The following is a 56827-nucleotide window of genomic DNA, read 5'->3' as shown; positions in this document are numbered from 1 at the left end:
AAAGGTGAAGGCCAGCGTGATCAGGAAGGTCGGCATGGCGATAAAGGTATCGATCACCCGGGCGATCGGTCGGCTGCCGGGGAACGGCGTGAACACCAGCAGCAGCGACAGCAGGGTGCCGAGCACCAGGCAGCCCAGCGTCGCCAGCAGCGCAATCTGCAGCGTGTTGAGCAGGGCGCCGACAAAGCGTCGGGATTCGAACACCTGCTGCAGCGCGTCGGCGCTGAATAGCCCCTGATCGTCGGTAAATGCCTGTTTGACGATCAGCGCCAACGGGTAGAAAAACAGCGTCGCCAGCACCAGCAGCGGCAGCAGGATCCACAGGCGGCGCGGGAAACGCAGCCGCAGGGCCGGGCGAATAAGCGTAGAGTCGATCATGTCAGTCCTCGATCAGTACCGCATCGTCGGGGGCGAAATAGAGCGGCACGCGTTCGCCGATCTGCGGCATCCGGCTGCGATGGGTGGTGACCACGCGCAGAGGATGGCCTTGAACGTCGAACTGCAGGTGCGTCAGTTCTCCCTGCCAGTGAATATCGCGCAGCGTGCCGATGAGGTTGTTGCTGCGCTGGGCGTCGGCATCGAGCGCAATATGCTGCGGCCGGATGCACAGCAGCTTGTCGAAGCCGCGTTGTGCGCCGTAGGTGAAACAGCCGATCACTTTGCCGGCGCAGCTGACGGTGGTCATGCCTTGCCCGGTAGTGGTCTCCAGCGCGGTGGCCGGCAGCAGGTTGGCGCGGCCGAGGAACTCGGCGGCGAAGCGGTTCGTGGGATGATGGTAAAGCGCGCGGGTCTCGCCGTGGGCGATCAGGTGGCCGTCGCGCATGATGCCGATCTTGTCCGCCAGCGTCAGCGCTTCGCCCTGATCGTGGGTGACGTACAGGATGGTCAGCTCTGGGAGCTCGCGGTGCAGGCGGGCGATCTCTTCCACCATGCTGTGGCGAATTTGCGCGTCCAACGCCGACAGCGGCTCATCCAGTAACAGCACTTTGGGGCGCACCGCGATGGCGCGAGCGATTGCCACCCGCTGCTGCTGGCCGCCGGAAAGCTGGCTGGGATAGCGCTTGGCGTAGGCGGACATGCCGACGATGGCCAGCGCTTCTTCGACGCGCTCGGCGGTGAGGCCGCGCGGCTTGCCTTGCGCGCGCAGGCCGAACGCCACATTGTCTTCGACGCGCATATGCGGAAACAGCGCGTAGTTCTGTACCACCATGCCCAGGCCGCGCTCATAAGGCGGCACGTCGGTGACATCGACGTCACCGATGGCAATACGCCCGGCGGACGGCTGCACGAATCCGGCAATGGCCCGCAGCACGGTGGTTTTGCCCGAGCCTGAGGGGCCGATCAGCGCCAGCACTTCGCCGGGGGCGATGGTGAGCGTCAGGGGTTTCAGCACCTCGGTGCCGCGATACGACACGCTGACGCGGTCGAGCTGAATGCCCGACGGCCCGGCGATGTCCTGGCTGCGATCCCGCGCCTCGGCGCGGGAAGAGAGGGTAGAAGGCATCGTCAGCGTCATTCGGTCACCTGGTGCCAGCGGGAGATATCGGCGGACAGGCTGCTCACCACCTGATTCCAGTCCGGCGCCCAGATGTCCACGCCTTTCAGCGCCGCCTGCGACTGCTTGAAGTTATCGTCGGTCGGGGTGACGTCCTTACGCACCGGCATACCGTAGGAAATGGCGCTGACGCTGCTTTGCGCTTCTTTGCTCAGCAGGAAGTCGATCAGCTTTTTGCCGTTGGCGCTTTGCGGCGCGCCTTGCACCAGGCCGACATAGTAAGGCAGCACCAGCGTGCTACGCTTGCCGTCCGGCCCGGCCGGCCAGAACACCTTCACGTTCGGGTTGCTGCGCATCTGCGCCAGGTTCATCTGCAGATCGCCGTTGGCCACCAGCAGCTCCCCTTTATTGACCAGCGCGGTCAGCTTGCCGGTGGAGGCCGAAGGGCCGACGTTGTTGCTTTGCAGCTTGCCGAGGTAGTCGAAACCGGCGTCTTTGCTGCCGAAGCTGTGGAACGTCTGCAGCATCACCGCGGTACCGTCACCCGCCTGGCCCGGCGTGGAGTACTGCAGCTTGTTGCGGAACTGCGCGTCCAGCAGCTGTTGGTAGCTGGCGGGCGCCTGCGGCAGCAGTTTGGCGTTATAGATGAAGCTCAGGTAGTTGTTCACCAGCGGCACGAACTGCGGCTGGGCGTTGGCGATCTGCGCCGCATCCTGCGGGGTGAAGTCCTGCAGCAGTTTTTCCGCGGCGGCGCGCTGGATGAACGGTGGCAGCGTCACCAGCACGTCGGCCTGCGGGTTGCTGCGCTCTTTCGACAGCCGCTCGACGATGGCGCCGGAACCGCCTTCGACGTACTGCACCTTGACCCCGGTTGCCTGAGTGAAGGCGTCAAACTGGGTTTGATACCAGCTGTGATCGCCGTCGTGCAGGCCATCGGCGGAGTAGACGGTCACCACCGCATCGGCGGCCCAGGCCGGCGCGGAGCCGAGTGCGATGGCGGTCATCAGGACCAGACGAGAATGTTTCATAGCTTCAGCCTCACTGTTGCGGGTTAATGCGAAACTGGTATACACCAGATATGCGGCCAAGCTAATCGGCGAATATGACAAAAAAATGAAAGCGGCAAAATATATTTACCGGCAACGGGGATTGGGCGTGGGAGAGAAAAGGGGGCGGCAGGCGCAGCCCCGATATTCAGGAGATTAAAGCGTATCGACCTCGATGCGCAGGCTGTCGTGGCGCCAGTATTCGATATCGAAATCGAGAATGCGGCCGTGCTGATCGTAATTCAAGCGGCGCAGCAATAAGGCGGGCAGGCCGACCATGGCGCCGAGCGCGTTAGCGGCGCGGTAAGGCAGGGCGGTCGGGTAGAACGACAGGTGCATGTTGCTGTAAATCAAATCGTAATGCTGCTGATAAACCTCGGTCAAGCTGCCGTTGAGATCGTGGCGGAGCAGTTCCGGCACCCGCTGCGGCAGGCAGTGGTTCTCGCAATAGCAGATGGCGCGGCCGTCGGCATAGCGAACGCGGCGCAGCAGATACACCTGATCGAACGGCTCGAGCGCCAGCGGCTGCATCACGTCGAGCGGCACCGTGGTTTTTTCGCCGGACAGCAGCGCGGTACGCGGCGTGCGCCCTTGCTCCTGGCAGAGGCGGTGGAAGTTGGTGTTCTGCGTCGGATCCAGCCACAGCCGTTCCGGCGTGACGAACCAGCCGCGGCGATCGGCGCGGTAGATGGCGCCGGTGGCTTCCAGCTGCGCCAGGCTCTCGCGAATGGTAACGCGGGTGGTGGAGAAGATGGCGCACAGCTCGCGCTCCGAAGGCAGCTTGTCGCCCGCCTGCAGCGCGCCGCGGGTGATGCGCGCCTGAAGCTGATCCTTGATCTGCAGGTAGTGGGGCATATCGCCCTGATGTTCTTTCATTTCATCTCGCTATGGCATCGGCCTGGCATTCCGGCCCGCTTATTATACATAGCCAGATGAATTTTTTGTTTCACCGCGCTTTGTCGTTTGACCGGGGAAGGAATTTGCCGCCACAATGCCTGCAATCTGGTATAGACCAAATAGGTGAATGACATGTCCGATCGTAACTACCTGCTGTTGACCCCCGGTCCGCTGACCACATCGAAAACGGTGAAAGAGGCGATGCTGTATGACAGCTGCACCTGGGATGAAGATTACAACCTGGGCGTGGTGCAGCGCATCCGCCAACGGTTGGTGGCGCTGGCGACGCCGTCCGCCGGTTACACCTCGGTGCTGCTGCAGGGCAGCGGCAGTTTTGCGGTGGAAGGCGTGTTGGGCACGGTCATCGGCCCGCAGGACAAGCTGCTGATCGTCAACAACGGCGCCTATGGGGCGCGAATGATCGAAATGGCGCGGCTGATGGATATTGACCACCACGCTTTCGACTGCGGCGAGGTCAATGAGCCGGACGTGGCGGCGATGGAGGCGGTGCTGAAAAGCGATGCGCGCATCAGCCATATCGCCATGGTGCACTGTGAAACCACCACCGGCATGCTCAACCCGCTGCAGAAGGTCGCCGGTCTGGCGGCGCGCAACGGTAAAACCTTTATCGTTGACGCCATGAGCAGCTTCGGCGGCATTCCGTTGGATGTGGACGCGCTGGGCATCGATTTTCTGATCAGCTCCGCCAACAAATGCATTCAGGGCGTGCCGGGCTTCGCTTTCGTCATCGCCCGCCGCAGCGAGCTGGAGAAATGCGCCGGCCGTTCGCGCTCGCTGTCGCTGGATCTGTATGCCCAGTGGCGCTGTATGGAAGACCAGGCCGGCAAATGGCGCTTTACGTCGCCGACCCACACCGTGCTGGCCTTCGCGCAGGCGCTGAAAGAGCTGGAACACGAGGGCGGTATTGCCGCGCGCCACCACCGCTATCAGACCAATCAGCGTCGGCTGGTGGCGGGCATGCGTGAACTGGGCTTTGAGACCCTGCTGGACGATGCGCTGCACTCGCCGATCATCACCGCGTTCTATTCGCCGAAGGCCGACACTTACCGCTTCGCCGAGTTTTATCAGCGCCTGAAGCAGCAAGGCTTCGTGATTTATCCCGGCAAAGTGTCGCAGAGCGACTGTTTCCGCATCGGCAACATCGGGGAAATTTATCCGCAGGATATCGAACGTTTGCTGGCGGCCGTCGGGCAGGCGATGTACTGGAATCAATAAGGATTGACCATGAAACAGATCAACGCAGTGATCCTCGACTGGGCCGGCACCACGGTGGACTTCGGCTCCTTTGCGCCAACGCAGATTTTTGTCGAGGCGTTCAAGCAAACCTTCGATATCGACATCAGCCTGGCGGAGGCGCGCATTCCGATGGGGCTCGGCAAATGGCAGCACATCGAGGCGCTGGGCAAACTGCCGGCGGTTGACGCGCGCTGGCGGCAGAAGCTGGGCCGCTCGATGAGCCACCAGGATATCGACGCGCTGTATCAGGCGTTTATGCCGCTGCAAATCGCCAAAGTGATCGACTTTGCCGATCCCATCGAGGGCGTGCCGCAGGTGATTGCCGGGCTGCGCGAACAGGGCATAAAAATCGGTTCCTGCTCCGGTTATCCGCGCGCGGTGATGGAGGTGCTGGCGCCGGCCGCCGCGCAGCGCGGCTATGCGCCGGATTATTGGGTCGCCACCGACGATCTTGCGGCCGGCGGCCGACCGGGGCCGTGGATGGCGTTGCAGAACGTCATCGCGCTGGGCATCGATGCGGTGGCGCACTGCGTGAAGGTCGATGACGCGGTGCCGGGCATTGCCGAAGGGCTGAACGCCGGGATGTGGAGCGTCGGGCTGGCGCTGTCCGGCAACGAGTTCGGCGCTACCTGGTCGGAGTACCGTCAAATGGCGGCAGGGGAAATAGAGCAGCGCCGCACGGCGGCCGCCGATAAGCTGTACGCGGCGGGCGCGCATTATGTGATAGACACGCTGGCGCAATTACCGGATGTGATCGCCGATATCAACCGGCGGCTGGCGAACGGCGAGCGGCCGTAACGACCGAACGCGGGGCATAAAAAAACCGGGGATAATCCCCGGTTTTTTCGATCTGAGAGGGCGTTAGCTGTGAGCCAATTCGACTTCGTCTTCGCTGTCCATCACGGCTTTGTCGGTTTGCTTCATCAGCTGGCTGGTGATGGTGCCTGCCGCCATGGAGCCGTTGACGTTTAGCGCGGTACGGCCCATGTCGATCAGTGGTTCGACCGAGATCAGCAGCGCGACCAGCGTCACCGGCAGGCCCATCGCCGGCAGTACGATCAGCGCGGCGAAGGTGGCGCCGCCGCCCACGCCCGCCACACCGGCGGAGCTGAGGGTGACGATGCCAACCAGGGTGGCGATCCACACCGGATCCAGCGGGTTGATGCCGACGGTCGGCGCAACCATCACCGCCAGCATCGCCGGGTAGAGACCCGCACAGCCGTTCTGGCCGATGGTGGCGCCGAACGACGCCGAGAAGCTGGCGATGGATTCCGGCACGCCCAGACGACGGGTCTGCGCTTCCACGTTCAATGGAATGCTGGCGGCGCTGGAGCGGCTGGTGAAGGCGAAGGTGATCACCGGCCACACCTTGCGGAAGAACTTCATCGGGTTAACGCCGGTGAAGGCCAGCAGCACAGCGTGCACCACGAACATGATGGCCAGGCCGATGTACGAGGCCACCACGAAGCTGCCGAGCTTGACGATGTCGTGAATGTTGGAACCGGCGACCACTTTGGTCATCAGCGCCAGCACGCCGTACGGCGTCAGCTTCATGACCAGACGCACCAGCTTCATCACCCAGGCCTGCAGGGTGTCGATAGCCACCAGCACGCGCTCGCCTTTCGGCTTGTCGTCTTTCAGCAGCTGCAGCGACGCCACGCCGAGGAAGGTGGCGAAAATCACCACGCTAATGATCGACGTCGGGCTGGCGCCGGTCAGATCGGCGAACGGGTTTTTCGGGATGAACGACAGCACCATCTGCGGCACGGTCAGATCGGCCAGTTTACCCACGTAGTTGGTCTGGATCGCCGTCAGGCGCGCGCTTTCCTGTGCGCCCTGCACCAGGCCTTCGGCGGTCAGGCCGAACAGGTTGGTGACCAGCACGCCCACCAGCGCCGAGATCAGCGTAGTGAACAGCAGCGTGCCGATAGTCAGGACGCTGATTTTGCCTAGAGAAGAGGCGTTATGCAGTTTGGCGACCGCGCTCAGGATTGAGGCGAACACCAGCGGCATGACGATCATTTGCAGCAGTTGCACATAGCCGTTGCCGACGATGTTGAACCAGCTGATGGATTCTTTCAGTACCGGGTTGTCGGCGCCGTACACCAGCTGCAGGCCCAGACCGAATACTACGCCGACCACCAGGCCGACCAGCACTTTTTTCGCCAGGCTCCATTGCTTGTGGCGGGTTTGCGCCAGCAGCAAAAGAAGCGCGACAAACACCAGCACGTTAATCACGAGCGGAAGATTCATCCCCAATGTCTCCAATAATCTTTCTTATAAAAACGACTACGCATCACGTATGTCGCGATGTAAATATCGTAACAGTTTGCTGAGTGGCCTACTTATATCCAAATGGAATTTGATATAGCTTTTTGTGTGTTTTTGTTTGTTTTATATACATCAAGATGATGGATTGGGCGTATTTTTGTGATCAGAGTCTGATATTTCTGATTTGCTCGACATAGGATTGCACCGGCAGGGTGAAATCGCCTTGCCAGCAGATGGCAAACGCCACCAGGCACAGACACAGTACGCGCTCCAGCTGGTTGCCTTTTTGCGAGTTGAGCAGGGGCAGGCGAAAACGCCAGCGGCACGGCCACAGCAGCGGCACGCCGGCGGGCGTGAGCATGTCGGCCAGCAGATGGCTGAAGTAACCGATGATCATGGCGTGCAGCGCGTCGGCCGGGATCGGCCAGCTACGCGGCACGTCCAGCTGAAACAGCGCCATGCCGCCGGCGATCGCCAGCAGGCTGTGGGTGAAACCGCGGTGGCCGAAGGCGCGGGCGATGGGCAGGGCGATCCAGCGCAGGCGCTGGCCCAGTACCGACTTGGGGTGATCGATGTCCGGCAGCAGCGAGGTGAGCAGCGCGGCGGGTATGATGTGCCACCAGTCGCCGGTAGCCAGCTCTGGCGTCACTTCCGCCTTCTTGGCGAAGATCGCGCAAGCGACAGAGAAAATGAGATGTCCTTCCGCGGTCATGCTGTTGCGATTCCGGCTGGTAAACTGTTAATTTATCCAGTATATGGGAAAATTCCCAGTAGTGGAAGCAGTTACCCTGTAACCAATTGTTTATTTTTCCCTGTTTTACAACGGCTTGTTACGGTGCTGCGTAACAAATCATCGATTTTGACTGGCGAGAACAAAAAGCGGGCGATGGGCGATGCATGAAGATGAGAAAAAAGACGGTGGCTTGGCGTGTGGCGGGAGGAAGCGGCGGCCTTGAACCGCGCTGCGTGGCAGTGACAACGCGCCGCGGGCCGTCGCTTTCCCTGCCACCCAGCATAATAACAACAGCATGCCGATTCAATAATAATGAAACGATGTTTCGTTTGTTTTGCGGCACGGATCCCTTTTATGGCGCAGAGCGGAAAGCCAGGGCGCCGATGGCCGGCGCCGCAGGTCAGGCAAAGTGGGCGGGAGTGAGCTGTTCCAGGGTCTCCAGCTTGTGGTCCGCCAGCGCCCAGCGCGGATCGTGACGGTATTCGGCCGCCGGGATGACGATGGAACGCATGCGTGCGGCCTTGGTGGCGATCATGCCGTTAAAGGAGTCTTCCAGCGTGATGCAGCGCAGCGGATCGCTGCCCAGGCGCTCGGCGGCGATCAGGTAGACCTCAGGGTGTGGTTTGCTGTACGGCAGGTATTCGGCGGAAACCAGCTGATCGAAGTAACCTTCAAGATCGAACATCTTCAGCACCTGCTGTTGCATGTGCAGCGGCGAGGCGGAGGCGAGGCCAATGTTCAGCCCCTGGCTGCGGCACAGCTCCAGCGCCTGCTGAACGCCCGGCAGCAGCGGGCGCGTCTCGTGCACCAGCTCGATGGCGCGCTCGATAATCCGCGCCGACACCTCATCGAGCGAAACCCCTTGCCACGGCATCGCCTGGTACCACATCTTCACCACCAGATCGATGCGCAACCCCAACGTGTCCGGCAGCTTGTGACGGTCAGACAGATCCAAACCCAGCGCGCCGAAGATATCCAGCTCGGCCTGCAGCCACAGCGGTTCCGAGTCGATCAACAAGCCGTCCATATCAAAAATTGCGGTTTCAATGCGTTGCGAATAAGCCATTAACGGTTAACTCCTGCCGGCGCGGGTGAATGTGCCCGACACTTTATCATCGCCGGTGACGAGACTAAAACCTTTGCCTGCGCGTTTGGCTTTTGCCAAAACGAAGGATATTCCACGCCTCGCGCAATTTTAGCCACCAGCGCTGATGTTGACGCTCGGTGACCTGTTGCAACATGCGTGCGTAGTCCAGCACCAAACCCGGCGTCCAGGTCATGCTTTCGCCGCGGCTGCGCAGTACCGCCAGCATCCACAGATTGGGATCCAGCACCAGCAACAGAAAGCGGCGCCACAGGTGTTTATCGCCCAGTACGCCTTCCAACGCGCTGTCGAGCGCGCCGATGACCGTGGTGGAACAGTTGCGTCGGGTCAGATTGTAGGTGGCGTCTTGCCGATAACGCAGCCAGAATGCGCGCAGCGCCGCCGGGTTATAGCGGTAGAATTGAATTTTCTTGTCCGGTGGGCACCAGGCGGCGATCTCACCCGGCAGGTCGGGCAGGAAACGCCCGTCGACGTTGTTCTGCTCGCCGGCATGCAACAACTGGCGGAAATCCTGAACGGAATGGCTGATGTCGTTGAGCGGGTAGTGACTGATATACACATCCGGCGCGAGCGCCAGGGCGGCATGACCGGTGGAGATATTGCCGCCGCCGTCGACCGCCGCGATGTATCGGTCGACGATGTAACGCCGGCGCGGATCTTTAGCCGCACCAATCGGTGTCCAGACGTACACCGTGAGTGGCGCAGTCTCATCCTCCGGGTGCGGTGGCTGCCGCGCGGGGTGCTGATTCAGAGAGAAGCTTGTCAGTCTCCGGGCGATACGCAATAAGGCCCAGCCGGAAAGCACCATCATCACGCCGAGGCAAAAGGGCACCGTCATCCGATGCGGCGCCGGCCAGCCGACAAAAATCATCAACGAAAGCAGGATCTCGCCGCCGCCCGCTAGCGCCACGCCTTTCCATCGACTGTGTTGAATCACCGTGGAGGAGGCGATGCGCACGGCGCCGTCAAGCAGCAGCGCGCTGCCAAACACCACGGTGGCGACGATGTTATCGTCTGCGGGCACGTCCAGCATTAAAAAGGCGATAAACACGAAACCCAATCCCTTCAGCAACACCGGCCTGCTGGCCGAAGAGCCGATCACCAGCGCAGCGGATATCGCCACCAGCCCCTCCAGCGCCAGGATGACCGCCAGCGCATCCAGCGCCAGCACCGACCGGCCATCCTGCAGTATGTCGAACAACATCAGTGCCCCTGCGGCTATCCACAGCCAACCGAACAGCACCAGCAGGCGGCGCTGGCCGTGCAGCGCCTGGGCGCCCAGCAATAAGATAATCAGTCGAATCATGGCGGCCTCTGTCCGAATGGATAACGTTACCCCTTCAATGATAGTGTGCCGGCGCCGTTAAGTTTTTGATTTCGACGAATTCGGCTAAGCTTGTAGCACAGAGGGAGTGAAGAAAACGGTGGGCGAGTTTCGCCAACAGCAGGTAGACTTAGCCGATTCGGTTACGTCGCTAACAAGGGGAACACATGACGTATCAACAGGCCGGGCGTCTCGCCATTTTGAAACGCATTCTCGGATGGGTGGTTTTTATCCCGGCGTTGCTGTCGACGCTGATTTCCGTGCTGGGTTTTATCTATCAGCACAGTGAAAAAACCAAGGGCATCAACGCGGTGATGCTGGATTTCGTTCACGTGATGGTGGACATGGTGCGTTTCAACACGCCGTTCCTGAACCTTTTCTGGTACAACTCACCGGTGCCTGACGTGGATAAAAGCCTGTTCAGCGGCGCCAATCTGATGTTCATCATCATCTATATTCTGATCTTCGTCGGGCTGGCGCTGCAGGCCTCCGGCGCGCGCATGTCGCGTCAGGTCAAATTCATCCGCGAAGGGTTGGAAGACCAGATGATACTGGAGCAGGCCAAGGGCAGCGAAGGGCACACGCGCCAACAGCTTGAGGAGCGCATTACGCTGCCGCACCACACCATCTTCCTGCAGTACTTCCCGCTGTACATCCTGCCGATCGTGATTGCGGTGATCGCCTGGTTCGTGATCCGCCTGTTGGGGCAGTTGGCCGGCGCGGCCTGAACCATGAACGGGGCGCCGCTCGGCGCCCCGGAACGTTATGACGCTTCGGGCTGCAGCAGCGCCTCCACCGCGCGTTGGGCAGCCACCAAATGCTGGCCGCCGAACAGATTGCTGCGGTTGAGCAGGTAGTACAGCTGATACAGCGGCTGGCGTTCGATAAATCCGGCCCCCAGCGGCCACACGCTCTGATAGCCGTCGTAGATCTGCGGCGGCAGCTCCGGATACAGCGGCAGCATCGCCAAATCGCACTCTCTGTCGCCCCAGTAGCTGGCCGGATCGAACAGTATCGGCCCGTTGGCGGTCATCGCGCAGTTGCCCGGCCACAGGTTGCCGTGCAGCAGGGAAGGCTGCGGCTGGTGGTGCTGCAAGCGCAGATACACCCGATCGACGATGTCGTCGATGTCGCCGAAGGTCATGCCTTTTTCCGCCGCCAGCTGCAGCTGCCAGCCGATGCGCTGCTCGGCGAAGAATTCCGACCAGCGGCGCTGCCAGGCGTTGGGTTGCGGGGTAGTGGTCAGATCGCTGTCGAAGTCGAGACCGAACTGCGGTTGCTCGCTCCACTGATGCAGGTGCGCCAACTGCTGGCCCAGACAGTAGGCGCCGTGGGCGTCGAGGGGTTTCAACTGCTGATACTCCAGCAGCAGGAAGCTGTAGTCGCGATCGCTGCCGACGCCATACACTTCCGGTACCCGCACGCTTTTGCTGCGCGCCAGCAACGCCAGCTGATCGGCCTCGGCGGTGAATATCGGCAGTTGTTCACGGGCGTCGCATTTCACGAACACCTCGTTGTCACCGTAACTCACGCGCCACGCCGGGTGAATGTCGCCCCCGGGCAGTTCAATCCTTTCGCGTATCTCTGCGCTGCCAAGATGTTCACTTAACAGACGGCTAACGGCTTGCCACATGGTATTTCCCCCTCTGTGCTGCCTGATAATTCATTAGGTTAGCGTCTTTCCCGTGGTGAAAACACGACGCGGCGCACAGCCGGCGTCAAAGGTGGCGATTTTTTCAGCGCCTCGCCAGCTCAAAGTATATACCCTATTGATTAATTTAAGCGCAATACCGATTGCAACTTGATGACAACGGATAAGCCAGCGGAGGAATAGGATGCGGCGGGGAACACCGCCGCATCAGAGGGGCGTTTAACTGCCCATCGGGGCGTTTTGGTTACCCTGTAACGGGCGCAGCTTGCTGTACAACAAGGCGACAACGAACAGCACGGCCTGCACGATGACGATACAGGGCCCGGTGGCGCCGTCGATGTGGAAGCTGATCAGGGTGCCGAGCACGCAAGAGAACACCGACACCACCGTTGCCACCATCAGCATGCGATCAAACCGGCGGCACAGCATAAAGGCGATGATGCCGGGGGCGATCAGCATGGCGATCACCAGGATCACCCCCACGGCCTGCAGCGAGGCGACGATGGTCATCGCCAGCAGGCAAAGCAGCCCGTAGTGCAGCAGCTTGACCGGCAGGCCAATCACCCGGGCGTGGTGCGGGTCGAAACAGTACAGCATGAAGTCTTTGCGCTTGAGCAACACCACCGCCAGGGTGATGCCGGCAATCAGCAGGGTTTGCTTCAGCTCGCCGTCGGTGATGCCCAGCATGTTGCCGAACAGAATGTGGCTTAGGTGTTGGTCGGTGTCGATGCGCGAGAACAGCACCAGGCCGAAGGCGAACATGCCGGAAAAGACGATGCCCATCACCGTGTCTTCTTTCACCCGGCTGTTCTCTTTCAGGTAGCCGGTGGCTACCGCGCAAAAGATGCCGGAGAGGAAGGCGCCGATCGCCAGCGGGATGCCGACCACGAACGCCACCACGATGCCGGGCAGCACCGCGTGCGAGATGGCGTCGCCCATCAGCGACCAGCCTTTGAGCACCAGATAGCAGGAGAGCACGGCGCACACTACGCCGGTGACGATGGCGGCGACGATCGCCCGCTGCATGAACGGGTAGGCGAAGGGTTCGCTGAGCAGTTGATACAGGGTGTCCATCAGCGGCCTCCGGTTTGCGAATGCGCCACACGGCGCCGGGACGCCAGCAGGCCGTGTTTCGGCGCGAAGAAGAACGCCGCCAGGAACACCAGCGTTTGCAGGGTGACGATCACCCCGCCGGTGGCACCGTCGAGGAAGAAACTCAGGTAGGCGCCGATGCCGCTGGTCAATGCGCCGATGATGATGGCGATGATCACCAGCCGGCTGAAGCGGTCGGTCAGCAGATAGGCGGTGGCGCCCGGCGTGATCACCATGGCGATCACCAAAATGGCGCCGACGGTTTGCAGCGCGGCGACGGTGCAGGCGCTGAGCAGGGTGAAGAACAGGATCTTCAGCTTCAGCGGCGACAGGCCGATCGATACCGCGTGGCTTTCGTCGAAGAACACCGCCAGCAGGTCTTTCCACACCAGACACAGGATCAGCAGCGAAACGCCGATGATGATTTCCACCTGCAGCACGTCTTCGTCGGCGATGCCGAGGATATTGCCGAAGATGATCGACTGTACGTTGACCGAGGTGGGGTTGAGCGACACGATCAGCAGGCCGACGGCGAAGAAGGTGGAGAAGATGAAGCCGATGATGGCGTCTTCGCGCAGGCGGGTGATGTGGCGCACCAGCGTCATCGCCAGCGCCGCCAGCATGCCGGTAAAGAAGGCGCCGGCGGCGTAGGGCAGGCCGAGGGCGTAGGCGCCGGCCACGCCGGGCACCACCGAGTGCGACAGCGCATCGCCCATCAACGACCATCCTTTCAGCATCAGATAGGCGGACAGGAACGCGCAGGCGGCGCCGACGATGGCGCTGACCCAGATGGCTTTCACCATGTAGTTATAACTGAAAGGTTGCAGCAGAAGGTCCAGCATCAGGATTGTTTCTCCCTGGCCTGGCTGTTGGCCGGCGGATCGCTCTTGGTGTGGCCGTAGAACACCGCCGGGCGCTCATCGTCGGTCAATACCGTAACGGTGCGCGGATCGTTGTCGTCGTGCAGATCCGGGCCTGAGAGGTTGATATGGCGCAGCACGCCGCCGAATGCCTGCTCCAGGTTGCTCTGCGTGAAGGTGGTTTCGGTTGGGCCGGCGGCCAGCACCGTGCGGTTGATGAGGATCACCCGATCGCAAAACTCCGGCACGCTGCCGAGGTTGTGGGTGGAGACCAGGATCAGATGCCCCTCGTCGCGCAATGCGCGCAGCAGCTCGATAATGGCATTCTCGGTTTTCACATCCACGCCGGTGAACGGTTCATCCAGCAGCAGCACCGTGCCCTGTTGCGCCAGCGCGCGCGCCAGAAACACGCGCTTTTTCTGGCCGCCGGACAGCTCGCCGATCTGCCGACCGCGCAGCTCGCTGAGGCCGACCCGCTCCAGCGCCTTGTCAACCCGCAACCGGTCCTCTCGCGACGGAATGCGCAGGAAATTCATCTTGCCGTAGCGGCCCATCATCACCACGTCTTCCACCAGCACCGGGAAGTTCCAGTCGACGTCCTCGGTCTGCGGCACGTAGGCGATCAGGTTCTTTTTCAGCGCGTCCGCTACCGGTTTGTCGCTGAGCGACACCCGGCCGCTGGTGGGCCTGACCAGGCCCATGATGCTTTTGAACAACGTCGATTTACCGCTGCCGTTGACGCCGACCAGTGCGCAGATCGAACCGCCGCTCAGGGTAAAGCTGGCGTTGTGAATGGCGGTGTGTCCGTTGTTGTAGGTCACGGTGACGTCGTCCACGTTCAATTCAGGGCGGACAAACGGTTCATGGGTCATTGATCGAATCCTTTGGCGATGGTTTGCACGGTGGTGTTAAGCAGGTCGATATAGGTCGGCACCGGGCCGTCGCGGGTGGACAGCGAATCCACGTAGAGCACTCCGCCATATTTGGCGCCGGTTTCTTTCGCTACCTGCTTGGCCGGCTTGTCGGAAATGGTGCTTTCGCTGAACACCACCGGAATATGGTGGGCGCGCACCGCGTCGATTACCCGGCGCACCTGCTGCGGCGAACCTTGCTCATCGGCGTTGATCGGCCACAGGTAGACTTCTTTCAGCTGATAGTCCTGCGCCAGGTAGCTGAAAGCGCCTTCGCTGGTCACCAGCCAACGCTGTGCGGTCGGAATGCGCGCCAGGCGTTCGCGCAGTGGGGCGTCCAGTGCGCCGATTTTCTCTGCGTAGGCTTTGGCGTTGCGGTTATAGGTTTCCGCATGTGCCGGATCGTGCTCCACCAGGGCTTTGCGAATGTTCTCGATGTACACCAGCGCGTTGCTTGGCGACATCCAGGCATGCGGGTTCGGGTTGCCGTTATACGGCCCTTCGCGGATCGGCAGCGGGGTGATGCCTTCGGTCACGACCGCCGCCGGCACCTGTTTGATGTTTTCGAAGAAGCGCTGGAACCAGCGTTCCAGGTTCATGCCGTTCCACAGGATCAGGTCGGCGTGCTGCGCTTTGACGATGTCGCGCGGGGTCGGTTGATAGTCGTGGATCTCGGCACCCGGCTTGGTGATGGATTCCACCACGGCGGCGTCACCGGCCACGTTCTGGGCAATGTCCTGAATGATGGTAAAGGTTGTCACCACGCGCAGCTTTTTTTCCGCCAGCGCGTTTTGACTGACCAAGGCGGCGCCGAGCAGCAGGCAGGCGAGCGTAAAAGGGCGTAACAGTGCGGCAGCGCGGGAAGGGCGACTGCGACGAAAAGCGCAACTTATCAATGGCATGATGACGTCTCCTGGTTCAAATGAAAATGATTATCAATATCAATTGAAGCGAAGTCAAGCGTCACTTGCCCACCGCCGGCGGGGTATTTCTCCAACTGAAAAAATAATACCGTCCGGGGAGTTATAGCATTTTATGTATCAGTATGTAACCGCTGAAGGTAGTCCTCACAGGTGCATATCGTCACCTCCGGCTGTTTTCCCAATGCCAACTGCCCGAACCCCTGCGCCAGGCGCAGTACATCCTCTTGATCCAGCACGGTTATGAACGCGAAACTGTTGCTGCCGAGCTCATGGTGAACGCCATTTTCGTCTGTCACCGACGTGACAAAACCTTCGCGCGTCAATTGCCCGGTCAGCTTCGCCAGGTCGGTTAATCCCGCTTCCTGATAGCGAAAAGTCACCACAAAGCAGTTTGTTGCAGATTGACTCATAAATCACCTCTTGGTATATGGATAGCTTGAGATTAGCCCAAAAAATTACTGCAGGTGTCCTTACAAGTTGTATATGCTACGCAACTCATTGAAAGGAGTGAGGGATTCTGTGAAAACAAAAATAGGTTGCCTTACGGCAATTTTGCTTTTGTCGGGGTGCGCCAAAGACCCGCAAACGGCAAGCAATATTTCAGGCAGTGGCACAACGCGCGGCGGTTGGTTAAAACCCCCTCCGCAGGCACCGGTAAACCGCACAGGCACCCCGGTTGCTTATAACGATTACATTCGTCAGGCCGCCAGCAACTACGGCGTTGACGAAACGCTGATTAAAGCGATTATTCAGGTGGAGTCCGGGTTTAACCCGAACGTGGTCAGCACCTCGAACGCAGTGGGATTGATGCAGCTTAAGGCTTCTACCGCCGGCCGCGACGCCTATCGCATGAAAGGACGAAACGGGCAACCCAGCTCGCGTGAGCTGAAAGATCCGGCGGTCAATATTGATCTGGGAACGGCCTATATCAATATTCTTCAAAGCCAGCAGCTAGCCGGGATCAACAACCCTCAGACTCTGCGTTATGCCACCATCGTTTCGTACGTGAACGGGGCGGGTGCCATGTTACGCACCTTCTCCTCGGACAAGCGTGTGGCGGTGAATCGCATCAATCAGATGAGTCCGGACGAGTTTTATCAGCACATCCAGAAAAAGCACCCGGCACCGCAGGCGCCGCGCTATTTGTGGAAGGTGACCACCGCCTACCAGGCGATGTCGCAGTAACCCTCTCTTTTGTCGAATCGGCCGCTGAACGCGGCCGATTTTGTTTATGGCGCCGCTTAAGAGCACGACGCACCTCTCATTTTTCGTTATTTCCTCACCGGTTATCAGAAAAACCGCACAAAAAGTTAAATTTACGTTAGCAGATAAATCTTTACGTTCATTCAATAAGTTACCGGTAACATTTTTGCATTTGCTCGCATTCTGACCTTCAATAAATAGACAAATAAGTAACAAATTATTTTAAAAACCCGTATCGACCGCAAGGTTGCGGTTAAATAGTTGTGACTATCTTTGGATGGAATGTGACATGTCGAATCATAAAACCAACAATTCGCGGCGCGATTTCTTGTTGAAATCGATGACCTTAATTCCTGCGGCGGTAATTGGTGGCAGTGGCGTTGGCGCGCTGACGGCACCGGCACCAGCGGTCGCGGCCCCGAACACTTCAACGCAGAACGATTACCAACCGACCTTTTTCACCCCGGAAGAGTGGGCCTTCATCAGGGCCGCCGTCGCGCGCCTGATCCCGGCCGACGAACGCGGCCCTGGCGCACTGGAAGCCGGCGTACCGGAGTTTATCGATCGCCAGATGAATACCCCATACGCCACCGGCTCCATCTGGTACATGCAGGGGCCATTCAACCCCGATGTGCCGAAGGAGATGGGTTATCAGCTGCCGCTGGTGCCCAAGCAAATCTACAACCTCGGCATCAGTGACGCCGACGCCTACAGCAAGAAAACCGCCGGCAAGCCCTTCGCCGAACTGGATGGCGCACAGCAAGACGCCATGCTGCAAAAGTTCGAGTCCGGCGAGGCGGAGTTCCAGCAGCTGCCGTCGAAACTGTTCTTCTCCTATCTGTTGCAAAACACCCGCGAAGGTTTCTTCAGCGATCCTATCCATGGCGGCAACAAAGACATGGTGGGCTGGAAGCTGATTAATTTTCCGGGCGCGCGCGCCGATTTTATGGACTGGGTTGAGCGAGGGGAGCGTTATCCCTTCCCGCCCGTCTCGATTCGTGGGGAGAGGGGCTGATCATGGCAACGATAATGAAAAAAGTAGATGCGGTGATCGTCGGTTTCGGCTGGGTGGGCGCGATCATGGCCAAAGAGCTGACCGAGGCCGGCCTCAACGTGGTGGCGTTGGAGCGTGGCCCGATGCGCGACACCTATCCGGACGGTTCTTATCCGCAGGTGATCGACGAGCTGACCTATAACATCCGCCGCAAACTGTTCCAGGATCTGTCGAAAAGCACCGTCACCATTCGCCACAACAGCAGCCAGACCGCGGTGCCTTACCGCCAGCTGGCGGCGTTCCTGCCGGGCACCGGCGTTGGCGGTGCCGGCCTGCACTGGTCGGGCGTGCATTTTCGCGTCGATCCGATCGAACTGCGCATGCGCAGCCACTATGAAGAGCGCTACGGCAAAAACTTCATTCCGAAGGACATGACCATCCAGGACTTCGGCGTGACCTACGACGAGCTGGAACCGTTCTTCGATAAAGCGGAGAAAGTGTTCGGCACCTCCGGCACCGCCTGGACCATCAAAGGGCAGAAAGTGGCGCAGAAGGGCGGCAACCGCTTTGCGGCGGATCGTTCCAGCGACTTCCCGCTGCCGGCGCAGAAAAATACCTACTCCGCCCAGCTGTTCGAGAAAGCGGCGCTGGAGGTGGGTTATCACCCTTACAACCTGCCGTCCGCCAACACCTCGGACTCTTACACCAACCCGTACGGCGCGCAGATGGGCCCGTGCAACTTCTGCGGTTTCTGCAGCGGCTACGCCTGCTACATGTATTCCAAGGCCTCGCCGAACGTCAACATCTTGCCGGCGCTGCGAATGGAGAAACGTTTCGAGCTGCGCACCAACGCCAACGTGCTGAAGGTCAACCTGACCGACGACAAATCCCGCGCCACCGGCGTGAACTACGTCGATGCGCAGGGCCGCGAGATTGAACAGCCGGCCGATCTGGTGATCCTGGGCGCGTTCCAGTTCCACAACGTGCACCTGATGCTGCTGTCCGGCATCGGCAAGCCTTACGATCCGGTGACCGGCGAAGGCGTGGTCGGGCGCAACTTCGCCTACCAGAACATGACCACCATCAAGGCGTTCTTCGATAAAGACGTGTTCACCAACCCGTTCATCGGCGCCGGCGGCAACGGCGTGGGCGTGGACGACTTCAACGCCGATAACTTCGACCATGCCAAAGAAGGCTTCGTCGGCGGTTCGCCGTTCTGGGTCAACCAGGCTGGCACCAAGCCGATCTCCGGCCTGCCGACGCCTCCGGGCACCCCGGCCTGGGGCAGCAAATGGAAAGCGGCAGTGGCGGATGCCTACACCCACCACGTTTCGATGGACGCCCACGGCGCGCACCAGTCGTACCGCAACAACTATCTGGATCTCGATCCCAACTACAAGAACGTCTTTGGCCAGCCGCTGCTGCGCATGACGTTCGACTGGCAGGAAAACGACATCAAGATGGCGCAGTTCATGTACGACAAGATGGCGCCGATCGCCAAGGCGATGAACCCGAAACTGATCGCCGGCAGCCCGAAAAACGCCAACAGCCACTTCGACACCACCAGCTACCAGACCACCCATATGAACGGCGGCGCGGTAATGGGGGAAGATCCGAAGACCAGCGCGGTCAACCGCTATCTGCAGAGCTGGGATGTGCACAACGTGTTCTCGATCGGCGCATCGGCTTTCCCGCAGGGGCTGGGCTACAACCCGACCGGCACCGTGGCGGCATTGGCTTACTGGTCTGCCCGCGCCATTCGCGAGCAGTATCTGAAAAACCCAGGCCCATTGGTGCAGGCATAAGGACGGCGAACGATGAAAGCATTTGTACCGGCACTGGTTCTCAGTGCAGTGAGTTTTTCCGTTTGGGCGCAGGACGCCACCGTCAGCAGCGAGCTGATCAAGCGCGGTGAATACCTGGCGCGCGCCGGCGACTGCGTGGCTTGCCACACCGACGGCAAGAGCGGCAAAACCTTCGCCGGCGGTCTGGCGATGGAGACGCCGATCGGCACCATCTACTCGACCAACATTACGCCGGACAAGAAAACCGGCATCGGCGATTACAGCTTCGAGGATTTCGACAACGCGGTGCGTAAGGGCGTAGCCAAAAACGGCAGCACCCTGTACCCGGCGATGCCGTACCCGTCGTTCGCGCTGGTGAAAGAGGACGACATGCGCGCCATGTATGCCTATTTCATGCACGGCGTGCAGCCGGTGGAGCAGGCCAACAAGGACTCCGACATCCCGTGGCCGCTGTCGATGCGCTGGCCGCTGAGCATCTGGCGCGGCATGTTCGCGCCGTCGCCGGCGGATTTTGTCGCTGACGCCAAGGCCGATCCGGTGATTGAGCGCGGCCGCTACCTGGTGGAAGGCCTGGGCCACTGCGGCGCCTGCCATACCCCGCGCAGCATCACCATGCAGGAGAAAGCGTTGAGCAACAGCGAAAGCGACGACTACCTGTCCGGGAGCAACGCGCCGATCGATGGGTGGGTGGCTTCCAGCCTGCGCGGCGACCGCAAGGACGGCCTGGGCAGCTGGAGCGAAGCCGAGCTGACCGAGTTCCTGAAAACCGGCCGTAACGACAAAGCCATCGTGTTCGGCGGCATGAGCGACGTCGTGGAGCACAGCCTGCAATACCTGAGCGACGACGATCTGACCGCCATCGCGCGCTACCTGAAATCGCTGCCGCCGAAAGACGGCAAGCAGCAGGCGGCGCCGGTCGAAGACAGCGTGGCCAAGGATCTGTGGCGCGGGAATGACAGCAAGCCCGGCGCGGCCCTGTATGTTGATAACTGCGCGGCCTGCCACCGCACCGACGGCGTGGGCTACAAGCGCGCCTTCCCGTCGCTGAAGGGCAATCCGGTGGTGCAGACCGAGGACGCGACCTCGCTGATCCACATCGTGCTGACCGGCAACACCACGCCGGCGGTGCAGGGCGCGGTATCCAATATCACCATGCCGCCGTTTGGCTGGCGTCTGAACGATCAGCAGGTGGCGGACGTGGTGAACTTCATCCGTACCAGCTGGGGCAACAGCGCCAAACCGGTGAGCGCCTCCGACGTGGCCGACGTGCGTAAAGACCGCTCGATGATCCGCGACGAGAAGGAGATGGGCAGCGCCGAGGTGCCGGACCATCCGGACGCGAAGAAGTAAACCGCTTAAGGGCTCCGCAAGGAGCCCTTAGTTTTTCCTGCCCGTGCCGGTTTTTTCAGCATTTTCTGTTCGCAAATCATCCGTTCAGCCGATAAAACATAGACCCGCAGCGGATTTTTCATTATCCTTTGCCGTCCTTTCATCAGGCGTAAGTATGAAATATCGCTTTAATTCACTGATTACTATTAAAAAATTCGCGGAGAAGGATATCCCGTTAGGCGCAATCGTTGGCGCTGCAGATTAAGGTAGACTGTCTCATGAGTACGATTTCTCCCGATTCAGGCACGCTGACGGCCGCTCAGCCTGCCAAATGGAACAAAACCGACACCGTCTGGATGTTCGGTCTCTATGCCACCGCGGTGGGCGCCGGCACATTGTTCTTGCCGATCAACGCCGGTTTGAACGGCCCGCTGGTGCTGCTGTTGATGGCGCTGTTCGCTTTCCCGTTGACCTATTTGCCGCACCGCGCGCTCAGCCGCTTCGTGCTTTCTGGCTCCAGCCGCGACGGCAATATTCACGATGTGGTGGTGGAACACTTCGGCGTGCTGGCCGGAAAAATCATCATGATGCTGTATCTGATGGCGTTCTTCCCGATCGTGCTGGTGTACAGCATTTCGATCACCAACGCGCTGGACAGCTTCCTGATCCACCAGTTCCACGTGGCGCCGCTGCCGCGTATCTGGCTGAGTCTGGCGGTGGTCGTAGTGCTCAATCTGGTGCTGCTGCGTGGCAAAGACAGCATCGTGGCGGCGATGGGCATGCTGGTGTTCCCGCTGCTGGTGTTCCTGATGGGTATTTCGCTGTACCTGATGCCGAGCTGGAATACCGCCAACTTCGTGCACGGCCTGGCCACCACCCGCTTCGACACGCCGGGGCTGTGGCATTCACTGTGGCTGGCGGTGCCGGTGATGGTGTTTTCCTTCAGCCATGCGCCGATCATCTCCTCCTTCGCCTCGACGCAGAAGAGCCTGTATGGCGACAAGGCGGAGCGCCGCTGCGCGCGCATCATGCGCTACAGCTATGTGCTGATCTGCGTCACCGTGCTGTTTTTCGTGTTCAGCTGCGTGCTGAGCCTGTCCCATGAAGACATGCAGCAGGCGAAAGATCAGAACATCACGGTGCTGACCACGCTGGCCAACAAGTTTTCCAACCCGCTGATCGCCTATCTCGGCCCGGTGATGGCAATGCTGGCAATGGCTAAATCCTATCTCGGCACCTCGCTGGGGGTGACGGAAGGGGCGACCAGCCTGATCGATGGCGTCACGCGCGCGGTCGGCAAGCCGCTCAGCTCGCGCATGACGCACCGCATCTCGGCGGTGGCACTGTTCCTGCTCACCTGGGCGGCGACGGTGTGGAACCCCAGCGCGCTGCACATCATCGAAACCATCAGCGGCCCGCTGATTGCGGCGATCCTGTTCATCCTGCCGATGTACGCGGTGCGTGCGGTGCCGGCCATGCGCCAATATCGCGCGGCGAGCAACGTCTTCGTGCTGGTGATGGGCTTGATTGCGCTGTCGGCGCTGATCTACGGCCTGATGTGATCCCCTGGGCGCGCCGGCTCCGGCGCGCCTCTTATCCTTCCTTTACACATCCCTTTGCAATTAATCGCCGGCATGCTGGGCGTTATCTTTGATAATGCAAGCCATTCTCATTAGTATTTCCTGAATGTATTCATGACTAAGGAGTCTTTCGTGCACCGTCGAATCACTTTGCCGGCGCTGGTCTGCGCCGCCTTACTCGCCTCTCCGGCGATGGCCACTACCTATCCGTTGACCCTGACCGACACCTCCGGCCAGACGGTCACCCTCCCGCAGGAGCCGAAACGCATCGTGGTGCAGGACGGGCGCGACATTCTCACGCTGGCGCTGCTCGATCGCGCCAACCCGTTCGGCCGGCTGGTGGCCTGGAATAACCTGCTGAAGAAAAGCGACGCGGCGACCTGGGAAATCTTGCAGAGCAAATGGCCGGCGGCGAAAAACATCATCGACATGGGATTCAGCGATAAAGGCGAGGTGAATCTGGAGAGCGTGATCGCCAAGCGCCCCGATCTGATGATCGCCCAGCTGCGCTCCAAGCCTTCGCTGAGCCAAACCGGCGTGCTGGATAAGCTGAAGGCGCTGAACGTGCCGGTGCTGTTTATCGATACCATGCTCAAGCCGGTGGAAAACACGCCGAAAAGCGTGACGCTGTTGGGGGAAACCCTCAACCGTGAAAGCGAAGCCAAGCAATATACCGATTATTATCAGCAGCATTATCAGGCCATTCTGGCCAAAACGCAGTCGGTGGAACCCAAACCGTTGGTGTTCTTCGAAGCCAAGGCCGGCCTGAATGGCCTGGAATCTTGCTGCTTCACCCATGCGCACGTCGGCTGGGGGGCACTGGTCGAGGCGGTCGGCGCGCGCAACATCGGTTCTGCGCTGCTGCCGGGTGCGACCGGCGACGTGGCGCTGGAAAAAGTGATCAGTATGAAACCGGATGCGTATATCGTTTCCGGCTCGCAGTGGGCCAGCAAGACCAATGCCGCGGTGCCGTTCGGCTATGGCGTGACGCAGCAGCAGGTGGATGAGGCCTTCAACCGCATGAAGCAGCGCCCAGGGTTCTCGCAGGTGTCGGCGGTGAAGGAAGGGCGGTTCTACGGTATCTACCATAACTTCTACAACCACCCGTACAACATCGTCGGGCTGGAGTATCTGGCGAAGTTTATCTATCCGGCGCAGTTCCCGGATTTGGATCCGGCCAAGACCTACAGCGAGATCCTCAGTCGCTTTACCGAAGTGCCGGAAGGCAAGGGCATTTTGGGCGCGCAGGCGCCGGCGGGGAAATAACGGCAACGGGCGCGATGTCGCGCCCGTTTTGTATGATCAGGCGGTCGGTGTATAGGTGGAGATGATCTCCAGCACGCCGTTGATGATGAACTGAACGCCCATGCACACCAGCAGGAACCCCATCAGGCGCGAGATCGCCTCGATGCCGCTTTTCCCCACCAACCGCATGATGGCGCCGGAACTGAGCAGGCAGGCCCACAGGATCACCGCGACCGTCAGGAAGATGGCGACCGGCGCCACGGCCAACACCCAGGGTTCAAAGCCCAGCGAGTTCGCTTTGACGCTCGATGCCGAGCTGATGATCATCGCGATGGTGCCCGGCCCGGCGGTGCTCGGCATGGCCAGCGGCACGAAGGCGATGTTGGCCGACGTCTTGTGGCGCAGCTCGTGCGACTTGCTCTCCACCTCCGGCGCGTCTTCGGGGCTCTGCTGCGGGAACAGCATGCGAAAACCGATGAAGGCGACGATCAGGCCGCCGGCGATGCGCAGGCCGGGGATCGAAATGCCGAAGGTGTTCATCACCACCTGCCCGGCGTAAAACGCCACCGTCATGATGCAGAACACATAAACCGAGGCCATCAGCGACTGCTGATTACGCTCTTCGCGCGTCATATTGCCGGATAACCCGAGCAGCAACGCCACCGTGGTCAGCGGGTTGGCCAGCGGCAACAGCAGCACCAAACCCAGTCCGATGGCCTGGAATAACTGCAAAATACCCGTCATAAAATAGACTCCCTGTGCAACGTTCAAGCCGCCAAACGGCGGCCCATGAGCTGAACAGCCTAGCCTGCCGTACGCCTGGCGGCAATGGGGATAGCTCGTAACGTTAATTAACCGTCGGCCCGGGCGTTCAGCGTCGCCGGCCGGCGAAATTCGTCGGCGGGAGCCTCATCGTCATCGCCGCACTCGCCGGCGAGCTCAGGTTCATCCTCACACCCCAGCGGCGCCTCGTTGACCGCGATCGCGCGCGGCACCGAACGCGCGCCAAAATGCACCAGCCCATATAACGTCGCCAATGCCGCGCACGCCACGATGAGGGCTGCGAGTAACCGGTTCATGTTTTGCGCTAAGACCCTGTTCACTGGTGGATAGCGTAAGAATAGTGATGCTAAGACGGTCTGTCAGCGTATCGCCGCTGAGAGTAGACGCACTCTTGATGTTATTATCATTAATTATTTTTAACTGTTTTCACCCTTTAACCGCCTGATTGATGAAGCGAGTCTATAATGGTAAGGCTTTCTGGCATTTCTTTATAATCGAAAACTTAAAAGGAGTTTTACTATGGAAGTGGCAAAAGAATGGGTAGCGGCGAAAAAAATCTCCTGGGGCAGCGTCATCGGCGGCGTGATCACCGTATTGGCTGTTTCACTGTTGCTGTCGACGTTAGGCACCAGTCTTGGATTCTCCATCGTGGATCCGACATCAGACGATCCGATAAACGGCGCCGGTACCACCGTAGTGATTTGGTCCGCTGTTTCAATCATTATTAGTTTGGCCGCCGGCGCTTTTATTGCTGGGCGTTTGGCTGCTAATGACGGACTTATTCATGGCTTCCTGGTCTGGGCTACGTCACTGATTGTGGCGGCGGTACTGGGTGGGATGCTGGTCGGGTCTGCAGTGAAGGCGACCGGCAATGCGCTGGGCGCTATCGCTTCGACCTCCGGCAGCTTGCTCTCCGGCGCCGGTTCAGCGATTGGCAAAGGGGCATCCGGATTGGCGGACGCCGGCGGTAAAGTGTTTGACAAGTTGGGCATTGACACAACCTTGGAACCTGAACAGCTGCAAGGCGATGTGGTTACGGCGCTTAAAAAAAGCGGTATCCCGTCATTGCAGCCTGAATTCATGCAACAGCAGTTGAATGCGGCCAAAACTGATTTGGCGGACGCAGTAAAAGCCCTGGCACTTCAGCCTGACAATAGCGACGCCATTATTAATCAACTGGTCGCCAAGCTTAAAAAACAGGGTGAGGCCATCTCGCAAGATGTGGATCAAGACGCCCTGAAAAAGGCCTTGGCAGAAAATACCGATATGACGCCGCAGGAAGTGGACCAGACGGTGAAGAATTTGGTCGAAGCCAAAAATAAAACTGCACAGCTGGTTAATCAGCGTTTGGATGACGCCGAAGCAAAAATCAATCAGGCAAAACAGGAGTATGTGGAGCTGAAACAGAAGGCGCGCGAACAGGCTGCCGCTGCTGCAGACGAATTGTCGCGGGCTGCATTATGGTCATTCTTTGCGCTGTTGATTGGCGCAGTGGTCAGTGCGTTGGCAGGCTTGTGGGGCGTTAACACCAATGCCCGCCGTATCGCGGTATCACCTGCGCAGGCGTAATCTTCGGGCTCCTTTGCGCGTCTCGATGATAGAGGGATGAGAGCCTGGAATACTGACGACGATGAAGTGACAGCCAGGAAAGACTGGCCCCACCCCGGCCCAGGTGCCGGGGTTTTTTTATTGTTTCGGCGTAATTAACGACCACCTTTCGCGTGGCTCAGGGCATTAGGCACCAATTGCCACGATCCCTGAGAACAGGTGGATACCATAGATGCGCTGTAAATAATAATGAGTGTGATTATGAAACAAGAACTGCATCTTTTACTGGGGAAAATCGGCGCATTCGCGCTTTCCGCCGCCTTCATGGCGGCATTGGTCGGCCTGGTGTTTATCGATGTGCACTGGCTGCATAACTTCGTTCATGAAACCTCGCTGACCGAAGCGGCACAGGAACTGTTGCTGCTCGCCATCTCCGGCGGTTTTTTCGCCGCGGCCCGGCGACAGGCTGAACGGCGTTCCGCCTGGCTGCTGGTTGGCGGCTTCTTTCTCTGCATGCTGATCCGCGAGATGGACTTCGCGTTCGATGCGTTGTGGCATGGCGCCTGGGTGTGGTTCGCACTGGCGGTCGCCTTGGCCTGCCTGTGGCATGCGGCACGGCATATTGCGGCCACGGTGCGCGGTCTGGCCTATGTCGTGTCGCACCCTGGCTACGGCATGATGTGCGCCGGCCTGCTGTGCATTCTGGTTTTTTCACGCCTGTTCGGCATGAGCGCGCTGTGGCAAACGCTGATGCTGGACGGCTACAACCGAGTGGTGAAAAACATGGTGGAAGAGGGGTGCGAACTGTTGGGCTACGGCCTGTGTCTGTTGGCTACCATCAGCTATCTGAAAGGCGTTTTTGCGGCGAATGAGGCGGAAGTGTGAGGGCGGCGTGAATAGCCACGGGTTTAACAGACACCTCAGAGTCATTTTTGGACTGACCCCACCCCGGTAGACGATCCTGCCCTATAGTGTGAGCATAGGAGGAGCGTATGGGCACACCACGATTTACACCTGAATTTAAGGAAGAAGCTGTCCGTCAGATAACGGAACGCGGTTATTCCGTTGCCGAAGTATCTGACCGTTTGGGTGTTTCTGCACACAGCCTCTATAAGTGGCTACGAGCTATCAAACCTGATAACAGCGAACAGCATGCCCGGGATTTACTGGAAGCCAAAAGCGAGATCCTGAAACTACAGGCACAGCTAAAACGTACCGAAGAAGAACGGGATATCCTGAAAAAGGCCACGCGGTACTTTGCAAGGGAGCCCGACTGAAGTACCGCTTTATCAATGAGCACCGCACTGTATGGGGGGGATGACGATGTGTCGGGTACTGCATGTCGCCCGGGTCGGGTTCTACGCGTGGCTGCACAACCCGGTCTCGGCGCGTGATAAAGATAACCAGCGTCTGCTGACGCTTATCCGTGATTCATATTCACTGAGCGGAGGCGTATACGGTTACCGGCGGGTTCATGGCGATCTGAACGAAATCGGGAAAACCTGCGGCAAAAACCGGGTGGGCCGTATTATGCAACTGAACCGGATTAAAGCCGTGCGGGGCTATAAAGCACCACGGCGTATCGCCGGCCGACCTTCGGTGGTTGCCCCTAATCGCGTACAGCGGCAGTTTACCGTTGTCCGGGCCAATCAGGTCTGTGTCACCGACATCACTTACATCCGCACCTGGCAGGGCTGGTTGTATCTGGCGGTGGTTATCGACCTCTTCGCCCGTAACGTGGTGGGCTGGTCGATGAAGCCGACCCTCTCACGCGAACTGGCACTGGATGCGCTGATGATGGCGGTCTGGCGACGTAAACCGGACAGCGAGGTCATCGTGCACTCAGACCAGGGCAACCAGTACGGAAGCGACGACTGGCAACGGTTCTGTCGGGCCAATAACCTGGCACCCAGTATGAGCCGGCGTGGTAACTGTTGGGATAATGCAGTGGCCGAATCGTTCTTCAGTTCACTGAAAAAAGAGCGCATCAGGAAGAGAATATACAAAACCCGGGATCTGGCCCGGGCGGATATCTTCGATTACATTGAAGTGTTCTACAACCGGGCCCGGCGTCACAGTCACATCGGCGGCGTCGGTCCGGAGGCCTTTGAACGGGCCTCGTCGTGAGGACAGAATTTGTCTACGAGCGTGGGGTCAGTCCACCAAAACAGTGGTGATCATGTTGCTTCGTATTTATATTCAAACTGTTTTTTGGCACCTTTTAATTAAGTATTCAACACCTGAAGTTAAATTCTCTAATAGTCAAACACTATTAATTATTTTGACTATCAAAATGATCTCTTAGATGATGATATAGTTTACGTACGACTAAAGATAATTGGCTACGATGTGGACAGATGAAGTTGAGTGGGGCTGCTTCGCCCAATATATCCGGCAAGAGCTGTATCAGACGGCCTTGTTCAATATCTGGGCCGACATCCAACCATGATTTATAGGCAATACCAAGCCCAGCAACAGCCCAGCGGCGTGTAACATCAGCATCGTTCGCTACAAAACGGCTATGAACAGTCACCTTTTTTTTTCCGTTTTCATCTTCGAATGGCCAGACATCATGAGTCTGACCATCGAGCAGATAAAGAAGACACTCCCGCTCTGCCAGCTGTGTTAATGTTTCCAGTGGACCTTTGCGGGCGATATAATCTGGGGATGCGACGAGACAGCGGCGGTTATTCACGACCAGAGGTTGGGCTACGTAACTGCTGTTTTGCAGCAATCCATAGCGCACAGCAATATCTACTGGATCGCGATAAATATTACTGACTTCATCGGAGAACAGCAACTTTACCGAAAATTTAGTATGCTTCTGGCAAAAGTCAGAAATTAGCGGAAGCAAGATATTACGTCCGATATCGGAGGGTAGCGAGATTTTTAATTTTCCCTCCAGAATGTCGTCATTGTTTTTCAGGCTGTCATAACCAGCTCTAATCACACTTAGCATTTCTTGGGCAAAAGGCAGGTATTTCTCCCCTTGGGCAGATAATCGTAGGCTGCGAGTTGAGCGAACAAAAAGCCGGGTATCAAGATCTCTCTCCAGCCTCTGGATCGCCGCACTTGCTTGTGCAGGTAGAATGTCCGCTTCGCGAGCCGCTTGCGAAAAGCTTCCAAGTGCCGCTGCGCGAACAAAAATTCTCACATCTTCAAGGCGGACCATACTCCCTCACAACATTAGCATAATAGTAGGGTTAGTTTACCACCCATTTTCACTATTTTAGTGAAAGTGATACTCATTTTGGCTTGTTTTTTAAGCTTGTCGCTAGGGTTACTATGATTTTAATACATGCCACAACGGCATTTCTAAAGCAAAATTCGGGAGTTATCTATGAAAGCCATTGTCTACAGCCAAAACGATCTGCCCATCACTAACGAAGAATCACTCTATGAGATTGACCTTCCTAAACCTCAACCAGGTGAGCGCGATCTATTAGTTAAGATTTCAGCTATTGCCGTAAACCCAGTCGATACGAAGGTACGTAAAAATTCGCCAGTAACAGAACCACGGATTCTGGGGTGGGACGCCACTGGAATTGTTGAAGCTGTGGGCTCAAAAGTCACTTTGTTCAAACCGGGTGATGAAGTTTTCTACGCTGGTTCCATCATACGTCCTGGTTCTTATGCTGAATATGGTCTGGTGGATGAGCGTATCGCTGGCAAAAAACCATATACATTGTCAAATGCTGAAGCGGCTGCGCTGCCTTTGACTTCTCTGACTGCGTGGGAACTCCTGTTTGATCGTTTGGAAGTCGGGCAGAGTAACAACGAAGCTATTCTGATTGTGGGGGCTGGCGGCGGTGTGGGGTCTATCCTGACTCAGTTAGCCAGTAAACTGACTAACTTGACTGTCATTGGTACCAGCTCACGCCCGGAAACTTCTGAATGGGTTAAAGCCTTAGGTGCAGATCATATTATCGATCATCGTAAACCTTTCGCTGAACAACTAAAGGCCCTGGGTATCGAAAATGTGCGCTATGTGGCTAGCCTGACTCATACCGACCTGCACTATACGCAGATTATCGACGTTTTGAAGCCACAAGGCCGTCTTGCAGTCATCGACGATCCGAATGATCTTGATGCTATGCCATTGAAACGAAAGGCTATCTCTCTTCACTGGGAACTAATGTTTACTCGCTCCATGTTCCAAACTACGGATATGCAACGTCAGCATGAAATTCTGATGGAAGTCAGCAAACTGATCGATGCGGGTAAATTACAAAGTACCTTAGGTGAGCACTATGGCAAAATTTCCGCCGCTAATCTGCGTAAAGCCCATGCATTAATTGAAAGCAACAAAGCTAAAGGAAAAATCGTACTCGAGGGCTTCTAATATCAATTTATTAACTAACAAGGCAGGAAAAAGATGAAAAAGATTAGTATCACTAAAACGCTGGTAAGGACAGCGATCGGTCTAGCGTTAGCCGGAACTTCAATTAGTACGCTGGCTTCCTCAACTCATCAGGTGGCAGCGCTTGAACAACTTGCAAGTGATCGTACTGTAGGTGAAACAGAAGTCGTTGCGACTTTCCGTGGTGCAATGCCTACAGGAGTAACCGTTACAGAAACCGGCAGAATTTTCGTTAATTTTCCACGTTGGGGAGATGATGTTCCATTCACCGTCGCGGAAGTCAAAAATAATGAGGTCATACCATACCCAAATGCGAAAATTAATGAGGCAGTTAATAGCCAGCCTGGAAGTCACTTCCTGAGCGTACAAAGTGTTGTGGCCGATGGACAGGGAAAACTTTGGGTGTTGGATACTGCTGCGCCTAAATTCGCTAAACCCGTGGACGGTGGTGCAAAATTAGTGGCTATCGATCTGAATACCAACAAAGTAGTCAAAACTATCGTCTTACATAATGACGTGATCCTGCCTACCACATATGTTAATGACGTACGTTTTGACTACCGAGTTGGTAAAGCAGGTATGGCTTACATTACCGATTCATCCTTATCTGGTACTGGTGGCATCATCGTAGTTGATCTGGATTCAGGTAAAGCGGTACGCCGGCTTACCGGTGATCGTTCAACGTCACCGGAGCAAAGTTTTGTACCGGTAGTTGAAGGGGAAACTCTTCTGCAGCGTAATTCGAATGGGGATACTGCTCCATTTAGCGTGGCTTCTGACGGTATTGCATTGTCTGCTGACGGTAAAACGTTGTATTACAGCCCTCTTTCGGGGCGTCATTTGTTCTCGATCTCAACTGAAATGCTTCGTGACCCGAATGTGTCTGAGCAACAGTTGTCTGCAGCGGTAAAAGATCTAGGAGAGAAAGGGGCTTCTGATGGCCTGGAAGCTGATGCAACAGGTGCCGTATATGCCGGAGACTATGAGCGTAACGCTATTCGTAAAATGGATAAAACAGGTAACTGGACAACCATTGCTCATGGGCCGCATATACTCTGGCCCGATACACTTTCGATTGGTCCCGATGGTTACCTGTACTTCACAGTGAATCAACTTCATCGTCAACCAGGTTTCCATATGGGTAAAGATAAACGACAGAAACCTTATGCATTACTCAGGGTGAAAATTAACGCCGCACCAGCGAGTACCAAATAACCGTTTTTTGAATTATGGATGTCGGGGGGGGGGGGGCACCCCCTTGACTTAGAATGCGCTCAATAGTGGGCATTCTTCTAACAAAAATGGGTTTAAATGTATTTGTTCTCTTTTATTTGTCATATTATGTGTCATTAATTCCGGTGGTTGCATGAAGATTAGTCTTGATTTGGTCGTGGCATTAGATGCAATAAATAAATTTAAAACACTTTCTTGTGCCGCTAACAAATTATGCAAAACCCCATCCGCACTTAGTTACCAGATTAAAAAAGCGGAGTCTATACTTGGGGTGGTAATTCTTGACAGGAAACAGTACAGAACCACCTTTACCGATATGGGACGACTTATTCTAGAAGATGGATTAAAAGTCATCAAAGCAGCAAGGGAACTAGAATCTAAAATTGAAATGTCAAAATTTCATGGTGATCTTACGTTAAAGGTGCTTATATCTAATCGCCTCCCAGTCATGCTTGCTAAGTGTTTTATATCTAGCTCACGTAGATTACCTGTCATAGAAGTCATTTTTTATGATTCTGAGGATATGATTAATGAATTGGATCCTGATGTGGTTTTGAGCGCTCGAAAAGAGTCTATTATGGGTTTTAAGATGCTTCATATGTTAGAAGGGACAATGTTTCTTCTCTCACCAGAAAAAGTATTTAGCTCTGTACCATATGTTTCTCTCAGAAACGAAGATGTTATATGTGATGCTAGCTGCCATCGAAATGTAGTAACATCATCTTTCTCTGATAAATGGAGTCTAATGCAATTATTGCCTGCATCTGGAGTTATTCCTGATATTTTAGTGAGTGAGTTTATGAAAACTAATGGTTTCATAAGCAAGCCAACCAATCTTACTTACTCATATTCTGTATGTCATCGAGAAAATCTTCGGGATGAATATGTCAAACACCTCATTTATATGGTAAATGATTTACCTAAAAGATTAATCGGAGCAAACGACTGATATAAGGGGGATAGAAGTGTTTTAACAGCACACACTATTTCGTTAACCGAGTTGGATCAGAAGCATGTGTAACCATTACAACTCTTCATATTCACCTATTTCAATTATTCTTATGAGCGCCACAGCGTTTAATCGATTATAGAGTATGTGCTCCCATAACGGCTTAAACATCCTGCTGGTGGCTGTAGTTTCAACTCGGGCATTGATAACTGGCTGATGTTTCATTTCCCATCACCAATCTGGGTCGTAACCCGTAACCCCACTCGATAGGATCGAGATGCAACTTATCGCTGCGTTGATTAAGCACCAGCACGCGGATGCCTGGCGCCACATTGTAACGCGCAATCGGCACGTTATCCAATGCGCCGGCAAATTCTAGATCGGATGCCAGAACATCTAGATAATCTGCACGAGTTTGAACTTGAGCAAAATGGCCACACATAACTGGTATCCCTTTAGAGGAAGTATAGGCGAGGGGAGTGTTTGTAAATCCTCTTGTAGATGATGGCCTTTCACTAGTGATAGACTACTCATCCCGTTATGGCGTAACAACATAGTACATTTCAAATTGTGTACATATGAGTGTACATATCTGGCAGGGTAAAGCTGGATAGCGTCGATAACATCATGTAGTTAAACAATATTGTATTTCTTCATGTGATCTGTCGTGTGGGTCACCACTGTAGATAAGGAATTATTAATGCCTGTTATTACCCTTCCTGACGGAAGTCAGCGTCATTTCGACCACCCCGTTTCCCCGATGGATGTCGCGCGCGATATCGGCCCTGGCCTGGCGAAAGCCTGTATCGCCGGCCGCGTCAACGGCGAGCTGGTTGACGCCGGCGATCTGATCGAATCAGATGCGCAGCTGGCCATCATCACCATCAAAGATGAAGACGGTCTGGAAATCATGCGCCACTCCTGCGCGCACCTGCTGGGTCATGCGATCAAGCAGCTGTGGCCGGATACCAAAATGGCGATCGGTCCGGTGATCGACAACGGTTTTTATTATGACGTGGACATCGACCGGACCCTGACGCAGGAAGACCTGGATCTGCTGGAAAAGCGGATGCACGAGTTGGCCGATAAGGATTACGACGTCATCAAGAAGAAGGTCAGCTGGCAAGAAGCCCGTGACACCTTCGCTGAGCGCGGCGAAATCTATAAAGTGGCGATCCTGGATGAGAACATCAGCCATGACGATCGTCCGGGTCTGTATCACCACGAAGAATACGTCGACATGTGCCGCGGCCCGCACGTGCCGAACATGCGTTTCTGCCACCATTTCAAACTGCAGAAAACCTCCGGCGCTTACTGGCGCGGCGACAGCAAAAACAAAATGCTGCAGCGTATCTACGGTACCGCCTGGGCAGACAAGAAGCAGCTGAACGCCTACCTGCAGCGTCTGGAAGAAGCGGCCAAGCGCGATCACCGCAAGATCGGCAAACAGCTCGACCTGTATCACATGCAGGAAGAAGCGCCGGGTATGGTGTTCTGGCACAACGACGGTTGGACTATCTTCCGTGAGCTGGAAGCCTTCGTGCGCATGAAGCTCAAAGAGTATCAGTACCAGGAAGTGAAAGGTCCGTTCATGATGGACCGCGTGCTGTGGGAAAAAACCGGCCACTGGGAAAACTACAAAGACGCCATGTTCACCACCGCGTCGGAAAACCGCGAATACTGCATCAAGCCGATGAACTGCCCGGGTCACGTGCAGATCTTCAACCAGGGCCTGAAGTCGTACCGTGATTTGCCGCTGCGCATGGGGGAATTCGGCAGCTGCCACCGCAACGAGCCTTCGGGTTCACTGCACGGCTTGATGCGCGTGCGCGGCTTCACGCAGGATGACGCCCACATCTTCTGTACCGAAGAGCAGGTGCGCGCCGAAGTGAACGAATGTATCCGCATGGTGTATGACGTGTACGGCACTTTCGGCTTCGACAAGATTGCCGTCAAGCTGTCCACGCGTCCGGAAAAACGCATCGGCACCGACGACATGTGGACCCGTGCGGAAGAAGACCTGGCCGCCGCGCTGACCGAGAACGGCATTCCGTTTGAATATCAGCCGGGTGAGGGCGCCTTCTACGGACCGAAAATTGAATTTACCCTGCATGATTGTTTGGATCGCGCATGGCAATGTGGTACCGTGCAGCTCGATTTCTTCTTGCCGGGCCGTTTAGGCGCATCGTACGTTGGCGAAAACAACGATCGCGTCGTGCCGGTAATGATTCACCGCGCCATTTTGGGCTCCATGGAACGTTTCATCGGTATCCTTACCGAAGAATACGCCGGGTTCTACCCGACCTGGATCGCTCCGGTGCAGGTGGTGGTGATGAATATCACCGATAGCCAGTCTGATTACGTCCAGCAATTGACCAAAAAACTGCAGGATGCAGGTATTCGCGTGAAAGCGGACTTGAGAAATGAGAAGATTGGCTTTAAAATTCGCGAACATACTTTACGTCGAGTCCCTTACATGTTGGTGTGCGGTGACAAAGAGGTCGAAGCAGGCAAAGTTGCCGTTCGTACCCGCCGTGGCAAAGACTTGGGAAGCCTGGACGTAAACGAAGTCGTAGACAAGCTGCTGAAAGAGATTCGCAGCCGTAGTCTTCATCAACTGGAGGAATAAAGTATTAAAGGCGGAAAACGAGTTCAACCGGCGCGTCCTAATCGCATTAACAGAGAAATTCGCGCGCAAGAAGTTCGCCTAACCGGCGTCGATGGCGAGCAGATTGGTATTGTCAGTCTGAATGAAGCTCTTGAAAAAGCTGAGGAAGCGGGCGTTGATTTAGTAGAAATCAGCCCAAATGCCGAACCGCCAGTTTGCCGAATCATGGATTACGGCAAATTCCTCTACGAGAAGAGCAAGTCGACGAAAGAACAGAAGAAGAAGCAAAAAGTTATCCAGGTTAAGGAAATCAAATTCCGTCCTGGCACCGATGATGGCGACTATCAGGTCAAACTACGCAACCTGATTCGCTTTCTGGAAGATGGCGATAAAGCCAAAATCACCCTGCGTTTCCGCGGGCGTGAGATGGCGCACCAGCAGATCGGCATGGAAGTGCTTAACCGCGTCCGTAAAGACCTGTGTGAAGATATGGATCTGGCAGTGGTCGAATCCTTCCCTACGAAGATCGAAGGCCGCCAGATGATTATGGTGCTCGCTCCTAAGAAGAAACAGTAAGGCTTACAAGTAATGGAACCCGCGCGGCGCTTGCGCTGTGTGGGTTTTATTCGCCCAACTGATTCGTTGTTTAACAATGCGAAGTGGATTTAATTAAAATGCCAAAGATTAAAACTGTACGTGGTGCAGCCAAGCGCTTCAAAAAAACCGGCAGCGGTGGTTTTAAGCGTAAACATGCCAACCTGCGTCATATTCTGACCAAAAAAGCAACCAAGCGTAAACGTCACCTGCGTCCGAAAGGCATGGTGTCTAAAAACGATCTGGTCCTGGTTACCGCGTGCCTGCCGTACGCATAAGCCATTTTTTTTGAATTTAGAATAAGACTTTAGGAGAGAGCATATGGCTCGCGTAAAACGTGGTGTAATTGCACGCGCACGTCACAAGAAAATTATGAAGCAGGCGAAAGGTTACTACGGTGCCCGTTCGCGCGTATATCGTGTTGCCTTCCAGGCAGTAATCAAAGCAGGCCAGTATGCTTACCGTGACCGTCGTCAACGTAAGCGTCAGTTCCGTCAGCTGTGGATTGCACGTATCAACGCAGCTGCTCGTCAGAACGGTCTGTCTTACAGCAAGTTCATCAACGGCTTGAAAAAAGCGTCGATCGAAATTGACCGTAAGATCCTGGCTGACATCGCAGTCTTCGACAAAGTGGCCTTCGGCGCACTGGTTGAGAAAGCGAAAGCAGCTCTGGCGTAAGTCAGTAGAAGAGGGAGCTTGCTCCCTCTTTTAATCTTTGTTTTCAGCGACAAATATTGACTTTCATTGCCCGCCGCTATATCACTGGTGGTCAATCATCGACAAGGTACCGCAATCATGCACGCAGCTATTTTTCGTTTCTTTTTTTACTTTAGCGCCTGATTTCAGGAGGCTTTGCGCGTAAGAAAAGAAACGAAAAGTAGCGCCTAAGCCTCCCTCGTGGAGGCTTTTTTGTTTTTGGCCATCGGCTCGCCTTGCAAAGCGTTGCGGTGAGAATGGCGGGTACTCAGCCGGCCCTGTGCCGCGCAGGTGAGCCATCCGGCCGACAACGCATTGAAAAGTCTTTGAAGATTGCTCAAAGGCGTGTTCGAATAATAGATAACAATTACTTAGGGCCATCCCGGCCAGAGGAAGAGGAAAGCAATGCCACATCTCGCAGAGCTGGTTGCCAGTGCCAAGGCAGCCGTAGAAGATGCCCAGGATGTTGCCGCGTTAGATTTGGTACGCGTCGAATATTTTGGCAAGAAAGGTCATTTCACCTTGCAGATGCAGTCTCTGCGCGACGTACCGGCGGAAGACCGCCCGGCGGCCGGCGCGGTGATCAACCAGGCCAAGCAAGAGGTGCAAGACGCCCTGAACGCGCGCAAGAACGCGCTGGAAAGCGCCGCGCTGAACGCGCGCCTGGCGGCTGAAACCATCGACGTCTCCCTGCCGGGCCGTCGTATGGAAAACGGCGGTTTGCATCCGGTGACCCGCACCATCGACCGTATCGAAACCTTCTTCGGCGAGCTGGGCTTCTCCGTTGCCACCGGCCCGGAGATTGAAGACGATTACCATAACTTCGACGCGCTGAACATTCCAGGGCATCACCCGGCGCGCGCCGACCACGATACCTTCTGGTTCGACGCCACGCGCCTGCTGCGCACTCAGACCTCCGGCGTGCAGATCCGCACCATGAAGAACCAGCAGCCGCCGATCCGCATCATTGCGCCGGGCCGCGTTTATCGTAATGACTACGATCAGACCCACACCCCGATGTTCCACCAGATGGAAGGGCTGATCGTCGATAAAGACATCAGCTTCACCAACCTGAAGGGCACGCTGCACGATTTCCTGAATAACTTCTTTGAAGAAGACCTGCAGGTTCGTTTCCGTCCGTCCTACTTCCCGTTCACCGAACCGTCCGCTGAAGTGGACGTGATGGGCAAGAACGGCAAATGGCTGGAAGTGCTGGGCTGCGGCATGGTGCATCCGAACGTGCTGCGCAACGTGGGCATCGATCCGGAAGTTTACTCCGGCTTCGCCTTCGGTATGGGCATGGAGCGCCTGACGATGCTGCGTTACGGCGTCACCGACCTGCGCGCATTCTTCGAAAACGATCTGCGTTTCCTCAAACAGTTTAAGTAAGGCGGGAATATCACATGAAATTCAGTGAACTCTGGTTGCGCGAGTGGGTAAACCCGGCCATCAGCAGCGAAGCATTATCCGATCAAATCACCATGGCCGGTCTGGAAGTGGACGGCGTGGACCCGGTTGCCGGCGCGTTTAACGGCGTTGTGGTGGGCGAAGTGGTCGAGTGCGGCCAACACCCGAACGCCGACAAACTGCGCGTCACCAAGGTTAACGTAGGCGGCGATCGCTTGCTCGACATCGTCTGCGGCGCGCCGAACTGCCGCACCGGCCTGAAAGTGGCGGTCGCCACCGTGGGCGCGGTGCTGCCGGGCGACTTCAAAATCAAGGCCGCCAAGCTGCGCGGCGAGCCTTCGGAAGGCATGCTGTGCTCATTCTCCGAGCTGGGCATTTCCGACGATCATGACGGCATCATTGAGCTGCCGCTGGATGCGCCGATCGGCACCGACATCCGCGACTATCTGAAACTGAACGACAACACCATCGAGATCAGCGTCACGCCGAACCGCGCCGACTGCTTGGGCATCATCGGCGTTGCGCGTGACGTGGGCGTACTGAACCAGGTTGCGCTGACCGAGCCGGATATGAGCCCGGTGGCTGCCACTATCGACGCCACGCTGCCGATCCGCGTTGACGCGCCGCAGGCGTGCCCGCGTTATCTGGGCCGCGTGGTGAAAGGCATCGACGTCAAGGCGCCAAGCCCGTTGTGGATGCGTGAAAAACTGCGTCGTTGCGGTATCCGTTCTATCGATGCCGTCGTCGACGTCACCAACTATGTGCTGTTGGAACTTGGCCAGCCGATGCACGCCTTCGATCTGAGCCGCATCGACGGCGGCATCGTGGTGCGCATGGCGGAAGAAGGGGAAACCTTGACGCTGCTGGACGGTAACGAAGCCAAACTGAACGCCGACACCTTAGTGATCGCCGATCATCAAAAAGCGTTGGCGATGGGCGGCATCTTCGGCGGCGAGCATTCCGGCGTCAACGGGGAAACCCAGGACGTGCTGCTGGAGTGCGCTTTCTTCAGCCCGCTATCGATCACCGGTCGCGCGCGCCGTCACGGCCTGCACACCGATGCTTCTCATCGCTATGAGCGCGGTGTCGATCCGGCGCTGCAGTACAAAGCGATGGAGCGCGCCACGCGCCTGCTGCTCGACATCTGTGGCGGCCAGGCCGGTCCGATTATTGACGTGACCGATGAAAACGAATTGCCAAAGCGCGCCACCATCACGCTGCGCCGCGAGAAGTTGGATCGCCTGATCGGCCACGTGGTGCCGAGCGAGCAGGTCAGCGACATTCTGCGCCGCCTGGGTTGTCAGGTGACCGAGCAGGGCGACAGCTGGCAAGCGATCGCGCCGAGCTGGCGTTTCGATATGGAGATCGAAGAGGATCTGGTGGAAGAAGTGGCGCGTGTTTACGGCTACGACAACATCCCGGATGTGCCGGTGCGTGCCGATCTGGTGATGACCCAGCATCGCGAAGCCGATCTGACGCTCAAGCGCGTGAAGACCATGCTGGTCGATCACGGTTATCAGGAAGCGATCACCTATAGCTTCGTCGATCCGAAAGTGCAGGCGTTGCTGCATCCGAATGAAGAAGCGCTGATCCTGCCGAGCCCGATTTCGGTCGAAATGTCGGCCATGCGCCTGTCGCTGTGGACCGGCCTGCTGTCCGCGGTAGTGTACAACCAGAACCGCCAGCAGACGCGTCTGCGCCTGTTCGAAAGCGGCCTGCGCTTTGTGCCTGATAGTGCGGCAAATCTGGGTATCCGTCAGGACGTCATGCTGGCAGGCGTGATCGCCGGCCATACGCACGATGAACATTGGGATCTGGCGCGCAAGCCCGTCGACTTCTATGATTTAAAAGGGGATCTGGAGTCTGTCCTCGAGCTGACCGGTAAATTATCCGAAATTCAGTTCCGGGCGGAAGCCAATCCGGCCCTGCATCCAGGGCAAAGTGCGGCGATTTATTTGCACGGCGAACGCGTTGGTTTCATCGGTGTGGTTCACCCGGAACTTGAACGTAAACTGGATCTTAACGGCCGCACCGTGGTGTTTGAACTGGAGTGGAACAAGCTTGCGAGCCGCGCCGTGCCTCAGGCGCGGGAGATTTCGCGCTTCCCGGCAAACCGCCGTGATATCGCTGTTGTGGTGGCTGAAAACGTCCCCGCAGAAGATATTTTGGTCGAGTGTAAGAAAGTTGGCGCAAATCAGGTAGTTGGCGTAAACTTGTTTGACGTGTACCGTGGCAAGGGCGTGGCAGAAGGTGACAAGAGCCTGGCTATCAGTCTGGTATTGCAGGATACCGCTCGTACACTGGAAGAAGAGGAGATAGCCGCTACCGTTGCAAAATGCGTAGAGGCTCTAAAACAGCGATTCCAAGCATCCTTGAGGGATTGAACCTATGGCGCTTACTAAAGCTGAAATGTCAGAACACCTGTTTGAGAAGCTTGGGCTTAGCAAACGGGACGCCAAAGACCTGGTGGAACTGTTCTTTGAAGAGGTCCGTCGGGCCCTTGAGAATGGCGAACAGGTAAAACTGTCGGGTTTTGGCAACTTTGATCTGCGTGACAAGAACCAACGTCCGGGGCGTAACCCGAAGACCGGCGAAGACATTCCGATTACGGCGCGCCGCGTGGTGACCTTCCGTCCGGGGCAGAAGCTGAAAAGCCGGGTAGAAAACGCCAGCCCGAAAGGGTGAGTGACGTGACATCAAAAAAGGCCGCTTGCGCGGCCTTTTTCTTTTCTGGGACAAAATTCAGTTTATTCCTAATTCTCAAGGCGACTATCAAATTTGTTCGTTAAGTCGGTATGGAGGGATTAATTTAACCTCAGTTGCGGAATATTCTTATATCTTATTATTGTTGATGAGTGAATCTATTTTCTCTCCTCAGTAACGGCCGTAATAATGGCCAGGGCCATCGCCGCGGTGGCCGCCGCCCCAGTGAGGGCCCCAGCAGCAGGCGCTGAGGCTTGAGGCCAAGGCTACAACGGCTAACAACCTACCTATACGTTTAATCATTTTATTATCCTCCGATGGGAATTCGGTTAATTATAATTGTCGCGTCGCTTAAGCGATGTCAGCAATTCGTTAAGCCTTGTCAGTGGCTATGATAATTAAAGGCGGCGGCAAACAGTGTAGGGATTGTGTAAGGCCGTCGAAAACGATCTGAAAATAGGTATCGATGAGATAGTCGTTAAATAAATGCGCTGATATAACCACTGCAGCAAGAAAAATAGAGTGAGAAGGTAAAATGAAAAAAATCCTGTTGCTGGTGTGTATCCCGCTGTCGCTGTCGCTGTCGCTGTCGCTGTCGCTGCCGCTGGCGGCGCAGGCCGATGTGTCCGTCGATATCAACGTGCCGGGCGTTTCTCTGCACCTGGGGGATCAGGACCGCCGCGGCTACTACTGGGATGGCTACGACTGGCGCCCACCGCAGTGGTGGCATGCGCACCAGGGCCGAGGTCTGGGGGAGCGCAATGCGCGCGGTCTGTACTGGGACGGCGGACGCTGGCAACCTTCGCCGCCGCGTGGCTATGAACATCGCCAGCCGGCACGCAGCGGCAATCCGTTCCACGGCGATCGCGATAATCGCGACCACGACCGCCGTCATGACGATCGTAGTGACCATGACCGCCGTGATGGCGGCCGCGGTCAGCCTTATCCACCGGGCAACGCCGGCCCGCATCGTTAATCCCTGAGTTTATCGGCGGCTGGTTTTGCCATCATCGTTGCGATGACGGGCAGGGCCAGCCGCTGCTTTCCTGCGCCATCGCCTACGCAAGGCTTCCCCTTGCGGCGTTAACCCCCTAATATTCGACTCAGACGTCAATTATCCGGCCACGACAGCGGCCGGCAGGGAATCGCCGCGCCATGCCAACCAGCCGTACCTTCACCTTACTGTTGCAACATCAACGTTACTGCGATAAACGCCAGGTCAGTCTGTTGGCGCTGGGCGTGGCGGTGGCTTTACTGTTCAGCCTTTGCGCCGGCGACCAATGGATATGGCCGTCAGAATGGTTCAGCGAACGGGCGCAACTGTTCGTTTGGCAACTGCGCTTGCCGCGCGCGCTGGCGGTGATGCTGGTCGGCGCGGCCCTGGCGGTGGCGGGCGCGGTGATGCAGGCGCTGTTTGAAAACCCGCTGGCGGAGCCCGGTCTGCTGGGCGTCGCTAACGGCGCCGGTGTCGCGCTGGTGCTGACGGTGTTGTTGGGGCACGGTTTGTTGCCGGTGGCGCTGATGAGCGCCGCCGCGATAGTCGGTGCGCTGGCGATGACTTTCTTGCTGTTGGGCTTTGCTCGCCGGCGACGCTTGACCAATGCGCGGTTGTTGCTGGTCGGCGTGGCGCTGGGCATCGTGTGTAGCGCGCTGATGACCTGGGCCGTTTATTTCAGTACCAGTCTCGATCTGCGGCAGCTGATGTACTGGATGATGGGCGGCTTCGGCGGCGTAGACTGGCGCCAAAAGTGGCTGGTGCTGGCGCTGCTGCCGGTGTTGCTGTGGCTGTGTGGCCAGGGGCGGGTGCTCAATCTGATGGCGCTGGGCGAGGTGCAGGCGCGACAGCTCGGGCTGTCGCTGCATCTGTGGCGCAATCTGCTGGTGCTGGCGATCGGCTGGCTGGTCGGTGTCAGCGTAGCGCTGGCCGGGGTGATCGGCTTCGTCGGCCTGGTGATCCCGCATATTTTGCGGCTCACGGGCCTGACTGACCAGCGCTATCTGTTGCCGGCCTGCGCGCTGGCGGGGGCCGGCGTGTTGCTGGTGGCCGATGTGGTGGCCCGCGTTGCGCTGCTGGCGGCCGAGCTGCCGATCGGCGTGGTGACCGCCACGCTGGGGGCGCCGCTATTTATCTGGTTACTGACCCGGACAAAGGGCGTAAGGTAGTTTTCTTTATTCACCTGCCATTAAAAAACCAAAGGATGACAACCGATGAGTAAGCCAATCTACAATCTGCCGTTACAGACCATCGAAAATCAGGCCACCACGCTGGGGAGCTATCAGGACAAGGTGCTGCTGGTGGTCAACGTAGCCTCGGAGTGCGGCCTGACCAAGCAGTACGAAGGGCTGGAAGCGCTGTACGAAACCTATCGCGATCGGGGGCTGGAAGTTCTGGGGTTCCCGTCCAATGAATTTCTGGGTCAGGAGCCGGGCAGCAATGAAGAGATCCTGGCGTTTTGCCGCGGAACCTTCGGCGTGCAATTCCCGATGTTCGCCAAGATTGAGGTGAACGGCGAAGGCCGTCATCCGCTGTATCAGGCGTTGATTGCCGCCCAGCCGGAAGCTGTCGCCCCGGAAGGCAGCGAGTTCCTGGCGCGGATGACCAGCAAAGGGCGTGCGCCGAAGCATACCGGCGATATTCTGTGGAACTTCGAGAAATTCCTTATCGCACGCGACGGCACGGTGATCCAGCGCTTCTCGCCTGACACCACGCCAGAGGATCCGGCGCTGGTGGCGGCGGTGAAACAAGCGCTGGCGGGATAATACGGATGCTGCAACTCGTTGAGGTTGGGGTGGCGGGGCGCCTGGCGCCTTTTACGGCACAGATTGACGGCGGGTTGCAGGTTCACCTGATCGGCCCAAATGGCGCAGGGAAGAGCACCTTGCTGGCCCGGGCGGCGGGCATGCTGCCGGGGCAGGGCGAAGTCTGCCTGGACGGACGCGCGCTGTCCGGTTATTCGGGCGACGAGCTGGCGCACCGACGCGGTTATCTCAGCCAGCAACAGCCGCCGGTGTCGCTCATGCCGGTGTTTCAGTATTTGGCGTTGCACCGGCCTGCCGGCGCGGCGCAAACCGAGGTGGAGCAAGCCATCCTCTATCTGTGCCAGCGGTTGAAGCTGGTGGATAAACTGTCACGCATGCTGGCGCAGCTTTCCGGCGGAGAATGGCAACGGGTGCGACTGGCGGCGGTATTGCTGCAGGTGTGGCCCAGCGTCAACCCGCATAGCCGATTGTTGTTGCTGGATGAACCGACCAATAGCCTGGATGTGGCGCAAAAGGTTGCGCTGGATCGCCTGCTGCGCGAATTCTGCCAAAGTGGGCGCAGCGCGCTAGTGTGTGCGCACGATCTGAATCATACCCTGCAGCAGGCCGATCGGGTTTGGTTGTTGCACGCTGGGCAGTTGGTCGCGCAGGGCATCACCCGTGAGGTGATGGTGCCCGCACTGTTGTCGCAGATCTATGAAGTGGATTTCCACCTGCAATGGGTGGGGAACCAGCGTTGGATCATGACCCGCACGGCTTAATTCGCCCCGGCGGCATAAATGTAAACGAAAACTAAACGTAGTGAATATAAATAGCCGGGTAATCATCGGCTATTATTGTGCTGCCTCTCATTTTCTCGTGGATTTTCTTGAAAAACGTCGATGACGTGCTACGCTTGATTCGGCAAAAATAAAATAAGTAAATAATTATTAATAAATATAAGAAATTGATTTTAATAATAAATTTAAATTAATGATGACGGCACCTTCCTATCAGTTCTCCCACTGATGACGAGTCTCGTCTTAAGGTTTAGTTAAGCTTGCGGCCTTACATTGTCAGTTAATCCACGGAAACGATTCTTCTCTGGCGTTTAATATTCGTTAAACGAAAGGGATTTACAGTGTCATCAAAAGCAGCTCGATACGTTTGGGGTTAACTATGGATCAATTTTTGCCTTTCTCTCGTCCGGCCATCGGCGATGAAGAAATCGCCGCGGTAGAGAAAGTGTTGCGCTCCGGTTGGATCACCACCGGGCCGCAAAACCAGCAACTGGAAAGCGACTTCTGTTCCACCTTCGGCTGTAAGCACGCCATCGCGGTCAGTTCCGCCACGGCGGGCATGCACATCACGTTAATGGCGCTTGGCGTCGGCCCTGGCGACGAAGTCATCACCCCTTCGCAAACCTGGGTCTCCACCCTCAACATGATCGAGCTGCTGGGCGCCACGCCGGTGATGATCGATGTTGACCGCGATACGTTGATGGTCAGCGCCGCCGACGTCGAGGCTGCCATCACCCCGAATACCAAAGCGATTGTTCCGGTGCATTACGCCGGTGCCCCCCTGCAGATGGATGCGCTGCGCGCCGTGGCCGAACGCCATGGTCTGCCGCTGATCGAAGACGCCGCCCACGCGGTCGGCACGCGCTACAACGGCGAATGGGTCGGCGCGCGCGGCACGGCGATTTTCTCTTTCCATGCGATCAAAAACGTGACCTGCGCCGAAGGCGGCCTGATCGCCACCGACGACGATGCGCTGGCGGATCGCCTGCGTTGCCTGAAGTTCCACGGTCTGGCCGTCGATGCCTTCGATCGCCAGCAGCTTGGCCGCAAACCGCAGGCCGAAGTGGTGGAACCGGGGTACAAATACAATCTGTCCGACATTCACGCGGCGATCGCCGTGGTGCAACTTTCGCGCTTCGCCGAGCTGAACGCGCGTCGCAAGGCGCTGGCGCAGCGCTACCTGAGCGCGCTGGAAGGCTCGCCGTTCCAACCGTTGGGCGTGCCGGATTATCCGCATGACCACGCCTGGCACCTGTTTATGGTGCGCGTCGATCCCGAGCGCTGCGGCCTCGATCGCGACCAGCTGATGGAGCGCCTGAAAGAGGTTGGCATCGGCACCGGGCTGCATTTCCGTGCCGCGCACACCCAGAAATTCTACCGTGAGCGCTATCCGCAGCTGTCGTTGCCGAATACCGAATGGAACTCGGCGCGGCTGTGCACCTTACCGCTATTCCCTGATATGACCGACGCCGACGTGGATCGCGTGGTCAATGCCTTGTCTTCTGTTGTGGAGTCTTTACGTGTCTCGCGTTGAACCGATTAAAAAAGTGTCGATAGTCATCCCGGTATACAACGAGCAGGAAAGCCTGCCGGCGTTGCTGGAACGCACTACTGCCGCCTGTAAGCAGTTATCTCAACCCTATGAAATCATCCTCGTCGACGATGGCAGCAGCGACAATTCCGCCGACATGCTGACTGCGGCGGCGGAAAAGCCGGACAGCAACGTGGTCGCTGTCCTGCTGAACCGCAACTATGGCCAGCACTCGGCCATTATGGCCGGTTTCAATCAGGTGACCGGCGATTTGGTGATTACGCTGGACGCCGATCTGCAGAACCCGCCGGAGGAGATCCCTCGTCTGGTCAGCGTGGCGGAAGAGGGCTATGACGTGGTGGGCACCGTGCGCGCCAACCGTCAAGACTCCTGGTTCCGCAAAAGCGCCTCGCGCGTGATCAATATGATGATTCAACGCGCCACCGGCAAGTCGATGGGGGACTATGGCTGCATGCTGCGTGCCTACCGTCGTCATATCGTTGAGGCGATGCTGCACTGCCACGAGCGCAGCACCTTTATCCCGATTCTGGCGAACACCTTCGCCCGTCGCACGACCGAGATCGACGTGCGTCACGCCGAACGTGAGTTTGGCGACTCCAAGTACAGCCTGATGAAGCTGATCAACCTGATGTACGACCTGATCACCTGCCTGACCACTACGCCGCTGCGTTTGCTCAGCGTGGTCGGCAGCATCGTGGCGCTGTCCGGGTTTGTATTGGCACTGGTGCTGATTGCGCTGCGTCTGCTGCTCGGCCCTGAATGGGCCGCCGGCGGCGTGTTCACCCTCTTCGCCGTGCTGTTCACCTTTATCGGCGCCCAGTTTGTTGGCATGGGGCTACTGGGTGAATACATCGGCCGCATCTATACCGACGTGCGTGCGCGTCCTCGCTATTTTGTTCAGAAAGTGGTCGGTGCACAGCAGGACCACAATACTCAGGAAGAAGAATGATGAAAGCTATTGTATTTGCTTACCACGATATTGGCTGCGCAGGTCTGAAAGCGCTGACTGAGGCGGGTTATGACGTGCAGGCCGTATTCACGCACACCGACGACCCTGGTGAGAACAATTTCTTCTCCTCCGTGGCCCGTTTGGGCGCCGAATTGGATCTGCCGGTCTATGCGCCGGAAGACGTAAATCACCCGCTATGGGTTGACCGCATCCGCGCACTGCAGCCGGACGTGATCTTCTCGTTCTACTACCGCCACATGCTGAGCGACGAGATCTTGTCGCTGGCGCCGCAGGGCGGTTTCAACCTGCACGGTTCGTTGCTGCCGCACTACCGTGGCCGCGCCCCGGTGAACTGGGCGCTGGTGAATGGCGAAACTGAAACCGGCGCCACGCTGCACAAGATGGTGAAACGCCCGGATGCCGGCGACATCGTTGGTCAGCAGAAAGTGACCATCGCAGACAACGACACCGCGCTGACGCTGCACAAAAAAGTGCTGGAAGCCGCGCAGGTCGTGTTGCAAGAGCAGTTGCCGAAACTGAAGAACGGCACCGCCACCTTCACCAAGCAGGATGAGTCTCAGGCCAGCTACTTCGGCCGCCGCACCGCAGCGGACGGCGAGATCCTGTGGCACAAGTCCGCCAAAGAGATCAACAACTTGGTACGCGCCGTCACCGAACCGTACCCGGGCGCATTCAGCTACCTCGGCCAGCGCAAGCTGATCGTCTGGCGCTCCCGCGTGCTGGATACCCAACATGATAAACAACCGGGCACCGTGCTGAGCGCCTCGCCGCTGGTCATCGCCTGTGGCGAAGGCGCGCTGGAGATCGTCGCCGGCCAGAACGACAGCGGTCTGTACGTGCAGGGCAGCCGCCTGGCGCAAGAAATGGGCATCGTCACCGACGTGCGCCTGGCCGCCAAGCCGAATGCCGTAATGAAACGCCGTACTCGCGTGCTGATCCTCGGGGTTAACGGCTTCATCGGTAACCACCTGACCGAACGCCTGCTGCGTGACGATCGCTACGACATCTACGGCCTGGATATCGGCTCTGACGCCATCAGCCGCTTCCTCGACAACCCGCGTTTCCACTTCGTGGAAGGCGACATCAGCATCCACTCCGAGTGGATCGAGTATCACATCAAGAAATGCGACGTGGTGCTGCCGCTGGTGGCGATCGCGACGCCGATCGAATACACCCGTAACCCGCTGCGCGTGTTCGAGCTTGACTTCGAAGAGAACCTGAAGATCGTTCGCGACTGCGTGAAATACAACAAGCGCATCATCTTCCCGTCCACCTCAGAAGTGTACGGCATGTGCGACGACAAAGAGTTCGATGAAGACCATTCGCGTCTGATCGTCGGGCCAATCAATAAACAACGCTGGATCTACTCGGTCTCCAAACAGCTGCTGGATCGGGTGATCTGGGCTTACGGCGCCAAAGAAGGCCTGAAGTTCACGCTGTTCCGTCCGTTCAACTGGATGGGGCCGCGTCTGGATAACCTGGACGCCGCGCGCATCGGGTCTTCCCGCGCCATCACCCAGCTGATCCTCAACCTGGTGGAAGGTTCGCCGATCAAACTGATGGACGGCGGCGCACAGAAACGTTGCTTCACCGACATCAACGACGGCATCGAAGCGCTGTTCCGCATCATTGAGAACCGTGATGGCCTGTGCGACGGCCAGATCGTCAACATCGGCAACCCGACCAACGAAGCGAGCATCCGCGAGCTGGCGGAAATGCTGCTGGAAAGCTTCAACAACCACCCGCTGCGCGACCGCTTCCCGCCGTTTGCCGGCTTCAAGGACGTGGAGAGCAGCAGCTACTACGGTAAAGGTTACCAGGACGTCGAGCACCGCACGCCGAGCATCAAGAACGCTCACCGCCTGCTGGGCTGGCAGCCAACCATCGAGATGAAGCAAACCGTCGCCGATACGCTGGACTACTTCTTGCGCACTACCGTTCAGGAAGGGAACGGTGCATGAAGAAAGTCGGTCTGCGGGTTGATGTAGATACCTTCAGCGGCACCCGTGAAGGGGTGCCGCAGTTGCTGGACCTGTTCGACAAGTACGACATTCAGGCCAGCTTCTTCTTCAGCGTGGGACCGGACAACATGGGGCGCCATCTTTGGCGCCTTTTGCGTCCGAAATTTCTGTGGAAAATGCTGCGTTCGAACGCCGCCTCGCTGTATGGGCTGGATATTCTGCTGGCTGGTACCGCCTGGCCGGGGCGCAACATTTCACGCGCGCTGGGGCCGCTGATGAAGCGCACCGCCGAAGCCGGCCATGAAGTCGGGCTGCACGCCTGGGATCACCAAGGGTGGCAGGCCAAGGTTGGCAAGTGGAGCGAAGCGCAGCTGACCGAACAGGTGCAGCGGGGCGTCGACGCCCTGAGCGCCTGCACCGGCCAGCCGGTGAAATGCTCCGCCGTGGCGGGCTGGCGTGCCGATACGCGCGTGCTGGAGGTCAAGCAGCGCTTCGGCTTTCATTACAACAGCGATTGCCGCGGCACCCATCCGTTCCGTCCGGTGCTGAGCGACGGGCGCCACGGCACGGTGCAGATCCCGGTGACGTTGCCGACCTTCGACGAAGTGATCGGCAGCGAAGTCAGCATGGCCGACTTCAACGACTACATTCTGCGCGCCATCGAGAACGATCGCGGCGTGCCGGTGTACACCATTCACACCGAAGTGGAAGGCATGTCGCAAGCGGCGATGTTCGAACAGTTATTGCAACGCGCACGGCAGCAGGGCATCGAATTCTGTCCGCTTAGCGCGCTGTTACCACAAGATTTGGCGTCACTGCCGTTGGGCCGCATCAAGCGTGCTCCTTTCCCCGGCCGCGAAGGTTGGCTGGGCTGTCAAACCGATGTGAAGGACGTTACATGAAGGCGCTAAAAGGATCCTGGGCCATTCTGCTGGCCGTTTTTTTTGCTCTGGTTTACCTGATCCCGCTTAACGGCCGCCTGCTGTGGCAGCCGGATGAGACGCGTTATGCCGAGATCAGTCGTGAAATGCTGCAGCGCGGCGATTGGGTGGTGCCACACCTGCTGGGGCTGCGTTATTTCGAAAAGCCGGTAGCGGGTTACTGGTTCAATAACATCAGCCAGTGGCTGTTTGGCGAAAACAACTTTGCGGTGCGTTTCGGCTCGGTGTTCAGCACCGGCATGACCGCGCTGCTGGTGTTCGCGCTGGCGATGCTGATGTGGCGCAATGCGCGCCGCGCCAGCCTGGCGGCGCTGATGTTCCTGTCGATGGTGCTGGTGTTCAGCATCGGCACCTACAGCGTGCTGGATCCGATGATCTCGCTGTGGCTGGCGGCGGCGATGGTCAGTTATTACCTGACGCTGAAGGCCTCCTCGGTCAAGGGAAAACTGGGCGCTTACGCACTGCTGGGCTTGGCCTGCGGCATGGGCTTTATGACCAAGGGCTTCCTGGCACTGGCGGTGCCGGTGATCGCGGTGATCCCGATCGTTATCCAGCAACGCCGCATCAAGGATCTGCTGTGCTATGGCCCGGTGGCGATCGTGACCGCGACGCTGCTCAGCCTGCCGTGGGCGCTGGCGATCGCGCAACGCGAACCCGACTTCTGGAATTATTTCTTCTGGGTCGAGCATATTCAGCGTTTCGCCGAAGATAATGCTCAACACAAGGCGCCGTTCTGGTATTACCTGCCGGTTCTGCTGGCGGCGGTGCTGCCTTGGCTGGCGCTGCTGCCCGGCGCGCTGCTCAAAGGTTGGCGCGAGCGCGTGCAGCGCCCGGAGCTGTTCTTCCTGCTGAGTTGGGCGATGATGCCGTTGATCTTCTTCAGCATCGCCAAAGGCAAGCTGCCGACCTACATTCTGCCGTGCATGGCGCCGCTGGCGCTGCTGATGACCGCCTATGCGGAAGACTATGCCGCCACGCTGCGCGCCAAGCTGTTCAAGGCCAATGCCTGGTTGAACGGCCTGTTCGGGCTGATTGGCATCGTGGCGCTGGTGGTGTTGAGCTCCGGTCTGCTGCCGAAAGCGCATCTGTTTACTCCCCAAGAGTGGCCGAAAGTGGTGCTCGGCCTGATCGCCTTCGGTGGTTGGCTGCTGTTCGCACTGGTTTCCGCACGCGATAACGGCCGCCAATGGCGCTGGGCGGCGGCTTGCCCGGTGCTGCTGTGCCTGGTGATCGGTTACGCCATTCCGCAACAGGTGACCGATTCCAAACTGCCGCAAAACTTCGCCCGCGCCACGATGGCCGAGCTGGGCGACAGTCGTTACGTGCTAAGCGACAGCGTTGGGCTGGCGGCCGGCCTGGCCTGGGAGCTGAAGCGCAGCGACGTGCTGATGTACAGCCAGAAAGGCGAGGTTGCCTATGGTCTGGAGTATCCGGACGCCAAAGGCCACCTGATCAGCGATGCCGATTTCCCGCAGTGGCTGGCGCAGGCGCGTAAGCAGGGGAACGTATCGTTGGTGCTGCAACTGTCACGTGGCGAAGCGCTGCCGCAGGAACTGCCTGCCGCAGACAAGGTGGATCGCATGAACCGCCTGGTGCTGATGTGGTATAAACAGCAACCATGATCGGTTTTCTGTTGGTGATAGTGGTCAGTCTGCTCACCTGTGGTGGGCAGCTGTGCCAGAAACAGGCGGCGCACTGTTGGGAACGGGCGGGCGAGGCGCGGCTGAAACAGACGCTGCGCTGGCTGGCGCTGGCGGTGCTGCTGCTGGGGCTGGGCATGGCGGTGTGGCTCAATGTGCTGCAGCGTCTGCCGCTCAGCCTGGCTTACCCGATGCTCAGCCTTAACTTCGTGATGGTGACGCTGGCGGCGCGCTGGCTGTTTCATGAGCCGACGAGCGCTCGCCATTGGTGCGGCGTGGCGTCGATTATGCTGGGGATCCTGCTGATGAGCGTGCATTCATGAAGGGCTATGCCTGGGGCGCCGCCAGCGTACTGCTGGTGACGCTGGCGCAGTTGCTGATGAAGTGGGGCATGGTGCAGATCCCGCTGATGTCGTTCGCCGATGTCTCGTTGGCGTTGATCGGCAATTACTGGATACCGCTGCTGGCGGTGGGCGGCGGCATCTTCGGCTATGCGCTGTCGATGCTGTGTTGGTTTTTCGCGCTGCGCCATCTGCCGTTAAATCGTGCTTATCCTCTGTTGAGCGTTAGCTACGCGCTGGTCTACCTGGCGGCGGTGATCCTGCCGTGGTTTAACGAGTCCGCTACGCTGCTGAAAACGTTGGGCACGCTGTTTATTCTGTTCGGCGTCGGGCTGATTAACAGCAAATCCGAGACAAAATCGCCGGAATAGGGGCTAAACCGGCGATCCTGCTATTATCTCCCTCATGGCGCTTGCCTTTTTCCCCGTGCGGGAGATAAATTAACGCCAAATAGCGCTCTCCTTACGTGGTGCCGGCTTTGCCTCGCAGGCGGTGTGGTGGTGTACCGGATGGCATAATGCGGCAACGTGTTCAATGAAGGGATATTATGCGGATGCGTGTGTGGTTTTTATTAGCCAGTTTGATCCTCGCCGGCTGCAGCAGCCATGCGCCGCCGCCCAGCGGCCGCCTGGCGGATTCTATCGTGGTGGTGGCCCAACTCAATGAACAACTGCGCCAGTGGTACGGTACGCCATACCGTTACGGCGGCCTGGATCGCGGCGGCGTAGATTGCTCCGGCTTTGTTTACCGCACGTTCCGCGATCGCTTCGACATGCAACTGCCGCGTTCGACCGAAGAACAGACCTCACTGGGTACCAAGGTCTCACGCGATGAGTTGATGCCGGGCGATCTGGTGTTTTTCAAAACCGGCGGCGGTGAGAACGGCCTGCATGTCGGCATTTACGATACCAATGACCAGTTTATCCACGCTTCGACCAGCCGCGGGGTGATCCGCTCCTCGCTCGATAACGTCTATTGGAAGCGTGTGTACTGGCAGGCGCGACGCATTTAACCTTAACCCGTTGATTTGGTGTATCATGGCGGCATCTCGTGTTTTGAACGGTGCCTGCCATGAACAGCCTGCGTTTACTGATCTCCGACTCCTACGATCCCTGGTTCAACCTGGCAGTGGAAGAGTGCATCTTCCGCGAAATGACCACGCAAAAAATTCTCTTCCTGTGGCGCAATGCCGAAACGGTGGTGATTGGTCAGTCGCAGAACCCCTGGAAAGAGTGCAATACCCGGCGCATGGAGCAGGATGGCATTCGGCTGGCGCGGCGCAGCAGCGGCGGCGGGGCGGTATTTCACGACCTGGGCAATACCTGCTTCACCTTTATGGCCGGCAAGCCGGGCTACGACAAGAGCGTCTCGACCGACATCATTCTGCAAGCGCTGCGGGAGCTGGGCGTGGCGGCCAGCGCATCGGGGCGTAACGATCTGGTGATGGAAACCGCCGACGGGCCGCGCAAAATATCCGGCTCGGCCTATCGAGAAACGCAGGATCGCGGTTTCCATCACGGTACGCTGCTGCTGAATGCCGATCTGGAACGGTTGGCGGACTATCTCAATCCGGATCCCAAAAAGCTGCAGGCCAAGGGGATTACCTCGGTGCGTTCGCGCGTCGCGAATCTGGCGGAGTTTTTGCCGGATATCAGCCATGCGCAGGTATGCGACGCCATCGTACAGGCCTTCTTCGCCCACTATGGCGAGACGGTCGAGCCGGAGATTATTTCGCCGGACGTGTTCCCCGATCTGCCCGATTTTGCCGCGCAGTTCGCCAAACAGAGCAGTTGGGAATGGAATTTTGGCAAGGCGCCGGCGTTCAGCCACTTGCTTAACGAGCGTTTCGTCTGGGGCGGCGTAGACTTGTTCTTCGATGTGGAGAAGGGGGCGATTGTTCGCGCGCAGGTGTTCACCGATAGCCTGAATCCCGCTCCGCTGCAGCGGTTGGCGGACATGCTGGTGGGCTGCGCGTACCGCAGTGAGCCCGTCGCCGCCTGCTGTGACCGACTGATGGCGGAGTATCCTCAACAGGCGGCCGAATTAGCCGAGTTGCGGCAATGGCTGAGCGAAACGATCCGTTAGCCGGAGTGGGAATGGTGAAGGGGATGAGCGTGCTCATCCCTTTTTTTATCGCTGAAATCGGCGTTTAGCAGGGGCGTAGCGCAGATTTTCTGAAAATCAAGATGGGCACTTTTTTACATTTTCAATGCCGAGAATAACGGGCGGAATTGATGCGTTATTAAATTTAATCAGTCGTCGTTAACGGTAGGAAAAATCCGCGTTAAGGAGGAAAGATTATTTTACTTTATTTAAGATTTTTCTTAAATAAAACAAGGGAGATAAGTCAAATTTAGCCGCCAATCCATTCAACTTAAGCCAAATACCTTTTCACATAACGCGTTTGGCGGTCGCTATGGCATAAGTCAGGCTGCTTTTCTTTGCGCCTTTCACGATTGTCGTATAGCTTTAATCTATCAATTAAATGATATTTCATGGGTATTTACATTGATATTTCCGATTAATCCCAGAGGGATTGATCGATAAAATATATTGATATACGATGATACGCTAGCCATTCATCCTGTGGCATTAAAATGAACATCCAACTCGAAGCTGACTTTATTAGTAGCTATGTTTTGCAACCTGTTTACTCAATGGAGGGCGGGCTGTTGGCGGTTGAAATGTTGAGCCGTTTCAACAGTCTCGACGGTGATTTAGCCATGCCGGCCGAAATTGGGATTAATTTATTGACGTCTGAACAAAGGATTGAGTTATTTAATGAGCAATTGAAACTTGCGGAGCAGCATGCGGCTTGGTTTACCGGTAACAACGTGCAGTTGACCATCAATATCGAAGAAACCATCGTCGAACTTATTCTTTCTGATTCGGCGTTATGTCAACGGATCGGGCAATATCCTTTTATTGCATTTGAAATCAGTGAGAGTTTTCCGAATCTTTCGGCCGGGAAGAACAACCCGAGCGTGCGGCGATTAAGCGAAATGTTTTCGCTGTGGCTCGATGATTTCGGTTCCGGTAAAGCCACGTTGACCGCGCTGTACGATGGTTTGTTTGACTATGTAAAGATAGACAAGCGTTTTTACTGGCAGCTGTTTACCCATCAGGGATATGACGTGGTCATCGACTCGTTGTTAAAGAATATCAACCTGTTATGTAAAGGCGTAATCGTCGGAGGAATAGAGAAAAAAGAGTACTTTAATAAACTCAGATACGCCGGTGTTTTAGGCCTGCAAGGTTTTTTATGGCCCAGCGTTGGTGTGGATAATCTGCAAGCTTTGCTGGCGAGGCCCAGCGAGTTCAATAATTAAGAAGTGATATAAAAAACTACACACAATGAGGTAAATAATGCACGGGGTGAGGTTACCGTGATCCCGTCGCCGTTATTCGCCATCGCTTTATGCTGATAACTGCGTTTGTCAGCCGACGTTAAAGCGCGTTTCCTCAGCTGAGGGGCAACGCCAAACTCCCCGCATCCGCCCTGGTGACAGGCGGATGCGTTCTCCCTGCATTCCTTCGGTGTTAATCCGCGCGTTCAGGCTCTACACTACGCTGAAACGGAGGGCCTATGCCGCAGTTCGATAACGCTTACTACCAACAGTTACCCGGTTTCTACACCGCCCTGAACCCGACACCGCTCAAGGATGCACGCCTGCTGTACCACAGCGAGCCGCTGGCACGCGAGCTGGGGCTGGATGAAAGCTGGTTTACCCAGGATAAAACCCCCATTTGGGCGGGAGAATCGCTGCTGCCCGGCATGCAGCCGCTGGCACAGGTGTACAGCGGCCACCAGTTCGGCGTGTGGGCCGGGCAACTGGGTGATGGCCGCGGCATTTTGCTGGGCGAACAGGTCATGGCGGATGGCAGCCACCGCGATTGGCACTTGAAGGGGGCCGGGCTAACGCCATATTCACGCATGGGGGATGGCCGCGCGGTGCTGCGTTCGGTTATCCGCGAGTTTCTTGCCTCTGAGGCGCTGCACCATCTGGGGATCCCCACCACCCGAGCGTTGACTATCGTCACCAGCCAGCAACCGGTATATCGCGAGCAGCCAGAACGCGGCGCCATGCTGATGCGGGTGGCGGAAAGCCATGTGCGCTTCGGCCACTTCGAACACTTTTATTACCGTAAACAGCCGGAGCAAGTGCGGCAGCTGGCGGATTTCGTCATCGCCCGTCACTGGCCACAGTTGCAGGATCTGGCTGAGCGTTATCTGCTGTGGTTTACCGACGTGGTCGAACGCACGGCGCGTTTGATCGCCCATTGGCAAACCGTCGGTTTCGCCCACGGCGTGATGAACACCGACAATATGTCGATTCTCGGTATCACCATCGATTACGGCCCTTATGGCTTCCTGGACGACTACCAGCCCGGCTATATCTGCAACCACTCCGATCACCAGGGGCGTTACGCCTTCGACAATCAACCGGCGGTGGCGCTGTGGAACCTGCATCGCCTGGCACAAACCCTGTCTGGGTTGATGACCACCGAGCAGCTGCAGCAGGCGCTGTCGGCGTATGAGCCGGCGCTGATGCGCGCCTACGGTGAACAGATGCGCGCCAAACTCGGCTTCTTCACGCCGACGGCGCAGGATAATGACGTGCTCACCGGTCTGTTGAGCCTGATGGCGCAGGAAGGGCGGGACTATACCCGCACGTTCCGCTTGTTGAGCGAGACCGAACAGCAGCAGGCGCAGTCGCCGCTGCGCGACGAGTTTATCGACCGTGCGGCGTTCGACGCCTGGTATCAGCAGTATCGTCAGCGCTTGCAACAGGAACAGGTCAGCGATGCGGAACGGCAACGGGCGATGAAGGCGGTGAACCCGCGCCTGATCCTGCGCAACTATCTGGCGCAGCAGGCGATTGAGGATGCGGAGAAAGACGACGTGGGCCGTTTGCAGCGGTTGCATCAGGCTCTGCTGAGGCCGTTCGACGATGCGCCGGAGTATGACGATCTTGCTGCGCTGCCGCCGGATTGGGGCAAACATCTGGAGATTTCCTGCTCCAGTTGAGATGAAAAAGGGCGCCTCATGGCGTAATGCTGGTCAGTTAGCGTTTTTATGCAGGCGTTCGTGAAATTTTCGGTCGATAAAAGTGAGATGCCCCATGTGGCTCCCACACTTCGACCGAGCCAGGGGCCGAAGGCGCGGCCCCTGGCAACCCGCGCCTTTGCCCTATCAGACGGTTGGCTTTGCCAACTCCCCTCTCTCCGCCATACCGCATTGAGGCCGGTTGCGACAGGCGTCCCTGCCTGTCTCACCTGA

At 57.4% G+C, this 56827-nt stretch carries 54 protein-coding genes, 2 pseudogenes and 1 other annotated feature (1 of these 57 cut by a window edge); of the genes and pseudogenes, 38 read left to right on the top strand and 18 right to left on the bottom strand.

The window, feature by feature from the left end:
• The 4 genes from phnU to phnR all read right to left on the bottom strand — a co-directional run.
• Positions 1 to 378 carry the beginning of a 2-aminoethylphosphonate ABC transporter permease subunit gene (gene phnU / locus BVU99_RS17600; protein WP_025302593.1) on the bottom strand. It extends 486 nt beyond the left edge of the window, so only the first 378 of its 864 coding nucleotides appear in the window; its start codon is at positions 376 to 378; the stop codon falls past the left edge of the window.
• A gap of 1 nt (position 379) precedes the next feature.
• Positions 380 to 1504, bottom strand: coding sequence for a 2-aminoethylphosphonate ABC transport system ATP-binding subunit PhnT (phnT, locus tag BVU99_RS17595; protein ID WP_210403914.1), 1125 nt, complete (start codon positions 1502 to 1504; stop codon positions 380 to 382).
• Between the two features lie 8 nt (positions 1505 to 1512).
• Positions 1513 to 2523 carry a 2-aminoethylphosphonate ABC transporter substrate-binding protein gene (locus BVU99_RS17590; protein ID WP_099817354.1) on the bottom strand — a complete coding sequence of 337 codons (1011 nt, stop codon included), beginning with the start codon at positions 2521 to 2523 and terminating at the stop codon, positions 1513 to 1515.
• Positions 2524 to 2697: 174 nt separating this feature from the next.
• A complete protein-coding gene (gene phnR, locus BVU99_RS17585; protein ID WP_033633223.1) occupies positions 2698 to 3417 on the bottom strand; it encodes a phosphonate utilization transcriptional regulator PhnR in 720 nt (239 codons plus the stop codon).
• 153 nt (positions 3418 to 3570) lie between these two features.
• Here phnR and phnW point away from each other — a divergent pair, with 153 nt between their 5' ends.
• Together phnW and phnX are read left to right on the top strand one after the other, a co-directional pair.
• Positions 3571 to 4674: a 2-aminoethylphosphonate--pyruvate transaminase gene (gene phnW / locus BVU99_RS17580; RefSeq protein ID WP_025302596.1), complete on the top strand. Its 1104-nt coding sequence runs from the start codon at positions 3571 to 3573 to the stop codon at positions 4672 to 4674.
• A 9-nt stretch (positions 4675 to 4683) separates the two neighbouring features.
• Positions 4684 to 5493 carry a phosphonoacetaldehyde hydrolase gene (gene phnX, locus BVU99_RS17575; protein ID WP_025302597.1) on the top strand — a complete coding sequence of 270 codons (810 nt, stop codon included), beginning with the start codon at positions 4684 to 4686 and terminating at the stop codon, positions 5491 to 5493.
• A gap of 63 nt (positions 5494 to 5556) precedes the next feature.
• Here the strand turns inward: phnX and BVU99_RS17570 are convergent, their stop codons facing one another.
• The 4 genes from BVU99_RS17570 to BVU99_RS17555 all read right to left on the bottom strand — a co-directional run bounded on the left by BVU99_RS17570 (position 5557) and on the right by BVU99_RS17555 (position 10110).
• Positions 5557 to 6948: an L-cystine transporter gene (locus BVU99_RS17570; protein ID WP_025302598.1), complete on the bottom strand. Its 1392-nt coding sequence runs from the start codon at positions 6946 to 6948 to the stop codon at positions 5557 to 5559.
• A gap of 181 nt (positions 6949 to 7129) precedes the next feature.
• Positions 7130 to 7678: a metal-dependent hydrolase gene (locus tag BVU99_RS17565; RefSeq protein WP_004931456.1), complete on the bottom strand. Its 549-nt coding sequence runs from the start codon at positions 7676 to 7678 to the stop codon at positions 7130 to 7132.
• A 421-nt stretch (positions 7679 to 8099) separates the two neighbouring features.
• Positions 8100 to 8765: a hexitol phosphatase HxpB gene (gene hxpB, locus BVU99_RS17560; protein WP_043143363.1), complete on the bottom strand. Its 666-nt coding sequence runs from the start codon at positions 8763 to 8765 to the stop codon at positions 8100 to 8102.
• 64 nt (positions 8766 to 8829) lie between these two features.
• Positions 8830 to 10110 (bottom strand): protease, encoded by a 1281-nt coding sequence (locus tag BVU99_RS17555; RefSeq protein WP_099817355.1) that lies wholly within the window; start codon positions 10108 to 10110, stop codon positions 8830 to 8832.
• Between the two features lie 185 nt (positions 10111 to 10295).
• Here BVU99_RS17555 and BVU99_RS17550 point away from each other — a divergent pair, with 185 nt between their 5' ends.
• Positions 10296 to 10856, top strand: coding sequence for a YniB family protein (locus tag BVU99_RS17550; RefSeq protein WP_025302601.1), 561 nt, complete (start codon positions 10296 to 10298; stop codon positions 10854 to 10856).
• Between the two features lie 35 nt (positions 10857 to 10891).
• On the opposite strand, the gene BVU99_RS17545 is transcribed toward BVU99_RS17550, so the two are convergent.
• From BVU99_RS17545 to ghoS, 6 genes are all read right to left on the bottom strand, one after another.
• Positions 10892 to 11761, bottom strand: coding sequence for a fructosamine kinase family protein (locus BVU99_RS17545; protein WP_033642864.1), 870 nt, complete (start codon positions 11759 to 11761; stop codon positions 10892 to 10894).
• 237 nt (positions 11762 to 11998) lie between these two features.
• Positions 11999 to 12853, bottom strand: a complete 855-nt coding sequence (locus tag BVU99_RS17540) for a metal ABC transporter permease (protein WP_025302603.1) — start codon at positions 12851 to 12853, stop codon at positions 11999 to 12001.
• Positions 12853 to 13713: an iron/manganese ABC transporter permease subunit YfeC gene (yfeC, locus tag BVU99_RS17535; RefSeq protein WP_015377686.1), complete on the bottom strand. Its 861-nt coding sequence runs from the start codon at positions 13711 to 13713 to the stop codon at positions 12853 to 12855. The genes BVU99_RS17540 and yfeC overlap by 1 nt, the downstream gene beginning before the upstream one ends.
• Positions 13713 to 14603 carry a manganese/iron ABC transporter ATP-binding protein gene (locus BVU99_RS17530; protein ID WP_043143367.1) on the bottom strand — a complete coding sequence of 297 codons (891 nt, stop codon included), beginning with the start codon at positions 14601 to 14603 and terminating at the stop codon, positions 13713 to 13715. Before BVU99_RS17530 ends, yfeC begins: the two co-directional genes overlap by 1 nt.
• Positions 14600 to 15544, bottom strand: a complete 945-nt coding sequence (locus tag BVU99_RS17525) for a metal ABC transporter substrate-binding protein (RefSeq protein WP_099817356.1) — start codon at positions 15542 to 15544, stop codon at positions 14600 to 14602. Before BVU99_RS17525 ends, BVU99_RS17530 begins: the two co-directional genes overlap by 4 nt.
• A gap of 131 nt (positions 15545 to 15675) precedes the next feature.
• Entirely contained in the window at positions 15676 to 15975 is a 300-nt protein-coding gene (gene ghoS / locus BVU99_RS17520; RefSeq protein WP_099817357.1) for a type V toxin-antitoxin system endoribonuclease antitoxin GhoS, read from the bottom strand.
• Between the two features lie 109 nt (positions 15976 to 16084).
• On the opposite strand from ghoS, the gene BVU99_RS17515 reads away from it, so the two are divergent.
• The 6 genes from BVU99_RS17515 to BVU99_RS17490 all read left to right on the top strand — a co-directional run bounded on the left by BVU99_RS17515 (position 16085) and on the right by BVU99_RS17490 (position 23742).
• On the top strand, positions 16085 to 16750 hold the full coding sequence (locus tag BVU99_RS17515; RefSeq protein WP_025302607.1) for a transglycosylase SLT domain-containing protein: 666 nt from the start codon (positions 16085 to 16087) through the stop codon (positions 16748 to 16750).
• 307 nt (positions 16751 to 17057) lie between these two features.
• A complete protein-coding gene (locus BVU99_RS17510) occupies positions 17058 to 17783 on the top strand; it encodes a gluconate 2-dehydrogenase subunit 3 family protein (RefSeq protein WP_025302608.1) in 726 nt (241 codons plus the stop codon).
• Between the two features lie 2 nt (positions 17784 to 17785).
• Positions 17786 to 19567, top strand: coding sequence for a GMC family oxidoreductase (locus BVU99_RS17505; RefSeq protein ID WP_060432943.1), 1782 nt, complete (start codon positions 17786 to 17788; stop codon positions 19565 to 19567).
• Positions 19568 to 19579: 12 nt separating this feature from the next.
• The gene (locus BVU99_RS17500) at positions 19580 to 20917 is read left to right on the top strand and encodes a cytochrome c (RefSeq protein WP_060447252.1); all 1338 of its coding nucleotides are present in this window, start codon (positions 19580 to 19582) and stop codon (positions 20915 to 20917) included.
• Between the two features lie 257 nt (positions 20918 to 21174).
• Positions 21175 to 22458 (top strand): serine/threonine protein kinase, encoded by a 1284-nt coding sequence (locus BVU99_RS17495; RefSeq protein WP_043143391.1) that lies wholly within the window; start codon positions 21175 to 21177, stop codon positions 22456 to 22458.
• A 150-nt stretch (positions 22459 to 22608) separates the two neighbouring features.
• Positions 22609 to 23742 carry an ABC transporter substrate-binding protein gene (locus tag BVU99_RS17490; protein WP_060447251.1) on the top strand — a complete coding sequence of 378 codons (1134 nt, stop codon included), beginning with the start codon at positions 22609 to 22611 and terminating at the stop codon, positions 23740 to 23742.
• Positions 23743 to 23778: 36 nt separating this feature from the next.
• Here the strand turns inward: BVU99_RS17490 and BVU99_RS17485 are convergent, their stop codons facing one another.
• Both BVU99_RS17485 and BVU99_RS17480 read right to left on the bottom strand, forming a co-directional pair.
• A complete protein-coding gene (locus BVU99_RS17485; RefSeq protein ID WP_025302613.1) occupies positions 23779 to 24465 on the bottom strand; it encodes a MarC family NAAT transporter in 687 nt (228 codons plus the stop codon).
• A gap of 107 nt (positions 24466 to 24572) precedes the next feature.
• Entirely contained in the window at positions 24573 to 24800 is a 228-nt protein-coding gene (locus BVU99_RS17480; RefSeq protein WP_025302614.1) for a hypothetical protein, read from the bottom strand.
• A gap of 223 nt (positions 24801 to 25023) precedes the next feature.
• On the opposite strand from BVU99_RS17480, the gene BVU99_RS17475 reads away from it, so the two are divergent.
• The 3 genes and pseudogenes from BVU99_RS17475 to BVU99_RS17460 all read left to right on the top strand — a co-directional run bounded on the left by BVU99_RS17475 (position 25024) and on the right by BVU99_RS17460 (position 28179).
• Positions 25024 to 26073, top strand: a complete 1050-nt coding sequence (locus tag BVU99_RS17475) for a YrzE family protein (RefSeq protein WP_043143370.1) — start codon at positions 25024 to 25026, stop codon at positions 26071 to 26073.
• A 240-nt stretch (positions 26074 to 26313) separates the two neighbouring features.
• Positions 26314 to 26937 (top strand): hypothetical protein, encoded by a 624-nt coding sequence (locus BVU99_RS17470; protein WP_099817358.1) that lies wholly within the window; start codon positions 26314 to 26316, stop codon positions 26935 to 26937.
• 107 nt (positions 26938 to 27044) lie between these two features.
• Positions 27045 to 28179, top strand: a pseudogene (locus tag BVU99_RS17460) (IS3 family transposase).
• Positions 28180 to 28324: 145 nt separating this feature from the next.
• Here the strand turns inward: BVU99_RS17460 and BVU99_RS17455 are convergent.
• Complete coding sequence (locus BVU99_RS17455; protein ID WP_099817360.1) at positions 28325 to 29224, bottom strand: LysR family transcriptional regulator; 900 nt, start codon at positions 29222 to 29224, stop codon at positions 28325 to 28327.
• Positions 29225 to 29392: 168 nt separating this feature from the next.
• Here BVU99_RS17455 and BVU99_RS17450 point away from each other — a divergent pair, with 168 nt between their 5' ends.
• The 3 genes from BVU99_RS17450 (at position 29393) to BVU99_RS17440 (ending at position 32594) form a co-directional block, all read left to right on the top strand.
• Positions 29393 to 30394, top strand: coding sequence for a zinc-binding alcohol dehydrogenase family protein (locus BVU99_RS17450; protein WP_099817361.1), 1002 nt, complete (start codon positions 29393 to 29395; stop codon positions 30392 to 30394).
• Positions 30395 to 30427: 33 nt separating this feature from the next.
• Positions 30428 to 31627 carry an L-dopachrome tautomerase-related protein gene (locus BVU99_RS17445; RefSeq protein ID WP_099817362.1) on the top strand — a complete coding sequence of 400 codons (1200 nt, stop codon included), beginning with the start codon at positions 30428 to 30430 and terminating at the stop codon, positions 31625 to 31627.
• Positions 31628 to 31778: 151 nt separating this feature from the next.
• On the top strand, positions 31779 to 32594 hold the full coding sequence (locus tag BVU99_RS17440) for a LysR family transcriptional regulator (protein ID WP_099816788.1): 816 nt from the start codon (positions 31779 to 31781) through the stop codon (positions 32592 to 32594).
• 147 nt (positions 32595 to 32741) lie between these two features.
• Here the strand turns inward: BVU99_RS17440 and BVU99_RS17435 are convergent.
• Positions 32742 to 33036 (bottom strand): annotated as a pseudogene (locus tag BVU99_RS17435) (SOS response-associated peptidase family protein); the annotation flags it as partial.
• A gap of 258 nt (positions 33037 to 33294) precedes the next feature.
• On the opposite strand from BVU99_RS17435, the gene thrS reads away from it, so the two are divergent.
• From thrS to BVU99_RS17320, 23 genes are all read left to right on the top strand, one after another.
• On the top strand, positions 33295 to 35223 hold the full coding sequence (gene thrS, locus BVU99_RS17430; RefSeq protein WP_025159696.1) for a threonine--tRNA ligase: 1929 nt from the start codon (positions 33295 to 33297) through the stop codon (positions 35221 to 35223).
• A 3-nt stretch (positions 35224 to 35226) separates the two neighbouring features.
• Complete coding sequence (infC, locus tag BVU99_RS17425) at positions 35227 to 35778, top strand: translation initiation factor IF-3 (RefSeq protein ID WP_048233542.1); 552 nt, start codon at positions 35227 to 35229, stop codon at positions 35776 to 35778.
• A gap of 98 nt (positions 35779 to 35876) precedes the next feature.
• The gene (gene rpmI, locus BVU99_RS17420) at positions 35877 to 36074 is read left to right on the top strand and encodes a 50S ribosomal protein L35 (RefSeq protein ID WP_004931418.1); all 198 of its coding nucleotides are present in this window, start codon (positions 35877 to 35879) and stop codon (positions 36072 to 36074) included.
• Positions 36075 to 36117: 43 nt separating this feature from the next.
• Positions 36118 to 36474: a 50S ribosomal protein L20 gene (gene rplT, locus BVU99_RS17415; protein ID WP_004931417.1), complete on the top strand. Its 357-nt coding sequence runs from the start codon at positions 36118 to 36120 to the stop codon at positions 36472 to 36474.
• 113 nt (positions 36475 to 36587) lie between these two features.
• Positions 36588 to 36710: a sequence feature (Phe leader region), on the top strand.
• On the top strand, positions 36592 to 36636 hold the full coding sequence (pheM, locus tag BVU99_RS25235) for a pheST operon leader peptide PheM (RefSeq protein ID WP_121626058.1): 45 nt from the start codon (positions 36592 to 36594) through the stop codon (positions 36634 to 36636). It overlaps the preceding feature by 45 nt.
• A gap of 187 nt (positions 36711 to 36897) precedes the next feature.
• A complete protein-coding gene (gene pheS / locus BVU99_RS17405) occupies positions 36898 to 37881 on the top strand; it encodes a phenylalanine--tRNA ligase subunit alpha (protein ID WP_043143373.1) in 984 nt (327 codons plus the stop codon).
• 14 nt (positions 37882 to 37895) lie between these two features.
• Positions 37896 to 40283 carry a phenylalanine--tRNA ligase subunit beta gene (pheT, locus tag BVU99_RS17400; protein WP_099816790.1) on the top strand — a complete coding sequence of 796 codons (2388 nt, stop codon included), beginning with the start codon at positions 37896 to 37898 and terminating at the stop codon, positions 40281 to 40283.
• Positions 40284 to 40287: 4 nt separating this feature from the next.
• Entirely contained in the window at positions 40288 to 40584 is a 297-nt protein-coding gene (ihfA, locus tag BVU99_RS17395) for an integration host factor subunit alpha (protein ID WP_004931414.1), read from the top strand.
• Positions 40585 to 41137: 553 nt separating this feature from the next.
• Positions 41138 to 41578, top strand: a complete 441-nt coding sequence (locus tag BVU99_RS17390) for a DUF2502 domain-containing protein (protein ID WP_099816791.1) — start codon at positions 41138 to 41140, stop codon at positions 41576 to 41578.
• A gap of 179 nt (positions 41579 to 41757) precedes the next feature.
• Positions 41758 to 42765, top strand: a complete 1008-nt coding sequence (gene btuC, locus BVU99_RS17385) for a vitamin B12 ABC transporter permease BtuC (RefSeq protein WP_025302620.1) — start codon at positions 41758 to 41760, stop codon at positions 42763 to 42765.
• Between the two features lie 45 nt (positions 42766 to 42810).
• Positions 42811 to 43362 carry a glutathione peroxidase gene (locus BVU99_RS17380; protein WP_025302621.1) on the top strand — a complete coding sequence of 184 codons (552 nt, stop codon included), beginning with the start codon at positions 42811 to 42813 and terminating at the stop codon, positions 43360 to 43362.
• A 5-nt stretch (positions 43363 to 43367) separates the two neighbouring features.
• Positions 43368 to 44123, top strand: coding sequence for a vitamin B12 ABC transporter ATP-binding protein BtuD (gene btuD / locus BVU99_RS17375; RefSeq protein ID WP_049205168.1), 756 nt, complete (start codon positions 43368 to 43370; stop codon positions 44121 to 44123).
• 397 nt (positions 44124 to 44520) lie between these two features.
• Positions 44521 to 45675, top strand: coding sequence for a UDP-4-amino-4-deoxy-L-arabinose aminotransferase (arnB, locus tag BVU99_RS17370; protein ID WP_025302623.1), 1155 nt, complete (start codon positions 44521 to 44523; stop codon positions 45673 to 45675).
• On the top strand, positions 45662 to 46642 hold the full coding sequence (arnC, locus tag BVU99_RS17365; protein WP_025302624.1) for an undecaprenyl-phosphate 4-deoxy-4-formamido-L-arabinose transferase: 981 nt from the start codon (positions 45662 to 45664) through the stop codon (positions 46640 to 46642). The genes arnB and arnC overlap by 14 nt, the downstream gene beginning before the upstream one ends.
• A complete protein-coding gene (gene arnA / locus BVU99_RS17360) occupies positions 46642 to 48624 on the top strand; it encodes a bifunctional UDP-4-amino-4-deoxy-L-arabinose formyltransferase/UDP-glucuronic acid oxidase ArnA (protein WP_043143392.1) in 1983 nt (660 codons plus the stop codon). The genes arnC and arnA overlap by 1 nt, the downstream gene beginning before the upstream one ends.
• Entirely contained in the window at positions 48621 to 49526 is a 906-nt protein-coding gene (gene arnD / locus BVU99_RS17355) for a 4-deoxy-4-formamido-L-arabinose-phosphoundecaprenol deformylase (protein ID WP_025302626.1), read from the top strand. The genes arnA and arnD overlap by 4 nt, the downstream gene beginning before the upstream one ends.
• Positions 49523 to 51187 (top strand): lipid IV(A) 4-amino-4-deoxy-L-arabinosyltransferase, encoded by a 1665-nt coding sequence (gene arnT, locus BVU99_RS17350; RefSeq protein ID WP_025302627.1) that lies wholly within the window; start codon positions 49523 to 49525, stop codon positions 51185 to 51187. Before arnD ends, arnT begins: the two co-directional genes overlap by 4 nt.
• Positions 51184 to 51528 carry a 4-amino-4-deoxy-L-arabinose-phosphoundecaprenol flippase subunit ArnE gene (arnE, locus tag BVU99_RS17345; RefSeq protein WP_060432951.1) on the top strand — a complete coding sequence of 115 codons (345 nt, stop codon included), beginning with the start codon at positions 51184 to 51186 and terminating at the stop codon, positions 51526 to 51528. Before arnT ends, arnE begins: the two co-directional genes overlap by 4 nt.
• Positions 51525 to 51917 (top strand): 4-amino-4-deoxy-L-arabinose-phosphoundecaprenol flippase subunit ArnF, encoded by a 393-nt coding sequence (gene arnF, locus BVU99_RS17340; RefSeq protein ID WP_089195823.1) that lies wholly within the window; start codon positions 51525 to 51527, stop codon positions 51915 to 51917. The genes arnE and arnF overlap by 4 nt, the downstream gene beginning before the upstream one ends.
• 176 nt (positions 51918 to 52093) lie before the next feature.
• Complete coding sequence (locus tag BVU99_RS17335; RefSeq protein WP_016927954.1) at positions 52094 to 52558, top strand: NlpC/P60 family protein; 465 nt, start codon at positions 52094 to 52096, stop codon at positions 52556 to 52558.
• A 59-nt stretch (positions 52559 to 52617) separates the two neighbouring features.
• Positions 52618 to 53631 (top strand): lipoate--protein ligase A, encoded by a 1014-nt coding sequence (locus tag BVU99_RS17330; RefSeq protein WP_025302630.1) that lies wholly within the window; start codon positions 52618 to 52620, stop codon positions 53629 to 53631.
• A 512-nt stretch (positions 53632 to 54143) separates the two neighbouring features.
• Positions 54144 to 54875 (top strand): EAL domain-containing protein, encoded by a 732-nt coding sequence (locus tag BVU99_RS17325; RefSeq protein WP_043143424.1) that lies wholly within the window; start codon positions 54144 to 54146, stop codon positions 54873 to 54875.
• A gap of 257 nt (positions 54876 to 55132) precedes the next feature.
• Positions 55133 to 56575, top strand: coding sequence for a YdiU family protein (locus BVU99_RS17320; RefSeq protein ID WP_025302632.1), 1443 nt, complete (start codon positions 55133 to 55135; stop codon positions 56573 to 56575).
• Positions 56576 to 56827 lie beyond the last annotated feature (252 nt).

Source organism: Serratia sp. OLAL2 (genome assembly GCF_002752475.1).
Taxonomy (GTDB): domain Bacteria; phylum Pseudomonadota; class Gammaproteobacteria; order Enterobacterales; family Enterobacteriaceae; genus Serratia; species Serratia bockelmannii.
This window is presented reverse-complemented; position numbering and strand designations above follow the sequence as displayed.

What these genes read in the sequence shown, in the direction of transcription:
- arnF (WP_089195823.1), top strand. Translation starts at nt 51,525, where the DNA reads ATGAAGGGCTATGCCTGGGGCGCCGCCAGCGTACTGCTGGTGACGCTG.
- BVU99_RS17545 (WP_033642864.1), bottom strand. Translation starts at nt 11,761, where the DNA reads ATGTGGCAAGCCGTTAGCCGTCTGTTAAGTGAACATCTTGGCAGCGCA.
- ihfA (WP_004931414.1), top strand. Translation starts at nt 40,288, where the DNA reads ATGGCGCTTACTAAAGCTGAAATGTCAGAACACCTGTTTGAGAAGCTT.
- BVU99_RS17320 (WP_025302632.1), top strand. Translation starts at nt 55,133, where the DNA reads ATGCCGCAGTTCGATAACGCTTACTACCAACAGTTACCCGGTTTCTAC.
- BVU99_RS17570 (WP_025302598.1), bottom strand. Translation starts at nt 6,948, where the DNA reads ATGAATCTTCCGCTCGTGATTAACGTGCTGGTGTTTGTCGCGCTTCTT.
- phnX (WP_025302597.1), top strand. Translation starts at nt 4,684, where the DNA reads ATGAAACAGATCAACGCAGTGATCCTCGACTGGGCCGGCACCACGGTG.
- BVU99_RS17455 (WP_099817360.1), bottom strand. Translation starts at nt 29,224, where the DNA reads ATGGTCCGCCTTGAAGATGTGAGAATTTTTGTTCGCGCAGCGGCACTT.
- arnE (WP_060432951.1), top strand. Translation starts at nt 51,184, where the DNA reads ATGATCGGTTTTCTGTTGGTGATAGTGGTCAGTCTGCTCACCTGTGGT.
- ghoS (WP_099817357.1), bottom strand. Translation starts at nt 15,975, where the DNA reads ATGAGTCAATCTGCAACAAACTGCTTTGTGGTGACTTTTCGCTATCAG.
- phnW (WP_025302596.1), top strand. Translation starts at nt 3,571, where the DNA reads ATGTCCGATCGTAACTACCTGCTGTTGACCCCCGGTCCGCTGACCACA.
- pheT (WP_099816790.1), top strand. Translation starts at nt 37,896, where the DNA reads ATGAAATTCAGTGAACTCTGGTTGCGCGAGTGGGTAAACCCGGCCATC.
- thrS (WP_025159696.1), top strand. Translation starts at nt 33,295, where the DNA reads ATGCCTGTTATTACCCTTCCTGACGGAAGTCAGCGTCATTTCGACCAC.
- btuD (WP_049205168.1), top strand. Translation starts at nt 43,368, where the DNA reads ATGCTGCAACTCGTTGAGGTTGGGGTGGCGGGGCGCCTGGCGCCTTTT.
- phnT (WP_210403914.1), bottom strand. Translation starts at nt 1,504, where the DNA reads ATGCCTTCTACCCTCTCTTCCCGCGCCGAGGCGCGGGATCGCAGCCAG.
- BVU99_RS17550 (WP_025302601.1), top strand. Translation starts at nt 10,296, where the DNA reads ATGACGTATCAACAGGCCGGGCGTCTCGCCATTTTGAAACGCATTCTC.
- BVU99_RS17440 (WP_099816788.1), top strand. Translation starts at nt 31,779, where the DNA reads ATGAAGATTAGTCTTGATTTGGTCGTGGCATTAGATGCAATAAATAAA.
- BVU99_RS17470 (WP_099817358.1), top strand. Translation starts at nt 26,314, where the DNA reads ATGAAACAAGAACTGCATCTTTTACTGGGGAAAATCGGCGCATTCGCG.
- BVU99_RS17505 (WP_060432943.1), top strand. Translation starts at nt 17,786, where the DNA reads ATGGCAACGATAATGAAAAAAGTAGATGCGGTGATCGTCGGTTTCGGC.
- BVU99_RS17500 (WP_060447252.1), top strand. Translation starts at nt 19,580, where the DNA reads ATGAAAGCATTTGTACCGGCACTGGTTCTCAGTGCAGTGAGTTTTTCC.
- arnB (WP_025302623.1), top strand. Translation starts at nt 44,521, where the DNA reads ATGGATCAATTTTTGCCTTTCTCTCGTCCGGCCATCGGCGATGAAGAA.
- BVU99_RS17475 (WP_043143370.1), top strand. Translation starts at nt 25,024, where the DNA reads ATGGAAGTGGCAAAAGAATGGGTAGCGGCGAAAAAAATCTCCTGGGGC.
- BVU99_RS17590 (WP_099817354.1), bottom strand. Translation starts at nt 2,523, where the DNA reads ATGAAACATTCTCGTCTGGTCCTGATGACCGCCATCGCACTCGGCTCC.
- rpmI (WP_004931418.1), top strand. Translation starts at nt 35,877, where the DNA reads ATGCCAAAGATTAAAACTGTACGTGGTGCAGCCAAGCGCTTCAAAAAA.
- BVU99_RS17525 (WP_099817356.1), bottom strand. Translation starts at nt 15,544, where the DNA reads ATGCCATTGATAAGTTGCGCTTTTCGTCGCAGTCGCCCTTCCCGCGCT.
- arnA (WP_043143392.1), top strand. Translation starts at nt 46,642, where the DNA reads ATGAAAGCTATTGTATTTGCTTACCACGATATTGGCTGCGCAGGTCTG.
- BVU99_RS17555 (WP_099817355.1), bottom strand. Translation starts at nt 10,110, where the DNA reads ATGATTCGACTGATTATCTTATTGCTGGGCGCCCAGGCGCTGCACGGC.
- hxpB (WP_043143363.1), bottom strand. Translation starts at nt 8,765, where the DNA reads ATGGCTTATTCGCAACGCATTGAAACCGCAATTTTTGATATGGACGGC.
- phnR (WP_033633223.1), bottom strand. Translation starts at nt 3,417, where the DNA reads ATGAAAGAACATCAGGGCGATATGCCCCACTACCTGCAGATCAAGGAT.
- BVU99_RS17445 (WP_099817362.1), top strand. Translation starts at nt 30,428, where the DNA reads ATGAAAAAGATTAGTATCACTAAAACGCTGGTAAGGACAGCGATCGGT.
- yfeC (WP_015377686.1), bottom strand. Translation starts at nt 13,713, where the DNA reads ATGCTGGACCTTCTGCTGCAACCTTTCAGTTATAACTACATGGTGAAA.
- BVU99_RS17330 (WP_025302630.1), top strand. Translation starts at nt 52,618, where the DNA reads ATGAACAGCCTGCGTTTACTGATCTCCGACTCCTACGATCCCTGGTTC.
- BVU99_RS17510 (WP_025302608.1), top strand. Translation starts at nt 17,058, where the DNA reads ATGTCGAATCATAAAACCAACAATTCGCGGCGCGATTTCTTGTTGAAA.
- btuC (WP_025302620.1), top strand. Translation starts at nt 41,758, where the DNA reads ATGCCAACCAGCCGTACCTTCACCTTACTGTTGCAACATCAACGTTAC.
- arnT (WP_025302627.1), top strand. Translation starts at nt 49,523, where the DNA reads ATGAAGGCGCTAAAAGGATCCTGGGCCATTCTGCTGGCCGTTTTTTTT.
- BVU99_RS17380 (WP_025302621.1), top strand. Translation starts at nt 42,811, where the DNA reads ATGAGTAAGCCAATCTACAATCTGCCGTTACAGACCATCGAAAATCAG.
- BVU99_RS17565 (WP_004931456.1), bottom strand. Translation starts at nt 7,678, where the DNA reads ATGACCGCGGAAGGACATCTCATTTTCTCTGTCGCTTGCGCGATCTTC.
- BVU99_RS17480 (WP_025302614.1), bottom strand. Translation starts at nt 24,800, where the DNA reads ATGAACCGGTTACTCGCAGCCCTCATCGTGGCGTGCGCGGCATTGGCG.
- arnD (WP_025302626.1), top strand. Translation starts at nt 48,621, where the DNA reads ATGAAGAAAGTCGGTCTGCGGGTTGATGTAGATACCTTCAGCGGCACC.
- BVU99_RS17530 (WP_043143367.1), bottom strand. Translation starts at nt 14,603, where the DNA reads ATGACCCATGAACCGTTTGTCCGCCCTGAATTGAACGTGGACGACGTC.
- BVU99_RS17540 (WP_025302603.1), bottom strand. Translation starts at nt 12,853, where the DNA reads ATGGACACCCTGTATCAACTGCTCAGCGAACCCTTCGCCTACCCGTTC.
- rplT (WP_004931417.1), top strand. Translation starts at nt 36,118, where the DNA reads ATGGCTCGCGTAAAACGTGGTGTAATTGCACGCGCACGTCACAAGAAA.
- BVU99_RS17390 (WP_099816791.1), top strand. Translation starts at nt 41,138, where the DNA reads ATGAAAAAAATCCTGTTGCTGGTGTGTATCCCGCTGTCGCTGTCGCTG.
- BVU99_RS17495 (WP_043143391.1), top strand. Translation starts at nt 21,175, where the DNA reads ATGAGTACGATTTCTCCCGATTCAGGCACGCTGACGGCCGCTCAGCCT.
- BVU99_RS17335 (WP_016927954.1), top strand. Translation starts at nt 52,094, where the DNA reads ATGCGGATGCGTGTGTGGTTTTTATTAGCCAGTTTGATCCTCGCCGGC.
- pheS (WP_043143373.1), top strand. Translation starts at nt 36,898, where the DNA reads ATGCCACATCTCGCAGAGCTGGTTGCCAGTGCCAAGGCAGCCGTAGAA.
- BVU99_RS17485 (WP_025302613.1), bottom strand. Translation starts at nt 24,465, where the DNA reads ATGACGGGTATTTTGCAGTTATTCCAGGCCATCGGACTGGGTTTGGTG.
- BVU99_RS17325 (WP_043143424.1), top strand. Translation starts at nt 54,144, where the DNA reads ATGAACATCCAACTCGAAGCTGACTTTATTAGTAGCTATGTTTTGCAA.
- BVU99_RS17450 (WP_099817361.1), top strand. Translation starts at nt 29,393, where the DNA reads ATGAAAGCCATTGTCTACAGCCAAAACGATCTGCCCATCACTAACGAA.